Here is a 56,981-nt window from a genome sequence, read left to right as displayed (position 1 = left end):
TCAAATATTTCAAATTAAATTTCCGCGTTGTATGCGTTTACCTCGGTGATTTGAACTAAGTTTAGGCGCTGATTAAGGGAGATTAAATCGTAGAAAATTAACATACTTCGTTCTGAAATATTTGAATAAGTGTGCTTATGATTGGAGAGTCCTCAAACTAGGGAGCTTCTACAAGACTGATTAGCCACTGCAAAGGTAGCGGCGCTCATTGCTATGGTTTGGCAAACTAACCAGACCTCAAGTCTCTATTGTCCTGGCTTCCCAACGAATGCGGCTGTGCACTATCGTTCAATACTGTTTTTCTCTTAGGTACTATCTTGCTCAAAGAGGGGAGACAACGAGATGGAAAATCTTGATTTTGGCGATGGTGGTATTTGTTGTGGGGCCGTGACGTTTCGCCAGTGAATTTGTTAGCGACAACGACAGTGGTAAATGATGGCCTAAGGGCAGCGTTATTTCATGTTTTGGGCGCATCATTGGGCCTATGTTGTTGTCGTTTGGTACAGTACAGATGATGCAAACCTTGGTAGCCATATTGCCGAAGCTTCTAAGAAGTTTAAGATGCAGTTGATTTGGCAGTAGTTTTTTGTTTTACCTTGCTTATCAAATCTTCGCCGCGGCACCAGTGAAAGGGGTTGCTGTCGAGCCAGTAAAGAGCTCAGGCTGGTTAACTGGAAGTTTGACTCAAATAGTCAATCCCAGCTTGGTTGGTAGCAATGTTCGGTGTCAGCTCTTATAAAAGAAAGGCGGTAAAATGAGCAGCATTCGTTGTACTCTTTACTCTCGTGTCATTGTTCGTCTGCGTGATCGGTGTTGGCGTATGGGCGATGATTGGCGGGGTTTATGAATCGACTTGCAAATCCACGAGTTCATCGCCACCTTAATAGATTGATGGCCATAATGTTATGCATCTGTTGTGCTGATCTGGCTCTGAGTGGAGTAGTGGTTGAATGAAGAGAGATAAAAAGTGCGAGCTTCAAGCAGAGTACGATGCTGCCATGGATTGAGCTGCGTGTCGCCAACCAGTCGACGGCATGCGCGGATGCCCACTCTCATGATGAATTTTCCTTCGGCATTATCCATCAAGGCCGGAGCAGATTACCGAAATCGACGCAATACACATCAGATTGGCCAAGGGGATAATGTGACGATTAACCCTGCAGATGTCCATTCCTGTAATCCATATCACGGCACTTGGTCCCGCAGTATGCTGTTTGTTGATGCGTTGGAGATGGGAGAGATCCAGCAGGAAATGACGTCAAATCAACATTATGATTATGTGGCTTTTGGAAGAATGATTCAGAGTTAGTCATCCTGGAATTTGCAATGATACTTGGTACTGTTTTCTGGCGGGTCAGACTGAAGAGGGTCTGTTGTTAGCGCTCAATCTTGCTTGTATGACTTTATTGGAGCTCAGTTTCCAGAATGGAGTCAAAACGATGGCCGCTGATAGGTTTATCGAATCACGGTCCGCGATAATTAATGGATGAACCGAGCCACGCTCACTCTTTTGTGGTGCTGCCAGCACGCGAAGTAGGGATGAGCCGATATCAGCTTTACGTGCTTAAAGGACCACTATGGGTTACCGCCCTATGCCTATCTAATCGATGAGAAGATCAAGCGTGCAATAGAAAGTACGCGCTCAGATCGGGAGCCGATATCGTTGATACGTTTCGCCACCGCCCAGGGTTCTCGATCAGGCGCATTTTCAGCTATCTTAAAAAGAAACTGGCGGTAAATACCTAAGTTTTATCAATCTCACTTTTGTGAGTGAATCCCGCCTGATGTTGAAAAATAATCTCACTGGCTCCGTGCTTATACCCGTCAACGCAAGGGGCATGCAAGCATGAACATCATCAACTGGTACTACCTATCTTGGGCACCACATATTGAACTGGAAGGTTACCAAGGCAAAGTGTCAGTCGGTGAATGCGTGGTAATCAAAGGCCAACACGTTTCACCATTTCCGCGCCACGAAGGTGCAGCGTTTTGTGGTCGCTGATTTGAAACATATTACCTGATAGTTTGCTGGACATGGACGCATTGGTTTTCCGATTTCAGCGCCACTCCGCTTCTATCTGACCTCTGGTCGAATCCTCAGCTTGCATCGAGTCACCCCCCTGCCATTGAAGCTCCTCTATGGTTGATATGTGTTGTCAAGCTATTGGCGGAGCAACATGCTGGGCAGCGACTCTGATCAGTAGAGTCAGAGCGGTGTTACATCATATATTAGAAGATCAGGGAGAGATATAACGGCTGAACATTTGGCAAAAGTCGCCCGTTTGAGGGGACGCAGTTTAAAAATTCTTAAACAATCTACTGCTCATCGTTCTTCAATACGTGACTAAACAAAAGAATGGAAAGCCAAAGCACTCCTGACGCACACGGATATCCTCTGTCCAGCTTATTGTGAGAGAGTCGGGTACAAGGACCTATCCGCTTTTAGTCGTCGTTTTTCATCATCAATTTGACTTTCTCTCGCGCATTAAGAGGCGGATGAAATTGAGTCTGTAAAATCAAATAGAGTAGTCTTTCTGCAAAGTTATGTGTTCATTTATTCATTATTCCCTTCGCCCATCAAAATGATATGACAAAGAGTATAGATATGAATCAGACACTAAAAAGCTCGTCAGGAAGGTTCTCGGAGTTTTGGTCATCCTGTTTGCTTCTTTATTGTGGAACGAACGGTACCGCAGCCACGTATGCGCCTGATATCAGCCCGCTGGCGATTGGCGCTCGATGTAAGCGTTAGTGTCAGGATGGCTCTTGCTTGCCTGCGGTACGATCAGAAAAGACCGACATATACAGGTAACCAATAAACCCTGTTTTATTGCTGGGGGCACTGGTTTTTAGCGGTTTATCATCCTCTTGCGTTCTATAGCTCGATGAGAATGGGGGTGTCGCGATTGGAAACTGTGGTATCTATCGCGAGTGTACCGTTCTTCGCTGCATTGTTGGAATGCCTCGTTTGGCAAAGAAAAGCCAATTGACACTCGCTGGGTGATAGTTGACAGTGGGCGCACTGGCATCGTTTTACTGACTCTTCAGAGACATCAACGTCAATACAAACCGATGTAGAGCAAACCAAATATATAGGGATAGGCAGTTTGGATTGCTTTCAGGGTTCACCTCATGCTACTCTACGCGCATGTAAGTGTGCAAAACGCCCACCATTGAGGACGTGCAAGATTCGAAATCTATGATGGGAGTATATTTGGCTTGAGGTTCACTATTGCTGCTACAATACCTTCATTATTTTTTACTGGTGGTAATTTGTTTGCGACATCTATCCATGCATCCGTCGCCTTGGTATATGGCGTTGGTTCCAAGTTTCTCGGCTATGTCTGCTTTGGTTATGGGTTAACAACGGTAGTCAGCAAGCAAAGCAAGTTTACTAACGCTCGTTTGAGCCTGCCGCGGCCGCTTACTTGCTGTGGCTGTAGGGAGAACACATTGGGCCTTATTGGGGTGGATAGGAATTGGGCTGATCATGGTTTGCTTGTTACTCAATCCTAATGTGCCCAAACATAGAGAGCTCCTAGTTAGTGGCACAAGCCAGTGACACTTTGGAAGTCGGTTGGGCGCCCCAAGGCGTCACCAAGCGCTGATTTCCCCCACCCTGCTTGGGCAAGGCGATGTAAATCCACGCCCGTTTCAATCCCTTCAAACCTTGGGCAAAGGTACACAACATCTTCTGTCATGACGTTACCTGACTCTCCTCGGGTCAGCATAAGTGGCAGCCCCCTAAGCCCGCGACGCTGCTATCGACAACATGGACCCCCATTTGAAGGGCTCTGATATATATTACGAAGCGCTTGCCTCCAAGCATCATGGAAATGAACGGCGACCGATGTGGAGGGCACTCGTTCAAAAACCGCATCGAGCATGTTGGCCACTTTATTGATGTATTCAGAACCAATGGTAATTTGCCAAGAGACACTTCATAGCAAACCAAGTCTCTAATAGTGCTTGGGGCAATATGCGACCTGAGAAGGCCTTCGGCTGGACCATCATCAAGGACAATCGACGATGCAGGACAAGCAACCTCTAAATGGGATGCCTTTGTCTTCTTGCTTCAGCCACCAGGGGCCGGAATCGTCTTTCAAGGCTTCTTCAACAGAAACAGCCAATGTTTTTCTCGACAAAAGTCTTGTGAAGACAGATGTGAATACCGCTACTTCAAGGTCGGCATTGGCTTCCGATAGCCCGCTCAAACCCTCTCATATTTGGAAGTTAGGATAAGCAAGCAGCATACTTCACGTTCGATGCGCTGAGTGGGATTGCTGCCTATGACTTCCAATGAGTCCGCCATTTGTGGCACCCACTTCAGGCGAGACAAACGATCCCCGCTTCGATGTGGGTAAGACCGCAGCAAGAGAGTTGGATTGATCAGCGCGACTTTTGCCTCGGTTGAAACGGCTTGCTCATTTTGCAAACCGTCGCGAGAGACCAACTTCGACTATCTTGACCGACTCTCTGGCAGTAGCGAGGTAGCCCATCATTCACTGCCTCCTTATCATCGCCCAATTTGGGGCCGCTTATCAAAAGAAAGTCTTTTAGACTCTTGCCCTCTGGTCGGATACCCTAACTTTTGCGATTAATTGACTGGGTATATTCAATCAAAGCATCATCAAGCACCTGAGTATCACGACTTTCGATCAGTGCTTTAGTTTGAGTCAGGGGCCGCGGCGCTACATGAGTAGCCACTGATTGACGATAGCAGTGACGGCTTTTTTTCCAGTTGGCTGATTTCGACAGCTTCACGAATTAAAACCAATCTCAACCGCTTTGTTGGCGTCGAAACGTTCAAAGCAGTCAGCATGTAGCGCCTTGACTGGCGAGCACCGATCGTGCGGTTTACATAGGGCCCAATGGTCGCTGGAACTAATCCTAGCTTAACCTCACTGAGGAAGAATAAAGGGCGCTATGGTCAGCAATAGCGACACACAGCAGATTAGCCTGGAGCGCTCCGCCAAACGCGCAAAAGCCATGAACAAACAGCGATAGTTACGTGAGGGAAAAGTCATCCAAGCAATGCATCAACTGAGCAAGTCTTGAAGCATCTTGCTGATTTTCCAGTTCACTTTTAGCTATCATTGACTGCATCCAGCCAAGATCAGCGCCTGCCGAAAAGTAGTTTTCCGTTACCACTTAACACTAAACATCTCACCTCTGAACGCTGAGCCAGGGTGAGTGAATCGATTCTATCAACTGTTCGATGACCCGTGCGCTGAAGGCATTGTGTTTGGTCCGGCCGATTAAGTGACAGAGTGGCAACGCCTAAGTCATCGATGCTGCCAGTAAGATAGCTGTTATCGATTAGATTTGTCATGCTATGCTCCTACATTCTAAAGATACCGAATTGGCTATCGGGCATCGGAGCATAGCTCTCGGCTGCGGTAAGCGCTTGAGCTAAGACATGCCGGGTCTGTTTCGGATCAATGATGCTACCGTCCCAAAGGCGAGCACTCATAGTACGGGTGGCCTTGTTCCTCATACCGATCAACGATAGTTTGGCTGTGAACTGGCCCTCTCTTCCACCTCTCGACCAAGGTTCACCCGGGTGCTCTCAAGACCTCACGCTTGACTTGGGTGAGTACATGTGCGGGTTGAAGCCTCTCCGCCCATTACCGAGATCCGGGCATAGGCCACATCCACATCATCGTTGGCTCCATAAGCTCGCCCACACATGCCGTGGTCTGTCCTCACCCCGTAGATCCGCCACTGGATGATAATGGTGAACTTAGGAACGTCAGCGCACGCCACTGCCATGACGAGTTTGGCGCCATGTTTGGCGATGCCACCTTCTTCAACTTTTTGCCGACCATGAATCCGGTAATGTTCCTCTGTAGGGAACAGCAATGGAACTTTCGCTTCAGCACACAGCGCTGATAAAGTGAGCCCCTTTCGAGCTGATTCCGCAAACAAGATGCCGTTGGTGGCGGACAATACTAATGAGCTTTGCCTTCGATACGAAGTTGCAAAGCCACACACCAGCGTCATGCCGAAGGTAAGGCTTTGAAATTCATCGAAATCGGAATCATCGACAATACGTGCAATCACTTCTCTCACCGTCGAAAGACAAGCGCAAGTCAGCACGACGACGCCATAGATGTCCTCAGCGGGTAGACGCGGTGGCAAAACCTTGTGTGTTTGAGGGATCACAGGCCTCTGGTTGCCGTTAGCCAGTGCTTCTCCTCGCCATATGGAAGCTTGTTGCCTTCACCTTTCCGCGTAGTAGTCTGCTGCCACCCCAGATTTTTACGGCAGTGAACATCCGCGCCGCCGAGTTCCTTCGTCCGTGACGATTTCACCTGTGGCGGCCTTAACCAAAGGGAGCCGCCCCGTTAGGAAAATCGTGCCCTGTTTGTTTACGATGACCGAGTCATCGGCCATGGCAGGAATATAAGCGCCCCCAGCGGGGTACAAGGACCAAGAACTACCGCTATTTGGGGTATGCCCTTGGCGGACATGCGTGCTTGATTAAAGCGAAAATACGCCCGTGAAATGGTCTCTTCTTTGTCTGGAAACACCTCTGCTTGGTGAGGTAAGTCCGCACCGCCCGAGTCGACTCAGATAAAACACAGGGTAAGTGGCAGCGCCCGGCAAATTTCCTGGGCTCTGAGGTGCTTTTTCACCTGTCAGTGGGTAGTAAGTCCCGCCTTAACAGACGGATCGTTGGCAAAGCACCACATACAAGGGTACCCCCTTGATCCTGCTGATACCTGCAACGACACATCGGGCGCAAGGGGGATGGATTGTTCTGTAAACATTCCAGGCCGCGAATTGGCCGATTTCTAAGAAATCTGAACCTTGATTTAGCAGCAGATCAATGCGCTCTCGTACGGGAAAGTTTCAAAGCCTTCTTGCGCCGTCTTTCAACAGCCCTAGCGCCGCCAATTCCTGTTTGGATGGATTCAACATCCGCACTTAAATTTTCGACCAGTCCACTCATCGCTTGCTGATTCTTAGTGAACAGGGGGAGAGTCGGTTTTGATTTTTAGTTTTTATGATTGCCATAACATCCTTGTTAGCGTGACTCTTCAAACAGCTCACGCCCGGATAAGCATCCTGCGAATTTCGAAGTACCCGCACCAATTTCATAGAGTTTGGCGTCTCTTTTTTTTAATAAACGACCCGCAGGGGAATTCATTGATATATCCATTACCGCCTAGCAACTGGATGGCATCCAGTGCTAGCTGTGTGGCTAATTCCGGCACTGTAAAGAATCACGCCTGCGGCGTCTTTTCTTGTTGTTTCACCTCGGTCACAGGCAGCGGCTACGGTATACACATATGCGCGTGCCGCGTTGGCATCGGGCATACATATCCGCCACTCTCTTGGCTTGCACTAGCTGGAATTCACCGATGGATTGACCAAAATTGTTTACGGTCATGAACGTAGGGTACGACAAGGTCGGAGACACGCTTGCAGTATAATACCGAGCGGGCCTGCTGCCAGAACAACGCGCTCCTCATAATCTAGCCACCCATCAAGACTTGACACCTTGATTTACTTCCATCGAGTACGTTTTCAACCGGGACTTTGCAGTTGTTGAAAACCAGTTCACAGGTGTTAGAGCCTCGCATACTGAGTTTGTCGAGCTTTTGAGCGTGGCTGAATCCTGCAAAATCACGTTCGATAATGAAGGCAGTGATACCCCTTGAGGCGGCGCTAGGTCTGTTTTGGCATAAACCACCAGCACATGTGCATCAGGCCATTAGTGATCCACATCTTGGTGCCGTTCAACACATAGTGATCGCCGTGCAAATCAGCTTTGAGCTGCATACTGACAACGTCTGAGCCTGCATTAGGTTCACTCATTGCCAGCGCGCCAATGGGGAGCCGTCGATTAATTTAGGTAGGCATTTCTTTGAACCGCATTTCCGGTGCGAAAAATCTGATTGACGCATAGGTTTGAATGCGCCCCGTAACTCAATGCAATAGAAGCAGAGGCACGGCTAACCCTCTTCCATGGCGACCACGTGTGCCAAATAGCCCATACCTGCGCCACCATATTGTCTCGTCTATGGTCACGCCAAGCAAGCCCATTTCGCCCATTAGTGTCCATAAGTGGTTCGGGAATTGATTATCCTCATCCACTTTGGCCGCGATAGGTGCAATGTGCTCGCGGGCAAAAGCATTGACGTGTTCCCGCAACATATTGACAGACTCATCGAGCCCAAAGTTGAGGGGGGTGTACTGAGATATCATATCGCCTCCGATTCAGCGGTTGTTGCTGGTTACGATCCCTGGCAGATACATGATGTCTCGCGAAGTGCTAGCTGGCTTTAGAGCGCCGTAACGCTTCTTCACATCGCTGACGAGCGGTATTCAAATCGTCAAGAACAATGGTGATGTCCTCAAGTTGGCGTTTGAGTACGGCTTCTTTTTCGTCAATGATTTTGAGCATCTTGATCAACCGGGTATCTATTTGATTCGTGTCGTAAAGCTCTAACAAGTCGCGTATCTCGGCCAAGGAAAACCAAGTCGCTTGCCTCGCAAAATCAACTTGAGACGAACCCCGTCTCTGCGCTGATAAATCCGGCATACTGCCTTGCGGTCAGGGCTGAATTAGGCCCATATCTTCGTAAAAGCGGATACTTCTTGTAGTGATATCAAACTCTTTAGCGAGCTCGCTGATTTTGTATGTTTCCACCAGATGAAACTCCCAACTGCTAGGTATTAGACAATCACACTTTCCACTACGACGGTAAAAAGATTTTACAGGTTGTGAATGTGTTTCTTTACGTTAACGTAAATGTTAGTGCTATGCTTACGTAAACGTCAAGAAAATAACCATGCAAAAACAAAATGGCTTTAAAAAGTGAAAGTGGCATCGGAATTGAGCCGCTTTGTCGTCGCTGAATGAATAAAGCCGTCACTCAACAATCTTTGAGGAGCAGGCAATGCAAGAGAAAGAGATTTGGATAGTTGCAGCAAAGAGAACGCCAATGGGGCGTTTTCAAGGGATGCTTCCTGAATATTCTTCCCCAAGCTAGGGGGCGGTCATGATTAAAGCGGCAATGAAAGAACAATCTTTATCGCCAGATTCAGTTGACGAAGTGTATATGGGATGTGTAGTTACCTCGCAGGCTGTGGGCAAGCCCCCGCCAGACAAGCGGCTCTGGGAGCAGACTTATCGACATCGGTGGGTTGTACCACGATCAACAAGGTGTGTGGCTCAGGTATGAAAGCGGTGATGTTGGCCCACGATCTGATCCAAGCTGGTAGTGCCAATTGCATTGTAGCTGGCGGCATGGAGAGCATGACTAATGCGCCGTACCTACTGAAAGAGTCACGCCCCGGCATGCGAATGGGACACAAATCGACCTACGACCATATGTTCCTTCGATGGCTTACAGGATGCGTACGAAGGTGAGCTCATGGGTGTCTTCGGCCAACAAACCGCTGATAAACTTGAATTTACTCCCAGAACAAATGGATGAATGGGCCACTTTATCGGTTAACCGAGCTGACTGAAGCGCAGCAGCAGGCGTTATTTGCCGACGAAATTGTGCCTGTTGCCCTAAAAAAGCGCCACCTCTTTGATTATGACGAGCAACCGCGCTCAATAAAGCCCGAAAAATCCCCCAGCTTAAGCCAGCATTTGCTAAAGAGGGCTCTATTACCGCAGCCAACTCCAGCGCAATATCCGATGGGGCTGCCGCTCTTGTGGTGATGGATGCGCAAACGGCCAAGCAACAGGGTCTGAGAACCACTGGCCATTATCAAAGGTCATGCAACGCATGCCCGCATATTCCTGCTGAATTTACAATAGCACCAGTTTATGCGATTGAGCAGCTTCTATCGCAGCTAGATTGGGCGGTAGACGAAGTGGATTTATGGGAATCAACGAAGCCTTCGCTGTGGTAACGCAGATCGCGGTGAAACAGCTTGGCCCGGATAGCGAGAAGGTCAATGTAAAAGGCGGGGCGTGCGCATTAGGTCATCCGATTGGCGCAAGCGGTGCAAGGATTCTTGTCACGCTGATCCATAGCCTACGTCAGTTACAGGCTCTGGGTACAGATGGAAATCACAACAAAAACGCGTGGTGCGAGGTGTTGCATCACTCTGTATTGGTGGCGGTGAAGCAACCGCAATGGGTATTGAGATCCCACTATAAAAGAAAAGGACATCATTATGATTCAGTCAGTTCCCTTATTTATTGGCGGTGAGTTCTGCCAGTCACAGACCAATGAATGGGTTGAGGTGACCAACCCGGCAACCAGTGAAGTGATTGCCAAGCTTCCTTGTGCGACCGAGCAGGAAATGGAACAAGCGGTGCAGAACGCCGCTGAAGTGTTTAAGTCTTGGAAGGAAGTGTCAGTGTCTGAGCGAGCCCGTGTGATGCTACGTTATCAGCACTTACTTAAAGAGCACCACGATGAGCTAGCCGAATTGATTTCGAAAGAGACCGGCAAAATTACCATCGATGCAAAAGGGGGATGTGTGGCGCGGCATTGAGGTCGTAGAGCAAGCCGCGAATATCGCCAGCAATATGATGGGTGAAACGGTAGAAAATGTGGCAACAGAAATCGACACTTACTCTATGATTCAGCCGTTAGGTGTGCTGTGGCATTACGCCATTTAACTTCCCTGCGATGATTCCACTGTGGATGTTCCCGCTTGCGATTGCCGCAGGTAATACCTTCGTGCTCAAACCTTCAGAGCAGGTACCTTTAACAGCGATGCGTTTGGCGGAGTTGTTTGAACAGGCTGGCGCACCAAAGGGTGTTCTTCAGGTTGTTCATGGTCGCAAGAATCAGGTCGACAAACTACTGGTTCACCCCTTTGATTCGTGCCGTGTCATTCGTCGGTCTTGTGCCGGTTGCTCAGTACATTTATCAGACGGGTACCAACTTCAACAAACGTGGCAGGCATTCGCTGGTGCAAAGAACCATATGGTTGTGATGCCAGATGCCAATAAAGCACAGGTGATCAACAACTTGGTCGGCAGCTCTGTTGGCGCTGCAGGTCAACGCTGTATGGCAATCTCTGTTGCCGTATTTGTTGGTGAGTCAAAACATTGGATCGACGACCTCAAGACAGAAATGGCGAAGATGACTCCGGGCGCATGGGATGATGGTAATGCAGCGTATGGGCCATTGATCAGCAAAGAAGCTAAGCATCGTGTTGTGAGTCTGATTGAAGAAGGCAAGGCGCAAGGGGCAGTGTGTGGAGTTAGACGGAACTCAGTGTCATGTTGCTGGAATGCCAGAGGGCAACTGGCTTGGCCCAACCTTGTTTACCGGTGTCACTACTGATATGTCAATCTATGAGCAGGAAATCTTCGGCCCTGTATTAGTTTGCTTACAAGTCGATACGTTGGAAGAGGCGATTGAACTGATTAACAACAACCCCTATGGCAACGGAACGTCGATTTTCACCGCAAATGGTGCAGCAGCACGTAAATACCAACATGAAATTCAGGTCGGTCAGGTGGGGATCAATGTGCCGATTCCTGTGCCATTGCCATTCTTTTCATTTACAGGTTGGCGTGGCAGTTTCTATGGCGATTTACATGCCTATGGTAAACAAGCGGTGCGTTTCTATACCGAAACTAAAACGATTACGTCACGCTGGTTTGATGATGATATCCCAACAGGGCCAAACCTAACCATTCAACTGCGATAACGGGAGGACAAATGGATTTTGAACTGAATGAAGACCAACGTGCGTTTGCAGAAACTGCTCAACAGTTTGCCATGGATGAGTTAGCGCCGATGGCTGCCGAATGGGATGAAAAACAGCTATTTCCAAAAGACGTACTTAAAGCAGCGGGTGAATTAGGTTTCCTCAGCTTGTATACACCAGAAGAACAGGGGGCTTGCAACTGAGCCGCCTTGATTCCTCAATCATCTTCGAGCAACTGGCAATGGGTTGTACGTCTACCACGGCATTCATGACCATCCACAATATGGTAACTTGGATGATTGCCAGTTTTGCCACTGAAGAAGCGAAACAAGAGTTTTGCCCAAAGCTAATCACGGGTGATTGGCTTGGTTCATATTGTTTGACCGAGCCGAACGCAGGCGTCCGATGCCGCTTCATTGACAACCTCAGCGAAAAAGCAGGGCGACCAGTACGTTATCAATGGTGGCAAAACCTTTATCTCCGGTGCAGGTGATACAGAAGTACTCGTGGTGATGGCACGCACAGGCGACCGCTCAGCCAAAGGTATTTCAGCTTTTGTCGTTCCGGCAGATGCAGACGGCATCAGCTATGGGCGAAAAGAGCCGAAAATGGGGTGGAACAGTCAGCCAACACGCGCCATTACGTTTGATAACGTTGTGGTTCCTGAAAAGTACTTGTTAGGGAAAGAAGGGGAAGGCTTTACTTTCGCCATGAAAGGGCTGGATGGAGGACGTATCAATATTGCGACCTGCTCCATCGGTACCAGCAGCAGGCGCTGAATGAGGCGATGCAATACGTCAAAGAGCGCAAACAGTTTGGTAAAGAACTGGCTCAGTTTCAGGGGCTACAGTTTCGGTTAGCCGATATGGTCACTGAGCTCGTTGCGGCCAGACAAATGGTGCGCCTCGCCGCGAGCAAATTGGACAATCAGGACCCAGAAGCCACGGCATATTGTGCGATGGCGAAACGATTTGCTACCGATGTCGGTTTTAAGATTTGTGATCAGGCACTGCAGTTATACGGTGGCTACGGCTATATCAAAGAGTATCCGATGGAGCGTCATTTCCGTGATGTGCGTGTTCACCAAATCCTGGAAGGTACCAATGAAATCATGCGATTGATCATCGCACGTCGCATGCTAGCTGAAGGCGCTCAAATACTCTAATCGAAAGGGATGCTCAACAATGAATCATTCAGAAGGAAGTACTATTCAACATACGATTCGCAACCATGTGGCTATCGTGACCATGAACAACCCTCCGGCGAATACATGGACAGCACAAAGTTTGGCGCAATTGAAACAACTTGTCTTAGATCTCAATGACGATAAAGACGTTTACGCCCTAGTCATTACCGGGCAGGGTGAGAAGTTCTTCTCCGCCGGCGCTGATCTTAAAGTGTTTGCTGATGGCGACAAATCCGTCGCGGTGGATATGTCCCGCTTGTTTGGTGAGGCATTTGAAACCCTATCTGCATTCCGAGGTGTTTCTATTGCTGCTATTAACGGCTACGCGATGGGGGCGGTCTTGAAGTGGCATTAGCTTGCGACATTCGAATTGCTGAAGAGCAGGCGGTGATGGCGCTGCCGGAAGCCAAAGTCGGCCTGTTGCCTTGTGTGGGTGGAACGCAAAACTTGACGGCGTTGGTCGGAGAAGGGTGGGCGAAACGCGTCATATTATAGCGGTGAACAGCTTGATGCGGCGAAAGCGCTCAACATAAAGCTGGTGGAAGAAGTGGTAAGCAAAGGAAACGCTCTTGATGCCGCCATTAGCCTTGCAGAAATGGTAGCAAATCAATCGCCATCTTCGGTCACGGCTTGTAAGTCATTGATACAAAATACGAGGACGAGTCCACTAGCTCACGGTTTGATCAAGGAACGTGAACTGTTTATTCAGTTGTTCGACACTCAAGATCAAACCGAAGGTGTCAATGCGTTCCTAGAAAAACGTCAACCTCAATGGAAAAATAGCTAGGAGGCAATATGACAGCAACCGTTTATTTCAAGGAGCGACTTTGCCAAGATGGGAGTACCAAGATAGGTGTAGCAACGCTTGACAATGCGCCTTCACTCAATGCTTTGACTTATGACATGTTAGCCTTGCTCAAACAGAAACTGGAAAGCTGGCAAGCCGACGACAGTGTTGTTTGCGTTTTGCTGGAAGGGCAAGGTGAGAAAGCGTTTTGTGCTGGTGGTGATGTACGCACCATGCACGACGTAATGCGAGATAAATCCAGTCAAGACATCGAAGCGTTCTGTACCACTTTTTTCAAACTTGAGTACCAATGTGACTATCTGATCCACACCTTCACTAAACCAATTATTGCTTGGGGTGAAGGAATCATCATGGGTGGAGGAATGGGCTTGTATATGGGCTGTAGCCACAAGGTGGTGACGCCAACTACGCGTTTGGCCATGCCCGAAGTGAGTATCGGCCTTTATCCGGATGTCGGCGCCACTTGGTTTCTTAACCGGCTTGAACCTGGTGTGGGGTTATTCCTTGGTTTAACGGGAGTGATGATTAACGGTAGTGATGCGCTTGATGTCAACTTAGCTGACCATATGGTGCTCTCACAAGAGAAAGAGTCGCTGATTGAGCGCTTGTTATCTCTACATTGGCACGACAAAGAGGACGCTTATGACGCTGTGACAGACTTGCTGATTGAATTTGGTGATAACGTTAATGGTCATAGGCCAGACCCACAAATGTTGCCTTTCATGCAAGACATCCAACGTGCATGCAGCGCAAGTACTGTTGTCGAGGTAAGTAACAACATTCTGGCGCTGAAAGGGCAAAGTAAGTGGCTCGATATTGCGAAAAGCAATCATGCTTCCGGTAGCCCGATCACATCCCATATTTGTTTCAGGCAACTCAATCAATACAAAGATCTGTCATTAGCGGATTGTTTTCGTCTTGAATTGAATCTCTCGGTACGTTCGGGGCTGCTAGGAGAATTTCGCGAGGGCGTCAGGGCTAGGTTGATTGATAAGGACGGCGAACCTAAATGGCAGTTCAGTCGTGTCGATAATGTTGATGAAGCGGTTATTGATACCTTGTTCACATCACTTTGGGATGAAAAATTACATCCACTGGCAAAAACTGGGCCACTACTAAGCTCTCAGAGCAGGGAAAGAAGGAATTTATTCAATGAGTACCATAGCGTTTATAGGTTTAGGTAATATGGGCGGCCCAATGGCCGAAAACTTGCTGGCTGCTGGCTTGAAAGTACAGGTATTTGATTTGATGCCGCAAGCTGTCAGGAAATTGGAGTCTGCTGGCGCGGTTGCTGCGCCCACCGTGGAGGATGCCGTGAAAGGCGCAGATACGGTAGTAACCATGTTACCGGCGGGCGAGCATGTCCGAGCGATTTATCTTGGCGACCATAGCGGTGGTGTTGGCTTGTTAAACATGGTTGAAGATGGCACTTTTCTTATTGATTCTTCGACGATTGACCCTGAGTCGGCACGCATTGTTGCCCAGTGCGCGGCAGAAAAGGTCTCGACTTTGTGGATGCCCCTGTCTCTGGTGGTGTAGCAGGAGCACAAGCGGGTACGCTGACTTTTATTGTCGGAGGCTCGGATACCGCTTTCGTAAAAGCAGAGTCTGTACTTAAACATATGGGTAAAAACATCTTCCATGCCGGTAAAGCGGGTGATGGTCAGATGGGAAAAATATGTAACAACTTAATGCTCGGTATTCTCATGTCAGGGACATGCGAAGCACTGAACTTGGGCATAGATAATGGGCTGGACCCTAAAGTACTTTCCAACATCATGCTGCAAAGCTCTGGCCGTAACTGGGCGCTTGAGCTATACAATCCTTGTCCGGGGGTAATGGAAACCGCACCGGCTAGCAACGAATTTAAGCCAGGGTTTATGAGTAAACTGATGTTGAAAGATCTCGGGCTTGGCTTAGATACGGCTGCAAAGAGTCAATCTTCGGTCCCAATGGGCGCTTTAGCACGAAATCTTTATGCTTTTCACAACGCAAATGGCAATGAAGAGCTAGACTTTTCAAGTTTGTTCGAGTTTTATCAATCTAAAAAGTAACGGAGTTTGCAAATGGATCTAAAACAGAGCGTGATAGCGATTACAGGTGCAGGTCAAGGCCTAGGTCAGATGATGGCGATTACATTAGCGCAGGCTGGTGCTGAGCTTGCCCTGCTTGATGTTAACGAAGAAGCCCTGATGGATACCAAAGAACAATGCAATATGCTCGGGGTCAAAGCATTAACATACAAAGCTAATGTGACAGACGAACACGAAGTGGAGCAAGTCTTTAGTAACATTGTCGCGGATTTTGGTCAGTTGGATGGACTTATTAATAACGCTGGTATTCTGCGAGACGGTTTACTAGTTAAAGTCAGAGATGGAGAGCTGACTAAAATGTCGCTGGAGCAATTTAGCTCCGTGATTGATGTCAATCTTACTGGGACGTTTTTATGTGGCCGAGAGGCCGCAGTTCAGATGATCAATACCAAGCGAAAAGGTGTCATTATCAACATTTCCAGTGTTGCTCGTGCGGGAAATATTGGTCAAACAAACTATGCGGCATCGAAAGCAGCAGTCGCGACGCTAGCGGCAACTTGGGGTAAGGAGCTAGCACGTTATGGTATTCGAGCAGCCGCTATTGCGCCGGGTGTGATTGAGACCTCAATGACAGGGGCAATGAAGCCAGAAGCTCGTGAGAGGCTAGAAAAAATGGTGCCTGTAGGCCGCATGGGCGATGCCAAAGGAAATTGCCAATACCGCTAAATTTATCTTTGAGAATGACTACGTGAATGCGCGTGTATTGGAAATCGATGGCGGGATATTTATGTAACGTTAAGCTTTGAAACGTAAAAAGGCACGTGATTCACGTGCCTTTTTGTCGAGAAATGCGTTATTTGAACTCAAATTTGCCTTTCATGATTGCCCAGTGTCCGGGGAAAGAGCAGAAGAAAGTGTAGTCACCCCCTGGCTTCATCTTTTCTGTACTAAACGTTACTGACGTACTTTCACCACCACCTATGATTTTGGTGAACGCGTAGACTCTTGGGTCGTCCGGTTTGACGTAGTTGTTTGCTAGGCCAGCAGACATGCCCTCTGTGCCTACCGCTTGGACATTGGCTGTGTCAGCAATAACGACGTTGTGGCCCATAGAAGTTGCTGCTAGCTTACCTGTATGGTTTAAAGTCAGAGTGACTTCCTTACAACTCGAAGGGACGCTGATGCTATCCGTCGAAAACTTCATCATATCGTTTGCATCAACAGATACAGAACATTCTGCCCCAGCCTGAGCTCCGAAACTGATTGCGCTAAGCACCACTGCAAGCGTACCAACACTACGTTTAATCATACTTATTCCTCACGGTTTGTAGTTGAGAGATATTCTCATATACGTTAGAAATACAAACTTTGATCACTTTCACTAAGTGCTGAATTTTTGTCGATAACCAGTTACATATTCTGATAATTGGGACCGCCACCACCTTCTGGCGGTAGCCAAGTGATATTTTGCGAAGGATCTTTTTATATCGCAGGTTTTGCAATGGAGACAATTGGCGGCATTTATCTGCAACTTGGGCGCATTATCAAGGGTCACAATCTCGTAAACACCCGCTGGGCAGTAACGTTGACTCGGTTCATCATAGAGAGGGAGGTGATTCTTAATCGGAATGCTGTCATTGTTAATGATAAGGTGACAGGGCTGGTTCTCTTCATGCTGTGTCCCAGAGAGGTAAACAGAAGAAGGTTTATCAAAGCTCAACTTTCCATCAGGCTTAGGGTAATCAATCGCGTTGCATTGCGAGATTTCCTTCATGGAAAGGTGATCAGCCTTCGGGTCTGATATCGTCCATGGTACCCCTTGTTAAACAGAGGCTGCCAGATATTTTGTTCGAACGTTGCGAGTGCACCTCCTAGCACGGCACCGTATTTATGGATTGAAGACGCAAAATTGCGGCTTTGTTTCAGTTCCTCATAGAGCCATGATGATTCGAACAGACTCTGGTAATCTGGTTCCTGCTGGGTCTCACTTGCCTCAAGGGCCGAGAATATGGCTTCTGCGGCAAGCATACCTGATTTCATTGCAGTGTGACTGCCTTTAATTTTTCCTGAATTTAGCGTGCCTGCGTCACACCCAATCAACAGCCCGCCCGGGAACTGCTGTTTAGGTAATGAGTCAAAGCCGCCTTTAGCGATAGCTCTAGCGCCATAGGAAATCCGTTCACCGTCTTCGAGATATTGTTTAATCGCAGGGTGGTGCTTAAAACGTTGAAACTCATCAAATGGGCTGAGGTAAGGGTTCGAATAGTTCAAATCAATGATCAGCCCGACAACAACTTGATGATTTTCTAGATGGTAAAGGAAACTGCCGCCACTAGAATCTGATTCGTTTAGAGGCCAGCCAGCACCGTGGAGGACACTGCCTGCTTGATGGATTGCGCTGTCTTCGGGCAGCTGCCAGATTTCTTTCAATCCAAGTGCATAGTGTTGTGGCTGGCGACCTTCATTTAGATTGAATTTGTCGATCAATTGTTTACCGAGATGGCCACGTGCGCCCTCAGCAAAGACGGTATATTTGGCTTTTAACTCAATGCCTGCCTCGAAGGTGGGCTTTTTGCTCACCGGCTTTATCCAGCCCCATATCTGATGTGTTGATGCCGGTCACCGCTCCAGATTGATCATAATTGATACTCGCGGCCGCAAAGCCAGGATAGACTTCAATCTCTAGCTCTTCTGCTTTTTGTCCGAGCCAACGGCATAGATTAGACAGACTGATGACATGATTGTCTGAGCTGTTGTGCATCAGTTTGGGCGTTGCAAATGCAGGCATTTTTATGTGATTGCTTGCTGTCGTCATGTATATGAACTCGTCATGAGTGACCGGGTTGTTGACCGGTGCGCCAAGAGATTTCCAGTCTGGGAAAAGTTCATCCAGTGCTCTCGTTTCGAATACGGCCCCTGAGAGTATATGTGCACCGACTTCAGCCCCTTTTTCAACAACACAGATTGATAGAGGTAATTGTTTGATTTTGCTGAGCTGGGCAAGTTTGATTGCGGTGGATAACCCCGCAGGGCCCGCTCCAACGACGACGACATCAAACTCCATACATTCTCTTTCCATGGTGTAAACCTACCTTGCCAATTAAATCTTATACATAACTATAGTGCAGTTGACGTAAACGTAAACTTTACTAAGCTGAGTATAGGCAAAAAATCCGACATGAAACAGGTTTAACGAGATATTAAGCCGCTCATTAGAATGAGTGAACTGTACATAAGACGATGAGTTATCCAATTGTAATCGTTGTGAAAAATGCTGTTAGCACCAAGGAGGAGATGTGAAAGTACTAGTAGCCATAAAGCGAGTGATTGATCCTTATGTGAAGGTGAGGGTGAAGAGTGATGGCAGTGGTGTGGAAACCAATAATGTCAAAATGTCGATGAATCCCTTTTGTGAAATTGCAGTGGAGGAGGCGGTGCGCTTGAAAGAGGCAGGCGTTGCTCAAGAAGTGATTGTGGCCTCTATTGGTGATGCTGCGAGTCAGGAGAATTTAAGAGGCGCACTCGCGTTAGGGGCAGACAGAGCGATTCACGTTGAAACGGATGTGTCACCTGAGCCTTTGGTTGTCGCCAAGTTGCTCAAATCGTTAATGGAACAAGAAAAACCGGGTATTGTTCTGGTTGGTAAACAGTCTATCGATACAGACAACAATCAGGTTGCACAAATGCTGGCTGCATTGACGGAACGACCACAAGGTACGTTTGCATCGCATGTGAAGGTGGAAGGTGATCAGGTAAGCGTGACACGAGAAGTTGACGGCGGTTTGGAAACGGTCAAGATGACCATGCCTGCGGTTATCAGTACCGATTTGCGTCTTAATGAACCACGTTATGCTTCACTGCCCAATATTATGAGAGCAAAGAAAAAAACCATTGGACGTTATCTCAGCAGCGGATCTGGGAATCGAGCTGAAACACAGCCATGAAATTATCGAAGTGATGGCACCTGCTGAGCGTTCATCAGGAGAAATGGTGTCCAGCGTGAGCGAACTGGTCGACAAGCTTAAGAATGAAGCCAAGGTATTGTGAGAGGAATGAATATGAATGCAAAAACGTTAGTCATCGTCGAGCACGATAACCAATCCTTAATAGCAGATACTTTGAAAACCTTGTCAGCGGCCGCTTCATTGAGCACTGAAGTGAGCGCGCTTGTGGTTGGGGGAGATTGCCAGTCAGTGGTTGAGCAGGTCGCTAAAGTTGGGCTGGTAAAAAGAGGTGCTGGTGGCGGATTCTGAAATCTATCAAAACCAGCTGGCTGAAAACTGCGCGTTGCTGGTACAACAGATTGCGGCCGATTTCACGCATGTTCTGGCTCCTGCGACCACGTTTGGCAAAAACCTGATGCCTAGAGTCGCAGCTTTGCTCGACGTTGGTCAGCTATCGGATGTGGTCTCGATAGAATCAGAGGACACCGTCATAAGACCTATTTACGCCGGTAATGCGCTGGCTAGAGTAAGATCATCAGATAGAATCAAAGTTATCACTATTCGCAGCTCTGCGTTTGACTTAGCAGACATAGATGACAGCTCATCAGCCATAATCAAACCGGTTGATATCAACATAGGCAATGCACTTTCTGAACTGGTCGACCGCCAAAAAACACAAAGTAGTCGCCCTGATTTGCCAGCGGCAAGAGTGGTTGTGTCTGGTGGGCGTGGGTTAGGTAGTAAAGAGAACTTTGTCATGGTCGAGCAACTTGCTGACAAGTTGGGTGGTGCCATCGGTGCGTCTCGTGCCGCTGTGGATGCGGGGTTTGTATCGAATGATCTTCAGGTTGGACAGACAGGTAAAATCGTTGCACCGGAGCTTTACATTGCTGTTGGGATTTCGGGAGCAATTCAACATTTGGCAGGGATGAAAGACTCTAAGGTAATTGTGGCTATCAATAGTGATCCAGAAGCGCCAATATTTCAGATTGCCGACTACGGTTTGGTTGGAGACTTGTTTGAAATTTTACCAGAGCTAACCAGTGCTATCTAAAACCCAAACAGAACGCCTGCTCATTGAGTGGGCGTTTTTATAAGTAAATAACCGATATCTCTCCTAAACTGTAGCTATTAGCTGCATAGTGGGAGAGGCTCTATGGGCATACACTTAGATATCACTACCTTGTCCATCATCTGTGTTTTGTTGTCTTTGTGCTATTGCATAGGGTTGTTATTGATTCAACAACTTCAGCCTACCGTTAGAGGGATCAGCACGATTGCCTCTGCGCTTCTGCTGCTCTCCATCAGTTTTCTTCTCTTGAGTTTTGGCAACCAAATTACTCACTGGGTTTCCAAGATACTCGCCAACTCCTTGATGGCTTTTAGTTACATCATTTTATTACTGGGCGTATGCCAGTTTAGGCGGTTCCCTCGGGTCATCGCGAATGTCGGCTTCTACAGTTTTCCGATATTGGTCATCGGACTGACCTATTTTACGTTTTTTATGCCGTCGACTAATGCGCGTGTCATTTTGATGACCATTTATGTTTCTAGTTTGTGTTTTATTGCGATATTTGCCAATCAAAAAGGTCATAGCACAGATATTACTCCCTCCAAATTTTTGCTCTCGTTTGGGCTAGCGACTCAGGGTAGCTACAATGTATTTCGCTTCACTTGGACGCTGTTTGAACAACGGATTGACGATTTCATGATTTCGGGTATTGCACATCAGTTGGCGTTTGTTAGCACATTGCTGATGATTGTTTTTGTCGGATTTTCAGTGACGTGGATGCTTACTGGGCGACTCGTCGCGACGATTTATGATACGTCGATCAAGGATGAGTTGACTCAGCTTTATAATCGTCGAGCGTTGGAAGAATTACTGCCAAAAGAGTTAGCCAGATCAAGCCGGCACAGGCAGCCGCTGTCTGTGTTACTGCTTGATATTGATCATTTTAAAAAAGTGAACGATACCTACGGTCACCAGGCAGGGGATCGTGTGTTACGCACAACGGGTAAGTTATTAATCCTGCAAACCCGAAAAGATGACTTAAGTTTTCGCTATGGCGGTGAGGAGTTCTTGGTACTCTTGCCTAATACTGATATTGATAACGCTATGATTGTTGCTGAGAAACTCCGAGAAGCAATAAAAAGAGCAAGGATGTTGCCGACGAACGTTGAGTCTTGTACGGCAAGCTTTGGTGTCACCGAGTTCAATGGGGATGATGATTGGAAAAGCGTCATAGAGCGCGCAGATCGGGCACTCTATAACGCTAAGGAAAATGGCCGTGACCGGGTTACGGCGAGAACTTAGTTCAACTTCTTCTCCAAGTGCTCGACCAGTCGCTTGGTAAAACGAGCGGCTTCGCCGCCTGTACAAGCTCTATGATCAAAGGTGACAGAGAGAGGCATGGCTTTCACTGCCACGGCTTCATTATTTCGCATCACCACTTTTTCAATGATACGTCCTGCACCGACAATAGCGACCTGAGGTGGGGAGACCACCGGCGTCGCGTAGATACCTGCAATCGCACCAAAGTTAGAGAGTGTAATCGTTGCGTGCTGTAATTGTTCACGTCCGATTTTACGGTCACGGATGCCAGTCACTGTCTCATTGAGCCAAGAGCGTATGTCTTCCGTTTTTACTTCGTTAGCGTTTCGTAAAACAGGCACATATAACCCATGACTGCTGTCGACAGCAATGCCTATGTTCACCGTACTATGCACACAGCGAGTCATAGTTTCAGCATCAAACCAAGCATTGAGTGCTGGCTCTTGTTCACATGCATATACAACGGCCTGGATGAGACGCCCAGAAATGTCTTCGCCTTTATTCCAGTTTTCCAACAGGGCTTCTTCTGTAATGGTGACAGAAGCGACGTTGTGATGCGATTCAGCCATGGTGCCAGCCATGGTTCGACGCGCACCTTTGAGCACTTCAGTTCCTGGTTGTTGCTTACCTGCCTCTTCATAAATGTCGGCGTCGGTGATCAGGCCACCATGACCACTACCTTCTACTTGAAGAAGGTTCACTCCCAACTTCTTGGCGAGCAAACGAGCTGAAGGCATAGCCGTGACGGGTGAACCTTCGCTAGTATTGTGTGAAGCGCCGATCCAAAAAATCATCAACATCGACTTGGTGAGTTTGACTTGATACGTTGCCCACGACCGTAGCAGCATCTTTTTGCTTTGATTCTGATTTTTGTGCAGTACCTTCTTGCTCGATTTCAAGTAAAAGGCTACCAATATTGATCACATCGCCTTCTTCGCCATGGCGACTGACTATCTTACCACTGTATGGTGCGGGCACTTCGACGACGGCTTTTGCGGTCTCAACGGTCAAAATGATCTGGTCAACTTCCACCATGTCACCGACATTGACGTGCCATTGCACTATTTCCGACTCTGCAAGTCCTTCACCAAGATCTGGCAGTAAAAATGATCTCATTTCCATCCCTCCACGAGTTCTTTTTGCTGCAATAACAATGTCTTCTTCCTGAATCATAAAATAGTCTTCATTTCGATAGTAAGGCATAACCGTGTCCATGCCTGTGACACGTTTCGGTGGCGCTTTGAGAGTACACATCGCATGTTCAGCTGCTCGAGCGATGATCTCTGCACCAACCCCGCAGGTTTTACTCGCTTCATGGACGACAAGTAAGCGACCTGTTTTGTCTAGGGATTTCAGAATAGTATCCATGTCGATAGGCTTGATGCTGGCTAAATCAATCACTTCAGCTTCAATACCCTGTTCAGAGAGAGCTTGTGCTGCTTGCAGTGACTCAACTACGCAAGCCCCCCACGTCACTAAAGTGACATCGCGTCCTTTGCGTAACGTAAAGCAGCTGTCCAGAGGAAGTGCCTCACCATTATCAATGACATTAGATTTCACTGTGCGATAAATACGTTTTGGTTCAAAAAACATGACTGGATCGTTACTGCGGATTGCGGCCAACAGCAGTCCGTAGGCACGTTGTGGAGAAGAAGGAATCACTACTCGAAAGCCAGGAATATGGGCAAAAAGAGCCTCGATACTCTCCGAGTGGTGTTCCGGTGCATGGATACCGCCACCAAACGGGGCTCGGAAAACGGCTGGACAGGTTAAACGCCCACGTGTCCGGTTGCGTATACGTGCAGCGTGACACATTAGATGTTCCATAGCTGGGAAAACAAACCCTTGGAATTGAAACTCCGCCACAGGACGTAGCCCCTGAGTGGCCATACCAACACTGACCCCGCCGATAAGCGCTTCTGCAAGAGGTGTGTCGATAACCCGCTTGAAACCGAATTTTTCTTTTAGGCCAACTGTAGCGCGAAAGACACCACCATTGTCACCGACATCCTCCCCCAGTAAAACGACCTTGGGATCCTTGCTCATTTCATGGTGCAAGGCGAGGTTTACTGCTTCAACTAGTGTAATCTCAGACATTTTTGCCTCCCTGCATTCGCATCGCTTTGTTGATCAGTTCGTCTCTTTGCTTGTTTAGCTCTGTGACTGGGGATTCATATAAGTAATCAAAAGCAGACTCAGGTGCTTGAGGCGGTAAGTTAAGATAACGTTCGACCGCTTTTTCGACTTCAGCTTTGGCTTGCAGGAGTAGGGCTTGCTCTTCTTCTTCAGACCAGTGTCCTTGATCAATAAGGTAGTTTTTTAGCCTAAGAATGGGTTCATATTGCCACGCCTGATTGAGCTCATCTTTGCTACGATAGCGGCTAGCGTCATCGGCGGTGGTATGGTCACTGAGTCGGTAGCTTACCGCTTCAATGAGGGTTGCCCCTTTGCCTTTTCTCGCTCGGTCTAGTGCTGTTGACACTGCATCGTACATGGCGATGACATCATTACCATCGACAGTGATGCCAGGGATTCCAGCTCCACTGGCTTTCTCGGAGAGAAAATCAGCCGCACACTGCAGTGATCGTGGTACGGAGATGGCCCACTGGTTGTTGTTGACGACAAACACAAGTGGGATGTTCCAGGTACCCGCGCAATTGACAGACTCAAGGAAATCTCCCTTGGAAGTTGCACCATCGCCACAAGTGACGAGCGCAGCATTGCGGTCGCCTTCAATTTTCAATGCTGCAGCGACGCCAACGGCGTGGGTGCATTGCGTCGCTATAGGAACGCAGAAAGGTAAGTCTCGGCATGTTAGATTGTTTTCATCTGGACAGAAATCGCTACCCCGCTCATCACCTCCCCCAATATTGAAGATTTTTTTTCCATACCTATACCGCGGACCCACATAGCAGGCATATCACGGTAATAAGGGATGAAGACGTCTTGTACACGAAGGGCGTGGCCTATGGCAATTCCAAACGCCTCTGCTCCTAAGTGTGAAGGGTAGGTTCCTAGCTTTCCTGTTCTTTGTAAGGCGACAGCTTTGTTGTCGTAGGTGCGTGCGACAACCATGTCGCAGTAGAACTTTTCAGTGTTTTAGCATCGGCCCACTCAGGAAGTGGTTTAACGACTTGACCATGATGATCGAGAAATCGATTCATGGGTAAGGCCTGAACGTTCATCTCAAGCTCCTTGTTGCTCTGCATTCTATGGCAGCAATTAATTAACATCCTCCGGGCAAACCTCTATTTATGACATTCTGAGTTTTCTGTTAATATGAAATACTATTCTGTAGAATTTGTCATAAATGATTTATCACACTGTTAAAGCTAAACAAACCAGTGATGAATGTCGGTTTTACCAGTTAATCTAAGTGTAACCAATTTGTTAAATTTCGCCTGATCTGAGCCATTTTTCAGGAGTAAACTATTTCTTACAAAGGTTAAAAAACAGATGAAAAGTGCTGGTTTTTCAATTGAAAATGACCAAACATGACAATATTCACTATCGAATTAAGGAATTTTACAAGAATATTATCTGGAATTTTTGCAAAAATTATCGAAATGACTTCTTTTTGATGCCAAAAGCAGAGTCAAAGTTGGCCGAGAGTGCGCAGTTTTGTTGTCCAAATTTATCTCTGTTCGAAGTGGATACCTGACAACTGATTGAATCAATTATCAATTATCAATTACTGTCTGTTCTAATCAGACTATGTGAAATGACAGGTCATACTGGATTTTTCTAACGCTAAACAGGGGAAATATTTAGATTATTCATATTTGTTTTCATTTGGTTAGTGAGCCGACCTTTTCAGGTTGCCGCCATGATTGCAAATTTTTTGTGATATAAATCGAAAGTTTATTTATTTATGATTACAATTACATCACTAAGTGCATATAAATCGTACGTCTGTTGGCAAAATTCTTCTGAATAAACAGAAGCGGAGAAGGACTCTCTGCGAAGAGGTTTGGTTATGAAGATTGCCACTAAAATAGTTTTGGCTTCAACCCTATTGTGCAGTATCGCTATTATCTCGACAGGAACTTTTGTTGGGTGGAAGGCATCTGATTTGTCGGAGCAAGCGCTCTATCAGCGCGCTACAAGTCAATTGACTTCCATTCGAGAAAACAAGAGAAGTGAGATAGAGAATTACTTTCAGCTTATTAGGGGACAGTTATTGACCACCGCTCATTCTATTGGTGTGAGAGATGCGATGATCGCGTTCAAAGATACGTTTGAGCGTTATCCCGTCGATTCGGTCAGCGCTACTGATCTGTCGACACTTTCGAATTATTACACCTCCAGTTTTGGAATGAATTATCGAACGGTTAACGGTGGTGACTCAGCGAATGCGTTACAAAAGCTCAATATGCTGTCTCCCAGAGCCAAGGCTCTACAGGCGCGTTATATTGGGGTTAACCCCAATCCACTTGGCGAGAAACACAAGATGATGGTTGATTCGCTAGGGACTGAATACGACCAAGTGCACAGCAAATATCATCCAAGCATCAAAGGATTTCTGGAAGAGTTTGGCTATTATGATATTTTTCTCGTCGACACAAATGGAAACGTCGTTTATTCGGTTTTCAAAGAACTGGATTATGCGACAAACTTGAACTCTGGTCCTTATGCAGGTAGTGGTATTGCTAACGCGTTTAAAAATGCGCTAGGTAAAAGTGCAACTCAGTACCATCTTGAAGATTTCGCCCCTTATTTCCCTTCCTATGAGGCTGCTGCTTCATTTATCTCCACACCGATAAAGATTGATAACCAAACCATTGGTGTTCTCATCTTTCAGATGCCTGTAGATGAGATAAATAGCATTATGACTTTTGGTGAAAACTGGCGTTATGCGGGATTGGGCAACTCTGGCGAAACCTATCTCGTTGGTCCAGATAACTTGCTACGCAGTGAATCCCGTTTTCTGCTTGAAGAACCCGAACTTTATTTTGAAGAGCTTAAAGCATTAGGTGTACCGCAAGGTGTTATGGAACAGATACAAGGCAAATCTTCAGCGATTGGTCGACAGAGCGTTAATACGGCAAGTGTAAAGCGGCGCTTCGCGGGCAAAGTGGTTCTGAGGTGATTCGGGATTACCGCGGTATAGAAGTGTTGTCAGCCTATTCACCTTTAGATGCTGCGGGCTTGCAATGGGCAATTGTGACAGAGATAGATAAAGCGGAAGCTTTCGCTGACCTTGACGCACTGGTCCAGACGAAGATTGTTACTGTGTTAACCAGTATTATTGTCGGCGTAATTGCTGCTGTCTGTGTTTCGTACTTTCTTGGCAACAGTATTGCAAAACCAATCCGTGTGGCAAGTGAGAAAATTCAACGAATAAGTAGAGAAAATGATCTGACCGAAAGGTTAACGGTCGAGGGCAAAGATGAAATGACAGATTTGTCTGTTTCGCTCAATTCTCTGTTTTCTCATTTGCAGGATATTATACGAAAATTCGCTGAAGCAACCGAGAATCTGAACCACAATACGCACAGTATGACCGGCAATATGAACAGTGCTCGTGATGCTGTCCAAGACCAGAACCGAAGAACTGAGTCTGTCGCTACCGCTGTTAATCAAATGAGTGCCTCTATCTCTGAAGTGGCTCAGTTTGCCAGCCGAGCTGCTGAGTTTGTGAAGAATGCCAATGATAAAGGCAGTGAGGGCGTCGGAGTAGGCCGTGATCTCGGCAACGAGATTTCTCGTCTCAATGAAGAGATGAAAACCGCTGTTGAGGCGATTGGGCGTTTGCACAACGAAAGTAACTCGATTGCGGAGGTTCTCGATGTGATTCAAGGAATTGCCGAGCAAACAAACCTATTGGCGCTCAATGCCGCTATTGAGGCGGCGCGTGCGGGTGAACAGGGACGTGGGTTTGCGGTTGTGGCAGATGAAGTTCGTTCTCTTGCTGGTCGAACTCAGTCATCAACGGAAGAAATTCGTGAAAAAATCGAAGCGTTACAGCGTGAAACCAATGAAGTTTCAAACAGTATTGAAAATGCCAATGGAACGGTGTTGCAAGGGGTGGATACGTGTGAGCAAAATGCAGGTATGCTTGAGCAGATAGTCACTATGCTTAATGACCTGAATGAGATGAACATACAAATCGCTGCTGCAACCGAGGAGCAAAAAGCGGTAACCGACGAAATCAGTGGCAGTATTACCTCAATTGCGGACGCATCTTCTGCTGTGTCTAGTCAGGTCAGTGATGTGGACCATGTGTTGCAAGGTTTATCTTCTCAAGCTGAGCAGCTCAATGAAGCAGTGTCACAATTCAAGTATTGATCATAGGCAATTGGCCGACTCACAGGACGTCGGCCTTTTATTTCTTAACTCGACGATGGCTACCGCTGCAGCGCCAGTCGATTAACTGTTTCCTACCACTTTGATAGTCGTTGAATTGTCTGACTCAATGAAATACTGTTGTGTGTTGACCATGAACGATTCCTAGCATGATGTTGCTTGAGTTTAATAATGAGCGCCATCATAGAGATTTTACTCAAAAGCACCTTTTGTATTGAAGAGCAATATCATAGACTTACTCTGTTTGAACGGGAGTAAAAAATGAAACTAGGTGAATTTATAGAGCAGTTGAACCACAATCCAACTGAGGTAGAGTTTGAGCAAACCATGGCTGCAATAGACGCGAATTATGAGTTTATCCCAACGGCATTCATCAATGGAGAAACAAACAATGCAGCTAACCAGAATAATGGTTCGTGCAAGATATTCGCGTTCGCTCAGTTGAATCTACTGTCTGAACAGGACACATTAGCGTGCTTTGGTCGTTTTTATCGTGAAGACGTGCTTCAGAACCCAGATGGAGAAGATCACGCCAATATCCGCAACTTTATTAAGTTTGGCTGGCAAGGTATTGAATTTGAATCAGAAGCACTTGTTGCTAAGTGATTAACTGAGGGGCGTTAGCGCTCCTTTTTATGTGGGTAAACGACAATGGACAACAAACAGCTTTCTGATTATCTAGACACCTTTATGAGCGTAGAGTCTAGTTATCCTTTTGGCCCTGAAGCGCGCGTCTATAAAGTGCGAGACAAAATGTTTGCTATTCTGTCGATGAGGGAAGGGCGTGAATACGTCACAGTGAAAGTAAAGCCCGCAGATGGTGAAGTTCTGACATCCCAATTCGCAGACATCACCCCTGGGTATCACACTAATAAAAAGCATTGGGTGACCGTGTATTATCCTGGTGACGCTGAAGATGGCTTGATTCAGGATCTTTGCGAACGTTCTTATGCGCTGATTGTCAGTAAATTGCCAAAGGCACAAAGAGTAATATTGGGCTTCGACTAGAGTTGAGTGACACCAAACGTTGCAGTTAGATCAATTAATCAACCATTTGATTTAAATATCAGCAATCAATCCGCAATTAGGTATTTTTATTTGACTCTCATTGCTCAATCCGTAAAGTGTGCATCGAACGCAGCGGTGGGTAACTAAAGCGTTAAAAGAAAAGGCGCGTTGGCAGAGTGGCTATGCAGCGGATTGCAAATCCGTGGACCTCGGTTCGACTCCGGGACGCGCCTCCATTCTTTTTTCTTCTATTCTTGTAACATTTCTAATCAATATCTCATTCTCTTGTTTAATCAACGCCTTAATTTTTTAAGGTAAAAATACATACTGCATAAAGGTTTAATCACGAGTTCATCATTGGCGATTGCTTTACTTTATTTTTCGCCCCTTTTACTCGAAGCCTACCTCGCAAAAACTTCGTTATCTACTGGACACAAAATAGGTAGTGTTTACTGACCTGTTGCCATTTCGATGTGAGTCGCTTTGGTAACTTTGCCGCGTGGTGTCCCATTATCAGCATGGTTTAGCAAGTTCTGAACACTTGATGTTATTTTTAGTGCGTTTTAAAAAACAAATATGACGGGCATCTTTTGTGCAAAATGATCGCCAATTGTACCGCGGAGTTTGGATTTTAACCGGTTGAATAAAAAAGACAAAATTTCTATTGACCTTAAATCTCAATCCGTTAAAGTACGCCTCGTTCTCACGGCGAAGTCCGATGAGAGATGGTGTTACCATCGCATGATTGCGTTGCCCTGGTGGTGGAATTGGTAGACACAAGGGATTTAAAATCCCTCGGCGTTCGCGCTGTGCCGGTTCAAGTCCGGCCCGGGGCACCATCTAAAAAATGAGGCGCGTTGGCAGAGTGGCTATGCAGCGGATTGCAAATCCGTGGACCTCGGTTCGACTCCGGGACGCGCCTCCATTCTCTACGAGAATACAGTAACCAGCTCTGGCTGGTTTTTTTGTATCTGCGTATCGAAAAATCATTTCAGATAGTGATTTTTTAATGATTGCCTCTATTCTCCTCAGTTTGAACAACCTCTTCCGTTTGGTATGCCGCTGCCAGAAAACTCAATTCTTAAACGTTTGACAGAATGAAGGTACTGATTGCTGTCTGCGTTATTGTGATCAAAGTTATTGAGAGCTACGTTCCAGCTCGTAAAGGGAGTTGGCTCAAAGTAGGCATAAGCGAATTTATTCGACAAAGCCCCGTCTGTGATGATACTGACCTGGTTGCTTAACGCATCATCGAGACGGTAGTAGAATGCTCTTGTTATTGGATTAGCACTAAACTTGAATTCCTCTTGTCCAAATCTATCGTAATAGTTGCCACCATTTGAAATCGTCAGATTGAACTGCTTCCCATAAGGAAGATTCTCACCCTCAAAGAAGACGCGGATCTTGTCGAGTCTGACTCGATCAAACGCACAAAACTGTGATTGTTCAAGTGGGATGTTGAAGTTAAACTCTCCCGTCTTAGCTAGAGCTTCAATTTGTTTCGTATCGTCAATGACAAAGTTATCGATGTTGAAGTCCTGTGGCGCAGGTTGGAAACGATTTAGTGCATTGACATACTCGTTTTCAATCGCCGCTAAATCAAATTGATAATCTAGATAGGACTTGCTCAGGCTGGGTTTGATATCGCTTTTTTTTCAGTGCCCAATATTCGTAGGCTGCAACGTAATTTGAAAGCGCTACATACATAGGACGTTTAAAGTGCAATGAAACGCGAGATAATTCCTGTTCTACTTTTTTCAGTGCGTCACTATCTTGGTTTGCATTTGCAATCAGATGATTCAGGCGCTCTTTCTGGTTAATGGTCACTTTGCGTGTTAACAGGAGATCGACCAGTTTCGCTTGCTCTTGTACTAGGTTTAGCTGAGAAGCATTGATTGCTTTTCCTAGTAAGACTTGCTTTTCTAACTCAAGTAGATATACGCGTGCCCCTCTAATGCCAAGAGAATCCGCGTATCGTAGATTGCTCCTAACCTCTGCGATCATAAGATCCCAAGCTAAGTTACTTTCACTCAAAGATGGCACCGCGAAATCGAAAGAATCCATTTTCTCTGAGATACGTTGCATCCTAATTGTCGACTTTACTTCGTTGGTCAAGGAAGCAATCCCGGCGACGGTTTTGGTTATATTGTCGATAATCCCTGTTACATTTTTAACGTTAGTTACCAGATTTTTCGCTTTATCAAGGGCTTCGGGAGTTTTAGCCAGCTGCTCCGTCACATCGTTAATCCCTGATAAGTTTCCCGTGAAGACACCGCTCACTGCACTACCAATTTCTGCGATTGCTTTGAATATCGCTAACGCCGCGTTAAGCTGCTGTTGAGTTTTCCATACCTCAACACCATACAGGTAGTTACTACGAGCACTGAGTGCTGTAAGCTCCTGAGTTTTATACTGACTTTCCACCTCAGAGACACTATCAATCAGCTTGGAGATATTCTGCTCTGACTGCTCGACAACAGCATTCTGAGATTGCAGGACGTCTTCGATATTGCCCAGAGCAAGCTGAGCGTTTTCAATTTTATCTTCGACCTGAGTATTTCGGCTTGTCACAATATCTCGCTTTTGTTCAAAAGCAATCATGGCATTGAGATACGCTCTGTATTTTTCCTGATACAGCGAGCGGTCAAGATAAGGTACGAAGTTATCCGACCGACTACTCAAATCGGTAAACTGTTTGAACGCAACAGTTTGCAAGTAGAGATCCGTCAGTAATGGGTCATCGGACACTGTCGCGCCTGCATTGCGCATGCTGCGTTCAACCCAGTTCAGTAAGGCTAGACTGGTCTGCGGCTGTTCGTCATATAGGCTGAGAGCCATGTCGAATGAACGGTTTACAATGTCAGAAAATTGCGATTTTGCTAGCTGAAAGTTGGCGGCAAGATCATCGGTTAGCTGTTGTTTGATGTAATGCTCGCCAGAGAGAATGATGGAAGTGCCCGTATTCTCGCTGGTTCCAATTGTGTCGGCAGTAACGCCTCCCTCTGGGGTGAAAGCGAGTACATTAAACGGCGTTTCCATTTCCTCTGCGATTACCGTAATGGAAGCCGCCGCGCCTTGTTGGCCAAGGACGAAAGTAGGGGTGCCATTACCAACAATCTTACGTGCAAAGATAACAATGCTCTGGTTGTTCATCACCAGGTTGAAGTTGTCGGTCACGTCGATTGTGTCAGCAAAAATAAAGAGTTGGGTTGGTTTAGTTTGATACAGGTTTTGCTGTGTTATCCATTGCTTAAGATTGATATACAGATCAGATGTTGAACGAGTGACTGAGTCTGTTTTTGAGTACGGGCTATCAAGCCACGCTGGGTATTGTGTGTTTGCAGGTAGGTTATTAATGTCGAGCCAATCTGAGGCCATAACCCCATTTGATATTGCTGTGGTCACAGCAAGTGTAAGGATTTTTTTCATTTTTATTTCCTTATGAGGTGCTACCCAATAAAGATTTTGGGTAGGCTTTCCCGCACCCAGCGCATAAGCGAGGGTGGGGAAGGGGTTTAGGGACTGAATCCCGTTATGGGTTTATACCGGAATAGGACTATTCGGCTTTTTGAATGTACGCGTTGTTAGCGAATGTTTTCGCTTTTTCGCTGATAGTGTTCCAGTTTTGTTCTGCAACTGCGGTGTTTGCCATTGCTCCAGCTGCGGCCAGAACCGCATTAGATTGCAGAATTTCAGCATTTGACTCCGCGGCTTCAAGCGCGACGATTAACGAATCGAAGTCGTTATTCATCTTCTGCCAGTGAAGCTTTAGCTTGTTCACATAAGGGATCGCATTTTCGATTTTGCTTGAAATGATCTTGATGCTTTCTGTTGAACGAGTGTAAGAGTTATAGACCTTTTGAGTGGTAGACAGCTGGGCCTCAAGTACCTTTGCTTCATCCTGAAGCTGGTTACGGAGTTTTCTTGCCTTCTCTGCTTTGTCACCATAAACACCCATGATAGGAATAGCGACAGCAGGGAACCAAGCGTAAGTCACGGCTGTTGCGGCAACAGTCACATAGTGAGAGTAATCTTTATTGAGTTGGTCGATACGATTGTTGAGGTCATTCACTCGTTGTTGTAGTTCGCTGCCATCATCTTCCAAATAACCACTGTGAGTGCTTTTTAATACATCTAATTGCAACTTCTGCTCTTCAATTTTGGTAGCGAACGTCAGCAAGTCTTCACTGGCTTTTTGCACCTTCTGTTGATTATTAACTGAGAAGTTTTTTAAAGCGTTTAAATACGCAATAGAAAGCTGGCGTGCTTGCTCAACTGCCTGAACATCTGCGGGTAGAGGAGAAAAAGACTTGTTGAGGATGACAGTCAGTTGATCGCTCAGAGGGTTAATCATGTACTTCTGAATATCGTTATAATTGGATAGAGACAAAGCTAAATCGACAATGTCTGGGTAAAGGTCCTGTTTCCAGTAAAACGCTTCTGCGTGGACTTTGCCGTATTGCTCCACCAGGGCTTTGAAGTTTGAAAACGGTACATCGTCAGCGATATCAAATGCTGATTTCATGCTCGCCTCTGTAATTGGCAATGACAAAGCACCTTCAACATAGGTTTGAATCTGGAACCACTCTTTTTGATTTAAAACGAACTCATCAGTCTCTAAATCGATAAAGGCACCATTCTCACCCAGAATGGTGTCATAACTGATCTGGCCGATTTGCTGTTCAGCAGAATTTGGAGACAGTGCCTGATAGGATGTAGAAGCGTGAACACCGGCCGTGATCAAGCTCAAGCAAAGTGTTGATAACAGAAGTGGCTGTTTTATTTTTTTCATTCTAATACCTTATTTTTATTTGTACTCAACCCTGACATTAAAAGCCTTTATAAGTAACTGAAGGGGAGAGTTTTATATTTCTAGCAAGCTGTGTTGTTTGAAAATATCAACCTTTAGTCGTTTGTTTAATTATCTCCTTTTATTTTTTGGATAAATCTATAGCAATGTAATTAATTAGAATGCGCTATAGATCACATTAAATGTAATTTTCTGAGCAATGTTTGTTCTCATTGATTTTAGTAATATATAAATTAGTAAACGTTAAATAAATGGCAGGCTTTGAAAATAAAGGTCTCGGTAGTTGCATTTGTTTATAAGAAAACCTTTAAGTGATAGAAATATTATTTTTTAATTTTTTTATTAGTCCATGAATTAAACAAGTGTTTTAAATAGTTGTATACCTGCATTTTAAATATGGTTATTAGAGTGGTTTCATTTAAATAAATCGCTTTTGCTTTTTAATAATCAAAGACTAAATTCCTATCAGAGGGGTAATTTTTGAGTAGAAAATTAACATCAGCATATTACATTATTATGAATTAACGCCCTCGCATTGGAACGTTAACCTTTTGAGATGTCTACGAAAGCGAGCCACAACGGCTATCAGTGGGTAACGTGAAAAAACAATGGTGCTGACCTGTCAACTTGAGTTTGAAGTTGGGCGAGTGAACCCAGTGAAAAAAAGTGGGCGACTGGTGTTTGTTTTTCATTTAATTATGCAGAGCAGGGGCTTGGCCTCTGCTTTATTTCGCGCTGACGCATTGGCATACGATCAATGGTTTGTTTAATGTTTTCCCAATCTGTTGCTTTGCCCCAACGCAACTTTTCTGAACCGTCTTTTCCAATCAATATTGCGGTATGTGTACCTGGTTCAACATCATAAACTCTAAACATACTGAGTAAGTTAAACTCGTTCTTGACCCAAGAGGGAATGGTAAACCCATCTTGAGTGACGACTAAAGTGATAACGTCTCGGTCGGAAAGTTCGCATTCATTGATTAGGGTCTCAAGTAAAAACTGCTTCACATGTTCGTCATTGGTCGGTGCGAAGTAAATGACGCTTCTATGAGCCCATTTGGGTGAGTAAGCGGGGTAACTCCACGCAAGCCCAATACTCTGAATAAGCAGTAAAATGAGAATCAAACAGCGCATAATTGGCCTCCGTGAAACAACAATTGAGCTTCTAAACCTCAATCACTTTCTACGTTAAGTGTAGGTGGTAAGCTCACCATTTACCTGAGTAATACGTAAGTAACTGATATGGAGAATCTTGACACTCGTGGTTTGAAATTGCGCTTGCGTAATGAAGGAGATGCAGATTTTATTCAGTCACTCTACAACACGGAAGGTTTCCTTCGCTTTGTGGGTGACAAACACATTAGAAGCCGTGGCGATGCTGTCGAACAGTTCCGTAACATGCGATTCGCCATTTGGTTCACGAGCGCAGAGCAGTACGCGAAAAGCCGGCTAGGGGGGCATCTAACCGGCATAAGAGGAAAAGAAGTGATTGATTTATTCACCAGCGATAGCTTGGTGTTTTGTCTTGATGCTAGCAACGAGCATAGTTAGGCAAGTTGTAAGCAGTATCGCGAACAGGTAGCCCATCAATCCATGATCACCAGACATGTACCAACCCGCAATGATTGGGCCGAAAACCGATCCCAAGCTATAGCTGAACAGCATGACTTGTGTTGCTGAAACAATGTATTGGGAGTCCAACTTATCGCAGCCTAGATTGATTGCGATGGGGTACAAAGCAAAAGCAGCAACGCCAAGCAGAAATAGACTAAGCGCTAAAACGCGAATGTTATCGTCCAGCATAATTAGGCTAATCGCCGCGCTACCAACTAGGCAGAAAAACGCCATCAATAAAGTGCGACCAAAGTACTTTGACATCCATGGTACAACTGGCTGAACGGCCATGCCACCAAGAATGATAAGAGCCATCAATCCGCCCAAGTCATCATGATCAATACCTTGCTGCGCGAGTTCCAATGGCATTAATCCGTAAATCGCGCCAAGAATCAGGCCAGAAACCATGCAGCCAACAATGGCAGCATGGCTTAATCTGGTGATCTGCTTAAACGAAAGATTGGTCGTATGCGCAGATTGTGGCTGATCGGTTTCTCCAAATAGCAATACCACGATAGCGAGAATCAGAAGAGTCAAGATAGCAATAAAAGGCACGCCACCGTTAACCCCCAATATCCCAATGCCTAATTGGCCAATCGCACTGCCACCGTACAATGCCGCCATATACAGGCCAAGACGTTTTGCTCTGGCCGCTTCGTCGCCATGCAGCAACCATGACTCGACAATAACGAATACGCCAGCGACAGAGATACCGGCCAAAAAGCGTGCACACATCCATGCCACTGAGTTGGTAAATACCGGCAACGCGAAAATGGTCGTGATGAAAACACTTAAACAAAGAACAAAAGCGCTCTTGTGACCTAATCGAGTGACTAACGGTTCAATCGCAATCGCACCCACTAAAAGACCGGCATAGAAAACACTGGCTAACCAACTGGCCAACGAGCTGTGTAGCCCGTATTCCGGTAGCATCAATGGGATCAAGCTCATTAAATAGCCTGATGCTACCGCATAAAGAGCCAGCGCGATAACAGGTACTGAGATGCGAGCTTTTGGTGCAGGAGCAAGAATGTTTTCCAACGTCGTAGCCTCTTGAGTTAGTGTATTAAATGGAACGTATTTCGGCGCGACTATGGAGCTATTTTGATATTGGGTAAAACGAATAATTTTAGTCGTGTCGATAAAAATCATTTTTCGATACGAGTTTTAGTTGTAGATAGAAAAAAGGCCGCTAGTCGTATCGACTGGCGGCCTTTTTTAAGCGGAAAGTTTTGTTTCTTTTACTTAGTTAAAGCGTCATTAAGCCACTGATCAAATTGTCCTTTAGGTAAGGCGCCATTGATAATATCGACTCTTTTGCCATCTTTGAACACCATGACAGTAGGAATGCTTCTAATTTGATACTTAGCTGCGAGGTTTTGCTGGCTTTCTGTATCTATTTTTACAAATCGAACGTTATTGGCTCGCTCTTTGGCGACGTCAGAAAATACAGGCGCGAAACCGACACATGGGTTACACCATGGTGCCCAAAAGTCGACGACAACCGGTTGGCTGCTGTTCAAAATAGCATCAAAGTTGAGTTCGGTTCCTTCAATCGGCGCACCGTCGAGTAAATCCGATTGGCATTTACCGCATTTCGGGCTTTCAGATACTCGTTCATTGGGAACACGATTTACGCCAGAGCAAGAAGGGCAGCGTGTGTTGAATGTAGACATGACTTTTCTCTTGTTTGTGTTTTTCTACGCAAGTGTGACGTCTATTTTAGCAATTAGATGACACCACAGATAATCGCTAGTTATACTCTGAAAATAGTATTTACCCAAGAGTTCTATCCGTCTTACTGAACAGATTGAATGAGACGCTAGCTCAAATAAGAATAAAAGGCTTCGAATGACAACATTCTACGCAGAAATAACAGGTTGGGGTAAATGCGTGCCGCCAACCACGCTCTCCAACGATGATTTAAGTACATTCCTTGACACTTCAGACGAGTGGATTCGTACGCGTACTGGTATTGAAAATCGTCGCATCAGCCACGTTAATACGTCTGATATGTCGACGGTAGCCGCCAAACATGCGCTAGCATGTGCTGGTCTTGAGGCGAATGATATTGATTTGCTTATCGTCGCGACCTGTTCTCCAGACTCTCTTATTCCTAACATTGCATCAAAGGTATCTCAGAACCTTGGTATGATTGGAACAACGGCGTTTGATCTCAATGCGGCGTGTACGGGTTTTATCTATAGCTTAGAGACGGCGACACGTATGATTCAGGCGGGTAACTATAATAATGCTCTGGTCATAGGTGCAGAGCGTCTGTCTTTCTATATCGATTGGACCATGCGTGATACTGCTGTGTTGTTTGGTGATGGTGCCGGCGCTGTCGTGCTAAGCAAAACCGATAAACCCGTTGGGTTGCAGCAAGCTCAATTAGGTTGTGATTCAAAGGGGCGAGACATTCTCTCTGTACCAAAATTTGGTACTTCAATGGACCGCTTTGCCGCAGATAGCGGCTATTGGGAATTCAACTTCGTAGGAAAAGAAATCTTTAAACGCGCGGTTAAAGGCATGGGCTCAGCAGCTCAAAACGTACTTGCGCGTAGCAAGCTATCTACCCAAGATGTCGACGTCGTGATCCCGCATCAGGCCAACATTCGCATCATTCAAACACTGTGTGATTTGTCTGGTATTAGTCAGGAAAAAGCGTTTGTGAACATCCACAAATATGGCAATACGTCTGCGGCTACGGTACCTCTGGCGTTATGTGAAGCCATGGAGGAAGGATTCGTTAAACCTGGCGATAACTTACTACTGGCCGCATTTGGTGCTGGACTGACGTGGGGAGCGGGCCATATCAAATGGGGTGACCGCGTAACGCCTTTGGGGCGCAGTGATGCCGCCTTGCCTGAATGTGACAAATCAGCGCTTGAGTTGCTTGATGAAGCGATCAAGTTCTGTAAAGAGCATGCGCCAAGTTAGTTAAATGCAATACCATTCTGGATAGCAGACGGTTCAGAATGGTATTATCCTGCCTTAAACGATAAGAATAAAGCAGGGCTTAAATGAAGTTTCTTCACACCTCTGACTGGCACCTCGGGCGCCAATTCCATAGTGTTTCTCTTCTGGACGATCAAAAAGCTGTGTTGGCTCAATTGATCGAATACCTACAATTTAATGCTGTTGACGCTCTGGTGATTGCCGGTGATATCTATGACCGCTCGGTTCCACCAACGGCTGCGATTGAATTGATGAACGAATTTGTCCGTCAGGTGTGCAACGAACTTGAGCTACCCGTCATTCTAATACCCGGTAATCATGATGGCGCCCAGCGATTAGGTTTTGGTTCCTCACAAATGAAAGGGGCAGGTTTACACATTATCTCGAATTTTGCAGAGATGGTGGAACCTGTTGTCTTGAGTACGGACGAAGGCGAAGTGGCGTTTTATGGCATGCCTTACAACGACCCTGAATTAGTTCGCCACCACTTTGGCCAGCCCGTATCAACGCACGATGACGCTCATCGACTGCTGATTGAAGAGATTAAATCTCAGTTCAAACCCGGTCAAAAGAATGTCTTGATCAGCCACTGCTTTGTTGATGGCGCGATCGAGTCAGACTCCGAACGTCCTTTATCAATTGGCGGCTCAGACAGAGTCAGCCATGAACATTTTGTCGACTTTGACTATGTGGCTCTAGGCCATCTGCACCAGCCGCAAAAAAAGGGTGAAGACTACATTCGTTACTCGGGCTCATTGATGAAATACAGCTTTTCGGAACAGCACCAGAAAAAAGGAATGACGCTGGTTGAGCTCAATAAACAAGGCTTTGTTTCAGCCACTCACATTGATCTCACTGCCCCTCACCAAATGCGAATCATCGAAGGGGAATTAGACCAAGTGATCGCCAGTGGCAAAACGGATCCGAATCATCACGATTATTTGTTGGTCCGGTTGTTAGATAAACACGCCATTCTCAATCCGATGGAAAAGCTTCGCGCGGTTTACCCCAATGTGCTGCATATCGAAAAGCCAGGCATGTTAGTGGGTGTTGAACAAGAAATGGCTCAGGCAAAGCTTGCTCGTAGTGAAGTGGATATGTTCAAAGATTTTTTTCTAGAAGCGCAAAATAGTGAGCTCACCGAAGCTCAAAATCAGGCGATAATCGACATTATCAAACACTTGGCAAAGCAGTAAGGGCAAGCGATGAAACCATTATCACTAACAATGCAGGCATTTGGCCCTTTTGCTAACACTGAAACCATCGACTTTACATTGCTTGGTTCCAATCCGCTGTTTTTGATTAACGGCCCAACAGGTTCAGGTAAGACGTCCATTTTAGATGCCATCTGTTTTGCTTTGTACGGTCAAACAACAGGTAATGAAAGAGAAGGAACGCAGATGCGCTGCGATATGGCGGCGCTTGAGTTACCGACCGAAGTGGTGTTCGAGTTCGCACTTAAGGATAAGCGCTATAGAGTCACGAGATCACCCGATCAATTGGCACCTAAAGCTCGAGGCGAAGGTACGACAACACGCAAACATACCGCCTCTTTGTATGAGATTACCAATGATCAGAAACTTATCACCAGCAAGACAGCGCAGGTGAAGGTTGAGGTTGCAGAACTGATTGGTCTGAATGAAACTCAGTTTCGTCAGGTGATGGTCTTACCACAGGGTAAGTTTCGTGAACTCTTACTAGCAAGCTCCAAAGATCGAGAAGCGATCTTCGGTCAATTGTTCCAGACGGACATCTACAAGAAAATCGAGTTTGCACTTAAGGACAAAGCGAGTGCGATCAGCAAATCAAAAGATGAGTTTGATAACCAGATCCGCGGTGCGCTGCAAGTGGCTGAGGCCAGCACAGAACAAGAGTTAAACGAGCAACTTGACGTTGTCGCTAAGCGGCTGGAAGAGGTGAGTTTAAGTGAGAAGGTTGCCCTTGAAAAGTTAAATAAAAGCAAAGAGGCACAACAGAAAGCTCACCAATTACAAGGTGAATTTGACAAGCTGCAAAGCGCAGATAAAGCGCTGTTAGAGCATAGCGAGAAACGCGATAGCAACGCGCAAATTCAACAAAAATTGGCGATCGCTCAGCAAGCTTCCAAGCTAGACGTGCCTTATACCAACTGGACTTCACTTTCAAAGCAGGTCCATGACCTGAATGAAAAAGACAGCTCTCTTGAGAAAGCGTTGCAACTTTCGAATGTTGCGATAAAAGAGCACCAACAGCAGTTAGATACGTTGACGCTGCAAGCCCAATCAATTCCGACATTGACAGATAAGCTTTACCAGTTGGAAGGCATCAAAACTAAGTTACACGAAAAGTTGGAGTTGGATAAAAGCCTCAAGGATTCTGCCACCAAGAAACAAGAATACAATGCGACCTTAATCAAATATCAGGCGCATAAAGAAAAGCTATTGCAAGAAGCATCTAAAGCTCAGCAAGAACTCGATAATGCCAAGCTAGCCATTGCAGGTAAAGCGACGGTAGAGTCAGAACTTGCGCGATTACAGCGTCTTACTGACGATCTCAAGAAACTAAAGCTGTTGTCCAAGGAACTGGTTACTTTAGAGCAAGGTCTGCAGCCCATTCAAGCTGGTGTACAACAGTTGAAGGTCGATTGGCAAGCCCATAGCAAGCAAGCGGATGACTATGAAATGCGCTGGCATAATGCTCAGGCAGCGGTTCTGGCTCGTAAGCTCCAACAAGGTCTGCCTTGCCCGGTGTGTGGCAGTGCTGAGCACCCAACACCTGCTTCTTTTGATGGCCAAGAAGTGACTAAAGAGCAAGTGGAGTTTTATCGTAACCAAGAGCGTCAGTCCCTGAACTCTCTCAATGAGCAAGCTCGCCTTGTTGAACAACAGAACGTGCTGATCTCTCGTCAAAAAACTCAAATTCAAGCGTTTCAGGAAGAGCTGGGGGAGCATGGAGACCTTTCTTTAGAACTTGTGCAGAACCAGCACTCTGAGTGGAAGGCTAAGTTAGCGGTATTGGCATCCATTAACCTTGAGCAGATGGAGTTGGAGGTGGCAACGCTCAACCAACGCTGTGAAAAAGGTGACAATGAAATTCATCGCCTGAGAGAGGAGATGTCTGCCCATGACGCTACAACTCAGGCGCTCCAACAGCGTTTCGAGGCACTAATACAGTCTATTGGCGAGCAATATCAATCAGTGGAATCTGTCGACGATGAGTATAAGCAAACCAAAGCCTCAATTGATACGTTACAAACGCGCCTAGAGCAAGCCAATGAGCAGCAAAAACGACTGGTCAAACACCATGCCGAGCTTGAAGGACAAAGACAGAGCAACACACAGCTTTTAGCGCAAGCAAAGCGCGACTTAGATAAAGCGGAAACGCAATGGCATGTCTTGATTGAAAAAGCACAGTTTTCTGATGAGCAAGACTACCTCCGCAGCAAAGCGACCGATGAACAATTAGAGCGTTGGAAAGCAGCGGTGGAAGCTTATGCGCAAACCGAAGTCAAATTAAACCAGACGTTAGCAGACTTAAAACACACGCTCAAAGATCAGCAACTTCCTGATTTAGTTGAACTGGGCAAACTTGTTGAACTTAGCAGCCAAGAGTATGTTGAAGCGAGAAATGCGCTAGATACTACTCGCTCGAAGTTTGAACGATTTGAGAAAGTTCGTCGTGATATTGCCTTACTGCACGAAAAGAACGCTGAATTAGAAGCTGAGTATAGGGTGTATGGAACCCTGTATGACGTCGCCAGTGGTAAAACGGGGAGTCGGATAAGCTTGCATCGCTTCGTTCTTGGCGTATTGCTGGACGATGTTCTTATCCAAGCGTCCCAGAGGCTCAGTTTGATGAGCAAGGGGCGTTACATTCTTGCGCGCAAAACCGAAGGCTTCAAGGGAGTGGCAGGGCGTGGATTGGACCTAATGGTAGAAGACAGCTACACCGGCAAGAATCGAGATGTTGCCACCTTATCCGGGGGCGAGTCTTTTATGGCCGCTCTGTCTTTAGCACTTGGCTTATCGGATGTCGTTCAATCATACAGTGGTGGCATTCGGTTGGATACCTTGTTTATTGATGAAGGGTTTGGCAGCTTGGACCCAGAGTCGCTGGATTTAGCCATTCAAACGCTGATCGAATTGCAACAAACAGGGCGCATGATTGGTTTGATATCTCATGTTAGTGAACTTAAAGAGCAAATGCCGTTAAGAATAGATGTTGAAGCCTCTCGTTTAGGTAGCAATATTCAACTGGTTGGTATGCATGCATAGAACAGACTAGAATTTACATAGTTCACTATGTTGCGTATGCTCAATCTATAGCAGTGGTGTATGTTAAGAACATCGAATTGAGCACAGTTGTAAGGTCACACTTTTGTACCTAGCAGAACTTTTCATTTAACGGGAGCTTAAGGTGCTTTTAACAGTGCTCTAGGCGAACAAGAAGTAGCGCGTAGCGGTTTTAATGCATGAATGTAGTAAAGAAGATTTATCAATACGCAGACACTAATCTTGAGTTACTCGGGTGGATGGGTTTCTTTGGCTTTCCCGCATACTTCTACATATGGTCTTACGTATACCCTCAACCCTATGAGAATGGCCCGCTGAGATTTTTTTTGCGCTCTACTCCTGCTTGGGTTAGCGCTCAGAAAGTATGTGCCGCCGCCAATTAAGCGTTTTCTACCCTACTATTACATTGCCACAATCACTATCTGCTTACCCTTCTTCTTCTCGTTTATGCTGTTCATGAACGAATGGTCAACGGTATGGGCAATGTCGTTCATGGCTTCAATCTTTCTTCACGTTTTATTAGTCCATGAGACTCGAGTAATGTTGCTGCAAGCGATGGTCTCCGTTGCTGCGGCATACTTGCTCAGTTATGGACTCGTGCATGCGCCGAGCGCAGTTGAGACTGAAGTCGTTATCATTTGGCCTTATATTCCGATATTTTTGTTTACCTATATCTTTGGTAACTTGTTCTATTTTCGCAATCAAGTTGAACATGAAGCAAAAGTCTCTATTGCTAAGTCATTTGGCGCAGGGATTGCGCATGAAATGCGTAATCCGTTAAGTGCACTTAAGGCGTCTGTTGATGTACTTGATGCGTCTTTGCCGTCAGTTAAAATGATGAAAGGGGATAAAGCCGAGATAGATAAGCTTGATATTATTCGTATGAAAGAAGTGCTTTCTGGAGCCGATGAGGTCATACGTAATGGTAATGAAGCCATAGACTTATTGCTTACCTCCATTGACCAGAGTCGCGTGTCGCACTCAACGTTTAGGGCTTTTTCCGTGGAGCAAATTGTAAGAGAATCACTCGCCAGTTTTTCTTATCCCAGCGATCATGCAAAAGAAGTGGTGTGTTTAAATGTCGAAGGTGGCTTTGACTACTTTGGTAGTGATACATTACTGAAATATGCATTGTATAATCTGCTCAAAAATTCACTTTATTATCAGAATGGAGAAGAGTTTAAAATCGCGATCACACTTAGAAGTGATCATGAATTCAACTATTTAATCTTTGAAGATAACGGAATCGGGATAGAAAAAGAAAAGTTAGAGTTTATCTTTCAAGATTTCTATACTTCTGGAAAATCCTCAAGCTATGGGCTTGGATTACCTTTTTGCAAACGTGTCATGCAAGCATTCGGCGGCAAGATAAAATGTGAGTCCGCACTCGGAGAATGGACACGTTTTACCCTTACATTTCCTCGATATGAGTCCCCAAAAGTGTCCACAATCAAACAAGATATTCTAAGAGATAAATCAATACTTTACGTTGGCGACGATGAGGCAGTAAAGCGCAAACTAAACGAATTTACCTTCTACACGGGTGCGCTATGTGACGAGGTGGATTTTGCGCAAGCTCAGCGTAAAGAAGAGTTTGAGTTTGAATACGATTTGATACTACTTGATCTAGAAGTCTGTAGTGAGCAAGAGTATTTAATGCTGGAGTCTAAGCTCCATTTTACCGAAGCTAAAATCGTGATGCTTTTTGTTCAGGATGGTGAATATCACAATAGATTTAGTCGATTCCTTACTTTCTATCCAAAAGACAAAAAACAGTTCCTACTTGATGTCGCACAGTCGGTCGATGCACTTATTTTTGGTAATGTTGAGCCTAACCGTAACCTCATTCCGAAAAAGACACCTAAAGTCGTTGGGAAACGCATTTTGATTGCCGATGACAATGAATCGTTGAGACAGTTAACGACGATCTTATTGAATAAACAGGGTTATCAAGTTTCTCAGGCAGGTGATGGTAATGAAGTGTTAAGTGTACTAAGTAATGAGCAAGTTGATTTGATTTTGATGGACCTCGAAATGCCAATGTTGGATGGGTTAGCAACGACGACTCTTATTCGAGAATCAGAAGAAGTCTACGCTAACGTGCCGATTCTTGGGCATACCGGTGATAGTCGAAAAGAAACCCTTTCTAAAATTGATCAAGCTGGGATGAATGGATACCTACTTAAACCTGTCGATCAAGTTAAGTTGCTTGATAAGGTTGCAGACTATATTTAATTCAATACGCTATTTTTTTAAATAGTAACGCCTCTTAATAAGAGGCGTTAGCTTAATTAGACGAAGTATAGTTCCTTATTACTCTTAGCTTGTTTTGCAACCGATAAAATCTTATCAATATCATGATTACTTAGGGCACTATTTAAAGATAAGCGCAAGATGTTTTTATTATCAGGTGTAGCAGGAGTACAGAAAACAGAGCCAAATACGCCATTATCTTCGAAAAAATCTCTAACTTTACGCGTGTTAGTTTTCTCTGCAGTTTCTAAGCTGATTATCTGAGATTCGCTACGAATATCGTAACCAATATCTTTTAGTCCCTCACGTACTTGCGCTGAACACTCCATTAAACGCTGACGTGATTGGTCGCTTTCCTTGATAACGTTTAGCGTAGCGTCAATTCTATCTAACTCAAATGACATCATTGCTGAACTAAAAATAGATGGAAATGAGACGTATGGTACCACTTGACCTGTTAAGTTGTTACACCAAACAGCACCAGCACGATAAGCAAAGGTCTTCGCCAGACTGGCAGTGATGAAATCCACTTTATTGGTGAGCTCAAGTTCTTGAACTAGTCCTGCTCCCTTAAGACCATATATGCCTAAAGAGTGGGACTCATCGACAACGATCGCGCAATCCATCTCTTTTGCTAAAGTCACCATTTCCTGCAGTGGCGCTATGGTTCCGATGGTACTGTATATAGAATCAATCAAAACCACACCTGGTCCATTGCGTTTAATTAAACGTTTGAGGTGATTGGTATTGTTGTGCATAAAAGGATGGATGTTGGCCCCTGCGATTCGTGCGCCTTCCCAAAGCGACATATGCGCAAAAAGTCTATATACACATTGGTTTCTGAATCACAGATAGTTTGTAGTAGACCAATATTGGCAATCCATCCCGACGGTGCAATGGTGCAGGTTTGAAATCCAGTGTAGTCAGCGAGATGATGCTCAACCGTTTTATCCAGTCCATCGCTGTGCAAGAACACACTAGACATAAATGCCGTGTCTTTGTTGGAGAGCAATGAATTAACTTGAGCATCGATGATTTTAGGGTGATGGGTAAGTGCAAGATAATCATTACTTTGCAAAATGATATCACCAAGATGGGGTTTCTTACCTACAACTAGGTTTCTTCCATTATCTTTTTTATTTATTAAGTCAGAAACATAATAGTCGATTCGTTTATTGATAAAATCGGGTAAATGGGATGGTGTAGTTAACATATTCATAATACATAGCCTTATGGTATTTTTCGTAAGCGCCAGCTGACCTAGCTATGTATAAATTCAGTTGAATAATAAATCTAATATAAAATGTGATTTTCTTGCATATGATAACAGATATAATTATAGTTAATTGTATATTAATTAGGAATAAATACCCTCAAGGGGCTCTATTCTGAATTAATATCCCATTGATTTCTTTTTTTCTCCCAGTTTAATTATTACGAATTTACTTTTATCTTCGGCGTGAAAAATTCAGGCCAGTACATTTTGATATAGCCAATCAGTACCCATGCTACCAGTGCGGTGGCGACACTCAGCTCAAAAAATCCAAATTTGTGAAGCCAGTGCCAGTGCGGATGATACTGCTCGAAAAAGCTCGTCAGACGGTGCATCGCGATCGCACTAATGACAGAAGGGAAGGTGACGGCCGCAATGGAAGGTTGGAATTTTAGTCGCATTAGACGGAAGTAACACAGGTAGATGGTTAACGTCATAGTGATAGCAATACCAGCCAAAGCGCCAGTGAGAATAGGATCTGGCTTTTGGAAGTTAACCAAATAGGTGGCCAATGACAGATTAATTGGTGCCGCCATTATGGCGAGTGTTGGCCTTGCTCTGCGTGGAAGCCGACCTTCAAACATCAGCCTATAGAGCACTAGCGGCAACATAAAGAAGTATATCGTAATACAGACGCTGACTAAGGTTTCTGAAAATACGTTATGACCGAATTTGGTACCTGCCAATGAGCTACTAATTAACCCTACCGGATACAGGAACCAACTAGGAACAATATTGGCCATCTTGAAGCGTGTTATTTGAAAGAAGAAAAACAACACCATCATGGTGATGTGAAGTAACAGCGCCGCAAACCACAAAGGGTAGGCGATCAAGGGCGAGATCACGGCGAGGTAATCACATAAGATCAACAATGCCATACTCATGGGGGCCATCAAGCTGCCGCTCAGTGGGTGACGAATATCGTTGATGAAAGTGGAGTAACTGCTGAAGTATTTTATTAGCACTGGAAGCAGCAGAATAGCACCGCCTGCAGCAAGATAAGGGCGGATAAAAACGCCAATGTCAGGAATATACAATGCCCATGCATGACCGAGTCCTATCATGCCCAGCGCTAATGCGGCTTGTGAGGGGGGCACACTGTGAAAGTGTGTAAAGCGTTTCCAGTTCAACGGCATAATCCTGACTAGCTTGAAAGAAATGATTGGCCCTAATGATTGAGCAAATCCGTGCTACAGATCATTCAGGGCACAAGATCATATCAAGCTGAGCGGTTACTGTGCAATTGTCATTTTGAGTCGCAGGGAAGGTCTTCTTGTCTTAACTTCTCATTTTTTAATGTTCGATGTAACAGTTGGCTATAAATCGGCTGCCCACCGAGTAACTGAGCAAAAATAACGGCCCCCAAGCAGGTAATGATCAGTGGCAGTATTAGGTAGTAGTTGTTGGTCATTTCGATCACTAACAATATGCCAGTGATCGGCGCACGCACGGTGGCCGCGAACAAAGCACCCATACCTGCGATCGCAAACATGCCGGGTGAAATCATCAATTCAGGCATTAAACCATGGGCGATTAAGCCAAATGCATAACCAAATAGCGTACCCAAAGCTAACATCGGCGCAAAGATACCGCCGGGTGCCCCAGAGCCAAAACAAATCAGTGTGGTGAGGATCCTTGCAGCGAATAAAACCAGTAGCACCGTCGCACCGTAGCCACCGTTAGTGATGGTCGGAATTAAGCTAATACCGCCTCCGGTTATTTCTGGCAGATAAAGCAGCATTAAACCAAAACAACCACCTATACCGCTTCCTGTGATCAGGTAACGTCGACGATCATTCTTATGCAGTTTGACAAACAAGTCTTGAGAGAGAGTCACGAGGCGATTAAACACCACACCAAAAACACCAAACATGGCACCTAAAAGCAAGAAGAGCCACAAAGCTGCCAGTTCTGGCGGGTGGTATTGCGGCATAGTGATCACCGCATCTTGACCATTAATGTAACGAAAGACAATGTTGGCAGCGATGGCAGAAATGATCACCGCACGAATCGAAATGAGTGAATAGCGAAATTGGGGGCGCATCTCTTCTACGACAAACATGATGCCAGCCAGCGGGGCATTGAACGCGGCGGCTAAACCTCCTGCTGCGCCAGAGGCAAGTAACGTGTGTTTGGTATCGTCATTTTTGACCTGAAAAAGATCCGTCACCATGCGGCCAATGGCGCCACCCATTTGAACCGTTGGACCTTCGCGGCCAAGTACCATGCCTGAGCCCAGTGCGCCCATACCACCAAAAAATTTCACAGGGATAACACGCCACCAACGAACGGGGCGTATACCATCCATTGCTCCTTCAATTTCTGGAATGCCTGATCCGGCAGCTTCGGGGGGCAAAACGATGAACGAGATAGTAGCCAACAAATGCCAATGCAGCACTGATCAAAAATGCCGCGAGCCACAGCGGCAACGCGCTACCAATAGCTTGTTTGAGCCAGTCAGTCCGGGTTTCAGAGACAAAATGAACGGCAATCTCGAACAAGGTACCCACTATGCCGGCAAGAATACCGACAAGTAAAGAAAGGACGAGAACAGAAACAGGTGTTTTATCTTTAGAGAGAAACTGATTAATTGCATCCTTTGGCATACTCGCTAAAAGGGATTGCTTAATTTTCTCTCTCTTGGTCATAAAAAAGGTAACCTCATTCGATTGGTTGCATTGTAAATATTGATGTCTCTCATGAGAATTATACGCTTGTGTAAGTTTAACTATAGCGTCAAGAATGAAATGTTGATTTTCAAATATGAAGGATGTGAGAGTTCAAAAATAGTCAGGAATTGGTAAGAGATCACGTTTATCTCCTTGCACTTTTAGCGTTTTGAACCATAGTTAAAACGTAAGGCAATCTGAACCAACCCGCATGGAGGATTAAAAGCCTTACCTACAATTTGGATGGATTCAACACATCATTTTGAGATCCTCGTTTTATGATCAGGGCGCAAAAACACACGGTCCTGATTCGCAAACTCACGATTGAGTAACGAGGGATAGGGCGCACTGAAGGGTGCGCCTTTTGTCGTTTAGAGAAGGCTAATCAAGTGAGGCAATTTTCTTGAGTACTGTTTCCAACTGATCCCATGGAAGCAGTTGGCTATCGATCACTTCCAGACGGCTTTCGAAACCCTCCAATGACATCTCATTAACAGAGACAACACCGTGGCTGACATTGAAGGCATAGCAGCCTCTATCTGTGTTCATTACGCCTTTGACACGTTCGGCAGTTAAGTCTGATAACACAGAGAATAGGTCATCAAAACTGAACGTGACTTCTGCACCAAATAACCAGCCACAACTGAAGTAGCCTTGGCCTTTGTTTTCTTTGCGGACCATTACCTGATCCGGTGCTAGAGCAAATTGTGGTTCTGCCTCAGCGTGTTCATGATGGTGCTGTGCAATATCCGTCGACACTGTTGTTTCCCTTCTCTGGTTGTCGAGAAGTTCTATAGGGAAACGCCCTTGCTTGACAAGTTGGCTATAAATCTTGGGTGGGTTTTGATCGGAAACCCAGTCGTTAAACGCATCGATATCACCGACATGACACGCGTCTACCTTATTACCAATCACAATATCTGCGATGTTGAGCTGGTCGTTAAAGTTTTGATTCTCAACATACTTAGGGTTGGATAGGTTGCGAGGATCGACTAATCCTATAGTGGCTCTTAAGTCAATGTAATCTCGAAACTGAGCCGAGGTTAAGGTTGCGAGAATCTTGTGGGCGTGGCCTAAGCCGGTTGGTTCAACTATCAGACGATCGGGCTGCGTACGTAGCAACGCGGTAAGGGCAACGGAAGTCGGGACTCCAGCAGCACAACACATGCAACCACCGGGTACTTCTTTGATCATCGCGCCTTGCTCCGTGAGCATGGCGCCATCAATACCAATTTCACCAAATTCATTGACCAGAACTGCCCAATGCTGGTCAGCGGGTTTTTCTTTCAGCAGGTTAAGTATTGTCGTGGTTTTTCCGGTCCCCAGAAAACCAGTAATGATATTGGTTGGGATTTTCATCGTGCGAAACTCGTTGATAACATTGCTGTGACTATATCAAAGGTGAGTGTGGAAGCGAGAATAAAAACGGCGGTAGATACCGCCGTTGTCGTGATTAACGTTTGTTTTTTAAGTAACGCTTACGGCGCTCTTCTTTTTCTTGGCTTTCTCTTCAGCCTTACGAGTCGCTTCAATCTCTACTTCGACCAACTCTTTGGTGATCATTTCTGGCAACTCAAGTGTTATTTGACCTAAGGTGCCACTGCGCAATTCATGAAGTAAAATTTCCGAACACTTGTGCAAATCGACTCGTCCGCCAGAGCGTAACGCGCCACGTCGACGACCAATCTCTTCCATGAGCTCGATGTCACTTTCCGGCATTTCTTCGATCTGATAGCGCTCTTTCAAGCGCTCCGGGTACGCTTTTGCTAAGTACTCAACCGTATAGAAAGCCACTTCATCATATTCCATCGCAGTGTCTTTCACTGCTCCAGTTGCCGCCAAACGGAACCCACTGTGTGGATTTTCCACTTTAGGCCATAAAATGCCTGGTGTATCCGATAAAACAATACCGTTTTGTAGATTGATGCGTTGCTGACGACGTGTCACGGCGGGTTGGTTGCCCGTTACCGCAATGGTGCGACCTGCAAGAGCATTGATGATGGTTGATTTACCCACATTCGGGATACCCATGATCATGGTGCGAATGTTTTTGCCAATTTCCTCACGGTGAGGAGCCAGTTTACGCACTAGCTCCATAATGCGGTTTACTTCTTGTTGTTGAGAAGTGGTAATCGCAATCGCTTTTACGTTGTGCTCTTTCTCAAAATGGTCAATCCATAGTTGGGTTAACTCTGGATCGGCGAGATCGCGTTTATTGAGAACTTTAACCACGGGTTTATCACCCTTTAACTCGGCGATCATAGGGTTTTCGCTGCTAAAAGGGATACGAGCGTCAAGCACCTCAATAATGACATCAATTTGAGGGATGGCTTCAGCTATCTCTTTTTGGGCCTTATGCATGTGACCCGGAAACCATTGAATTGTATTGTTAACCATTTGAAAATATTGCCTTCTAACTTAATGGTTTAATCTGCCGTGCAACTTTAAACATAACAAAGCGTTCGTTTATCACAAGTTTGTGATGCCGATTAAGGTAGGGCAGATTGACTTGGTCACAATATTAACACCGACTTGAGTAATCTCATAACGAAGGGCGGGAGAAAAGCGACTAATCACATCAATTGTTTAGCTTGTAGTCAACCAGTAACTTTGTTTAAGACTTGAACGTTAATCTTTGCATGAGTTTGATTGGGTTACTTGGTGATGGCGCAGCCTGTATTCAGGTCGAATCATGAGTGTGGACTTAGGATTGAAAACTGAGCACAAAGAAATAGCCACCGCGCTGTAAAAGACGCGATGGCTATTTGATAAAAATTGATCCACTTATTTAGGTGGTGAGATGAGTAGCAGGAGTGCTAGTTTGCTGGTCGCCAAACGCCCCATTTGTCCTTACTGTATGTGGTTTCAGGATCATCACCGCCTTGAATCCACCATTGTGCTTTCCACGCCTTACCGGCATAGGACACCACTTCACCGCCGATGTAAGTCGCTGATGAGCTCCAAGCATCTGGGCTCGGTTCTGGAGTTGGTGGAGGCGTGACGCCCCCGTCATCTACCATCACCTCAAAGGTAAAGGTTTCAGTACGATCGCTGTTGTTTGCATTCGCCGAGAAGATTAACGTTTCATTCTGAGTGATAGATTGAGTATCGATAATGATCGAAGAAGAGCCGTTATTCTGAATCTGTACCGGTGTGCCCTGAGTTTGAGTCAGTGTGGCATTTTCTTCGGTGACAATGACGACTTTATCACCTGCATTGACGACATTATCACTTTGCGATAGTTCATAGAGTTGCCCTGCTAGCGGGTCTACATTGCCATTGTCGTCGCGGGAAACGGTCATTAACCCTGAAGCTCGACTGTCTTTGGAGTTAAAGAAATTGCGTGACGGATCATTCTGGAAATACATATAGTGCTGCATTTCTTCATGCCAATCACCGATAAAAACTGCGCCATCTTTGAATTCGGCGTGCCAACCATTAATCTCAGACGCTAGGAGACGATCCCAATCCCCAACGTTATTTGAGTTCACTTTAATATCAAAGCTACGTGCAACCACGCCATCTTTGTTAATGATGTCGTATTTTACAACATCGCCAATTTGAGGCGCTTCCATTCCACTCGGGATAAAGGATGAGCCACGATGCAAATCAGGTTGTGGTGCTGGCTCAGGCGGCGGAGTGTTACCATTCTTGATCGTAATATCAGAACAGTTGTAGAAACCTTCACCTGCGGCATCATCTCGTTGCCAACGTACAAAAGAGGATAGCGTCACCCGATCGCTCTGATGGGATAGTCACATTGATTCGATATTTTCCGTTCTCTACTGGCACATTGCCCGTTTCTTGAATCAAATCTAAATCGCCCCAAGCCAGCCCTTTCGACAGGTCAGCATTGGGTTTGGTTAAGTAAAATTCCCAGAATGAAGGGTTGTGCGGTGCCGTGGCATTAAACACATATTCGAATGTACCCGTATTCATTTCTGTGCGGGTCCAGGCGGTATGCGGGGCTCCCATGCCACGTTTCTGAGGATCGTTTGCGTAGCATAAAGTGCCATCTGGAATCGCGGCTTTTACTGCACTCGGGTTGTTAAAGTCAGTAATGTTTTTGGCGTACTCGTTGCGCTGTACGAATGGGTAAGACCCCGAAATGTTTTTGGCATTTGCACAAGCGGCATTGGGTGGACTACCAGACCAGATACCGCCTTGTTCGTAACAGATATTTTGTCGAGCACTAGGATATTCAGACCAACCATGTGCATAGACATGAGTCGGCAGGGCAGATAGCAAGGCGCTACCTACTGCCAGTTTTAAGATGTGTTTATTCGCTGTCATTTTCTTACTCTATTTCGTTTTATACAAGTAACTGTTTTATATAATTAACACTATCAATCAATTCTTTACCTATTGATTGAAGTCTATTTTTATTGTTGTTATTTCTATTAGAAACAGATTAAAGATAATCTAAGATTTGGCTTATTAAAGGTTTTGTATTCAGAATATGAATTAAGATCGCAATTGTTTAACTTTTTACAATTTGTTTTTATTTTTGCGTTATTTAATCTAGGCTATTGAAATTTAAGAGCTTTAATTGCTGTGTTTGACTGTAGAGATTTTGTTTTTTAATTAAACTGCGAACTCTACCCAATAAATAGATTTATTGAATGATTTCTTTCTTTATATTTAAACTTATGACCTTTATTTGACATTTAAATGTGTTTGTTCTGGTGGTAAATTGACCATGACTTATTTTGGTGAATGTTTTTTTCTTTTAGTATTCTTTGTGTGAATTTGTTATGTGTGTAGAATTAGCCCACATGAGTGTGCCTAACTTGAGGACAGTATGAAGTTTTATTTACCAGAAGAGTATCAGGATTTGTGTCGTGCGCAATTTCAATCTTATAAGAGAAAAGTGAGTTTGTTGCTCCCCAATGCGGTTGTAGAGCATATCGGCTCTTCGGCAATCCCAGGAGCGATTTCAAAAGGTGATCTGGACATTTATGTTGGGGTTGAGCAATCACAATTTGAACAGTCAGTTCAAACATTGACCACGTTAGGGTTTTCAGAAAAACAAAATACCTTGCGCACCTCCGAGCTGTGCATGCTTGAGTCGAAGACAGATAACGTCGCATTTCAAGTTGTTGCGAATGGCTCACAACATGAATGCTTCCTTCGATTTCGTGATTATCTCGTCTCGAATCCTGAGTTAGTGAGGCATTACAACAAACTGAAACAGTCTTGCGAGGGATACTCACATGAGGATTATCGAACGCTGAAATCTGACTTCATTGAGCAAGTCTTGGATGGGTCTTTGAAGGGATAATCCGTTACCTTAAGCGTCGGCGATTTAGAGCACCAAATAGGAATGACTAATGAATGTACCTTCAAGAACCCTATGGCTTTGGGCCGAAAGACGGCTTTCATTGCGCTAGCTGTCGATTTGGTCGATTGGCGACTAAATCTCTAACGGCTTGCTCTAATTGCGGTAGGAGGTGCTTGTTGGAAATATGAATGTAGTGATATAGGGGTTCGCGAATAATCGCTTTGCTGACGGGCTTAATGTTTGGATATTTCTCTTTGAGAATCTCGTAAACCACGTTAGGCGCTAGCCATAAATCAGCACGTCCTTTGTTGACCATTAATGCTGCCTGTTCATGTTTTTCGACCAAATAAAGCTGTTGGTAGTTTTTGATTTCCTCGGTAAACTTCATGCCTAATTGTGAGACGAGTACTTTGTCCGAAACTTGGCTAAGCTCGCTGTAAAATTGCCCTTCAAAGCCATACATGAAGATACTGATGTAGTAGAGAGGAACGTCAACCTTGATCATATTCTTGTCTTGAGCAAGCCTCGATATCCTCAAGTCCAAACCTTGATATCGACCTTGGCTGACTGCGCGAATCGCCCTCGCATTCGGTAAGTAAACAAAATCTATCTCGACACCAGACTTTTGGTATATGAATTCGAGATCTTCAACCAAAGTCAAGCCGGCAAGCTTGTTGAGTTCTGGATTTTGATACACTTCACCTATCGCAATGATCGTCGTGTCGGCAACGGCTGACCGCATAAAACAAATCAACAATGCTAGCCAGTATAGACTGCAATATCGGATGGACATATTTTTGTGACCCTTGGCAGAACATATCATTGGTATAGTCTAACTATGGGCGTTGGTAAACTCGTAATGCAACTGTGTAGGGGGTGAATGTCTTGCTAGGAACTAGGCTCGATGCTTGAGCACAACTTAATTGGCGGAAATGATTTGGTAGCCGTTGCGACCGTTCTGTTTGACCTGATACAGCGCTTGATCCGCATATTGGAATAAGCTGGTTAAATGGTCGTAGGTGTTAGTTTTCTTCGACGTTGCACCAGCACTGATAGTGATATAGGGTTTTGTTGGAGAATAGGCATGCTCTAAGGACAGATGACGGATTGCACTCACCAATTGACTGAGATAACCATCAAGCTCAAGTTCGATGTCGCTTGCGAGTAACACACAAAACTCTTCACCGCCATAACGGCACACCAAGTGCTCATAGGGCGATTCAACATCTCGCAGTGCTTGCGCGACAAGACGCAAGGCACGATCACCGGCGACGTGTCCATAGTTATCGTTGTACTGTTTAAAGTGATCGATATCAACCAAAATGATGCCTATCTGGCTATAACTTAGTTCTTCAATGAAATAACGCGCTGTTTCATAGAGGTGTCTGCGGTTGGCAATACCGGTAAGTGGGTCAACAATGGACTGCTTTTTAAGGATTGCGCGTTTTTCGTCCAGTTCGGTAATCAGGTTGGTTATGTCGCGGGCAAAGCTTTTCATTTCTTTTGAGATGAACGATGCTTCATTTGGCAATTTATCACCGGACTTTTGAAACTGGCGTAAGGCTTTTTGAGCCTGCTCAAGCGGTTTGATCAGCTTAGACACGACAGACAAATTAAGAATAAACATCACCAGTGAAAAACAAGCCAACACGCTCGCTTCTGAGAACGTCAGGAAAGTAGGCAGTTTCTCGTTATGGATAATTTCAATGGCAATGTTATTGCCATTGAGGAAATCAGTGCGATAAATGATAGAGACATAATCTGGCAAAACACCATGTAGGGAATCATGTTCACTTATTGGATGGATGTTGATATCCACACCTGTAGCGGCTTCAATTTCAGCGATAAAGTCATTACGAATCTTACGAATAAATACGATGTAACCGAAATCACAGGATTTGCCGTCACTCAGGCAGATTCGGGCCGACGCAACCATGTAAGGTTCATTTTGGTGCACCGCATATTTGATGTGTGAAGATACCTTAGCGCTTGAAGCGTTGATCGATTGGACAAGAAGTTTATTGACGACAGCAGGGTCATTGAGCTCGATAAACTGAGTGGAGTGAACTTGTCCATCTCGGTATAAAGCGCTCCATTTTACATCAAGTTGGTGATCGAAAATGATCATACCGTCGATCAGTTTGGACTCAAATGCATGCGGACCTATGCTGTCCGTTATGAAAGCGTCGCTAGGCTGTTGTACATAACGTGTCAACGTTGTCCAAGCGGCATAATCTTCAAGAGATGCTCTCAGTTCGAGTTCTTCCATTTTCAATACGGTTTGCACACGCTCGATCTCGAACTCTTGTCTCTTTTTTGAAGCCTCTACGGCAAGCTCATGGCTCCAGAGCGCCTTAAACGTAAAATAGAAAACGAGAAATAAGAGAACAACAGAGATAGAAACCAGAATGGTTAACTGTTTAAGACTGAAGTGTTTTAATTTAACCACTAAAAAAGCGCTACCTGAACAAGGAGTGGGCAATATTGCACCGTTATTGTAGAGATCATTTCTGACTTGAGCCAGTCATTAACGGGCTAGATTGTTTCGATAGGAGCGAAGGCATTGTGTTTAAAACAAAAAAATCTTCAAATAATCTA

At 45.4% G+C, this 56,981-nt stretch carries 17 protein-coding genes, 3 tRNA genes and 29 pseudogenes; 25 read left to right on the top strand and 24 right to left on the bottom strand.

Annotated features, from left to right (window positions below; genetic code table 11):
* Positions 1-903: 903 nt before the first annotated feature.
* Positions 904-1,056 carry a hypothetical protein gene (locus tag KW548_24840; GenBank protein ID QXX09528.1) on the bottom strand — a complete coding sequence of 51 codons (153 nt, stop codon included), beginning with the start codon at positions 1,054-1,056 and terminating at the stop codon, positions 904-906.
* On the opposite strand from KW548_24840, the pseudogene KW548_24835 reads away from it, so the two are divergent.
* The 3 pseudogenes from KW548_24835 (at position 991) to KW548_24825 (ending at position 3,562) form a co-directional block, all read left to right on the top strand.
* A pseudogene (locus KW548_24835) lies at positions 991-1,774 on the top strand (AraC family ligand binding domain-containing protein). The gene KW548_24840 and the pseudogene KW548_24835 overlap by 66 nt on opposite strands.
* Before the next feature lie 10 nt (positions 1,775-1,784).
* Positions 1,785-2,471 (top strand): annotated as a pseudogene (locus tag KW548_24830) (AraC family transcriptional regulator).
* Between the two features lie 178 nt (positions 2,472-2,649).
* Positions 2,650-3,562 (top strand): annotated as a pseudogene (locus tag KW548_24825) (DMT family transporter).
* On the opposite strand, the pseudogene KW548_24820 reads toward KW548_24825, so the two are convergent.
* From KW548_24820 to KW548_24800, 5 pseudogenes are all read right to left on the bottom strand, one after another.
* Positions 3,539-4,483: pseudogene (locus KW548_24820) on the bottom strand (hydroxymethylglutaryl-CoA lyase). The pseudogenes KW548_24825 and KW548_24820 sit on opposite strands and share 24 nt — an antisense overlap.
* A gap of 73 nt (positions 4,484-4,556) precedes the next feature.
* Positions 4,557-5,332 (bottom strand): annotated as a pseudogene (locus tag KW548_24815) (enoyl-CoA hydratase/isomerase family protein).
* Between the two features lie 9 nt (positions 5,333-5,341).
* Positions 5,342-6,955, bottom strand: a pseudogene (locus tag KW548_24810) (methylcrotonoyl-CoA carboxylase).
* Between the two features lie 75 nt (positions 6,956-7,030).
* Positions 7,031-8,214 (bottom strand): annotated as a pseudogene (locus tag KW548_24805) (acyl-CoA dehydrogenase family protein).
* Positions 8,215-8,281: 67 nt separating this feature from the next.
* Positions 8,282-8,659, bottom strand: a pseudogene (locus tag KW548_24800) (MerR family DNA-binding transcriptional regulator).
* A 250-nt stretch (positions 8,660-8,909) separates the two neighbouring features.
* On the opposite strand from KW548_24800, the pseudogene KW548_24795 reads away from it, so the two are divergent.
* The 7 pseudogenes from KW548_24795 to KW548_24765 all read left to right on the top strand — a co-directional run bounded on the left by KW548_24795 (position 8,910) and on the right by KW548_24765 (position 16,457).
* Positions 8,910-10,126 (top strand): annotated as a pseudogene (locus KW548_24795) (acetyl-CoA C-acyltransferase).
* A 17-nt stretch (positions 10,127-10,143) separates the two neighbouring features.
* A pseudogene (locus tag KW548_24790) lies at positions 10,144-11,637 on the top strand (CoA-acylating methylmalonate-semialdehyde dehydrogenase).
* A gap of 11 nt (positions 11,638-11,648) precedes the next feature.
* Positions 11,649-12,802 (top strand): annotated as a pseudogene (locus KW548_24785) (acyl-CoA dehydrogenase family protein).
* A gap of 19 nt (positions 12,803-12,821) precedes the next feature.
* Positions 12,822-13,610: pseudogene (locus tag KW548_24780) on the top strand (enoyl-CoA hydratase).
* Between the two features lie 8 nt (positions 13,611-13,618).
* Positions 13,619-14,740: pseudogene (locus tag KW548_24775) on the top strand (enoyl-CoA hydratase/isomerase family protein).
* A gap of 43 nt (positions 14,741-14,783) precedes the next feature.
* Positions 14,784-15,685, top strand: a pseudogene (mmsB, locus tag KW548_24770) (3-hydroxyisobutyrate dehydrogenase).
* A gap of 12 nt (positions 15,686-15,697) precedes the next feature.
* A pseudogene (locus tag KW548_24765) lies at positions 15,698-16,457 on the top strand (SDR family oxidoreductase).
* A 60-nt stretch (positions 16,458-16,517) separates the two neighbouring features.
* Here the strand turns inward: KW548_24765 and azu are convergent.
* Together azu and KW548_24755 are read right to left on the bottom strand one after the other, a co-directional pair.
* Positions 16,518-16,973, bottom strand: a complete 456-nt coding sequence (gene azu / locus KW548_24760; GenBank protein ID QXX08764.1) for an azurin — start codon at positions 16,971-16,973, stop codon at positions 16,518-16,520.
* Positions 16,974-17,074: 101 nt separating this feature from the next.
* Positions 17,075-18,743: pseudogene (locus KW548_24755) on the bottom strand (electron transfer flavoprotein-ubiquinone oxidoreductase).
* Positions 18,744-18,960: 217 nt separating this feature from the next.
* On the opposite strand from KW548_24755, the pseudogene KW548_24750 reads away from it, so the two are divergent.
* From KW548_24750 to KW548_24740, 3 genes and pseudogenes are all read left to right on the top strand, one after another.
* A pseudogene (locus KW548_24750) lies at positions 18,961-19,711 on the top strand (electron transfer flavoprotein subunit beta/FixA family protein).
* Between the two features lie 11 nt (positions 19,712-19,722).
* Positions 19,723-20,662: pseudogene (locus tag KW548_24745) on the top strand (FAD-binding protein).
* Positions 20,663-20,764: 102 nt separating this feature from the next.
* Entirely contained in the window at positions 20,765-21,922 is a 1,158-nt protein-coding gene (locus KW548_24740) for a GGDEF domain-containing protein (protein ID QXX08763.1), read from the top strand.
* Here KW548_24740 and KW548_24735 read toward each other — a convergent pair.
* The 3 pseudogenes from KW548_24735 to pdhA all read right to left on the bottom strand — a co-directional run bounded on the left by KW548_24735 (position 21,919) and on the right by pdhA (position 25,125).
* Positions 21,919-23,056, bottom strand: a pseudogene (locus tag KW548_24735) (2-oxo acid dehydrogenase subunit E2). The gene KW548_24740 and the pseudogene KW548_24735 sit on opposite strands and share 4 nt — an antisense overlap.
* A gap of 21 nt (positions 23,057-23,077) precedes the next feature.
* A pseudogene (locus KW548_24730) lies at positions 23,078-24,037 on the bottom strand (alpha-ketoacid dehydrogenase subunit beta).
* A pseudogene (pdhA, locus tag KW548_24725) lies at positions 24,030-25,125 on the bottom strand (pyruvate dehydrogenase (acetyl-transferring) E1 component subunit alpha). The pseudogenes KW548_24730 and pdhA overlap by 8 nt, the downstream one beginning before the upstream one ends.
* A gap of 791 nt (positions 25,126-25,916) precedes the next feature.
* On the opposite strand from pdhA, the pseudogene KW548_24720 reads away from it, so the two are divergent.
* The 6 genes and pseudogenes from KW548_24720 (at position 25,917) to KW548_24695 (ending at position 30,179) form a co-directional block, all read left to right on the top strand.
* Positions 25,917-28,228: pseudogene (locus KW548_24720) on the top strand (methyl-accepting chemotaxis protein).
* Between the two features lie 279 nt (positions 28,229-28,507).
* Positions 28,508-28,852, top strand: a complete 345-nt coding sequence (locus tag KW548_24715) for a HopJ type III effector protein (protein QXX08762.1) — start codon at positions 28,508-28,510, stop codon at positions 28,850-28,852.
* Positions 28,853-28,897: 45 nt separating this feature from the next.
* Entirely contained in the window at positions 28,898-29,254 is a 357-nt protein-coding gene (locus KW548_24710) for an MmcQ/YjbR family DNA-binding protein (GenBank protein QXX08761.1), read from the top strand.
* A gap of 162 nt (positions 29,255-29,416) precedes the next feature.
* Positions 29,417-29,490, top strand: a tRNA-Cys gene (locus KW548_24705).
* Positions 29,491-30,006: 516 nt separating this feature from the next.
* Positions 30,007-30,093: transfer RNA gene (locus tag KW548_24700), tRNA-Leu, on the top strand.
* Positions 30,094-30,105: 12 nt separating this feature from the next.
* Positions 30,106-30,179, top strand: a tRNA-Cys gene (locus tag KW548_24695).
* A gap of 103 nt (positions 30,180-30,282) precedes the next feature.
* Here KW548_24695 and KW548_24690 read toward each other — a convergent pair.
* From KW548_24690 to KW548_24680, 3 genes and pseudogenes are all read right to left on the bottom strand, one after another.
* Positions 30,283-32,683 (bottom strand): annotated as a pseudogene (locus KW548_24690) (hypothetical protein).
* 127 nt (positions 32,684-32,810) lie between these two features.
* Positions 32,811-34,046 (bottom strand): alpha-xenorhabdolysin family binary toxin subunit A, encoded by a 1,236-nt coding sequence (locus KW548_24685; protein ID QXX08760.1) that lies wholly within the window; start codon positions 34,044-34,046, stop codon positions 32,811-32,813.
* 714 nt (positions 34,047-34,760) lie between these two features.
* Positions 34,761-35,198 carry a DUF4174 domain-containing protein gene (locus KW548_24680; protein ID QXX08759.1) on the bottom strand — a complete coding sequence of 146 codons (438 nt, stop codon included), beginning with the start codon at positions 35,196-35,198 and terminating at the stop codon, positions 34,761-34,763.
* Positions 35,199-35,306: 108 nt separating this feature from the next.
* Here KW548_24680 and KW548_24675 point away from each other — a divergent pair.
* A pseudogene (locus tag KW548_24675) lies at positions 35,307-35,462 on the top strand (N-acetyltransferase).
* Positions 35,463-35,558: 96 nt separating this feature from the next.
* On the opposite strand, the gene KW548_24670 reads toward KW548_24675, so the two are convergent.
* Together KW548_24670 and trxC are read right to left on the bottom strand one after the other, a co-directional pair.
* The gene (locus KW548_24670) at positions 35,559-36,719 is read right to left on the bottom strand and encodes an MFS transporter (protein ID QXX09525.1); all 1,161 of its coding nucleotides are present in this window, start codon (positions 36,717-36,719) and stop codon (positions 35,559-35,561) included.
* 200 nt (positions 36,720-36,919) lie between these two features.
* Positions 36,920-37,354, bottom strand: a complete 435-nt coding sequence (gene trxC, locus KW548_24665) for a thioredoxin TrxC (protein ID QXX08758.1) — start codon at positions 37,352-37,354, stop codon at positions 36,920-36,922.
* A gap of 175 nt (positions 37,355-37,529) precedes the next feature.
* Between trxC and KW548_24660 the strand changes: the two genes are divergently transcribed.
* From KW548_24660 to KW548_24645, 4 genes and pseudogenes are all read left to right on the top strand, one after another.
* Positions 37,530-38,618 (top strand): ketoacyl-ACP synthase III, encoded by a 1,089-nt coding sequence (locus KW548_24660; protein QXX08757.1) that lies wholly within the window; start codon positions 37,530-37,532, stop codon positions 38,616-38,618.
* An 83-nt stretch (positions 38,619-38,701) separates the two neighbouring features.
* Positions 38,702-39,832: an exonuclease SbcCD subunit D gene (locus KW548_24655; GenBank protein QXX08756.1), complete on the top strand. Its 1,131-nt coding sequence runs from the start codon at positions 38,702-38,704 to the stop codon at positions 39,830-39,832.
* Positions 39,833-39,841: 9 nt separating this feature from the next.
* Positions 39,842-42,889, top strand: a complete 3,048-nt coding sequence (locus tag KW548_24650) for an SMC family ATPase (protein QXX08755.1) — start codon at positions 39,842-39,844, stop codon at positions 42,887-42,889.
* Between the two features lie 197 nt (positions 42,890-43,086).
* Positions 43,087-45,142 (top strand): annotated as a pseudogene (locus tag KW548_24645) (hybrid sensor histidine kinase/response regulator).
* A gap of 56 nt (positions 45,143-45,198) precedes the next feature.
* Here KW548_24645 and cqsA read toward each other — a convergent pair.
* The 6 genes and pseudogenes from cqsA to KW548_24615 form a co-directional block, all read right to left on the bottom strand.
* Positions 45,199-46,379, bottom strand: a pseudogene (cqsA, locus tag KW548_24640) (quorum-sensing autoinducer CAI-1 synthase).
* 215 nt (positions 46,380-46,594) lie between these two features.
* Positions 46,595-47,563 (bottom strand): TDT family transporter, encoded by a 969-nt coding sequence (locus tag KW548_24635; GenBank protein ID QXX08754.1) that lies wholly within the window; start codon positions 47,561-47,563, stop codon positions 46,595-46,597.
* A gap of 116 nt (positions 47,564-47,679) precedes the next feature.
* Positions 47,680-49,081: pseudogene (gene clcA / locus KW548_24630) on the bottom strand (H(+)/Cl(-) exchange transporter ClcA).
* A gap of 402 nt (positions 49,082-49,483) precedes the next feature.
* The gene (locus KW548_24625) at positions 49,484-50,461 is read right to left on the bottom strand and encodes a GTP-binding protein (GenBank protein ID QXX08753.1); all 978 of its coding nucleotides are present in this window, start codon (positions 50,459-50,461) and stop codon (positions 49,484-49,486) included.
* Between the two features lie 94 nt (positions 50,462-50,555).
* A pseudogene (gene ylqF, locus KW548_24620) lies at positions 50,556-51,499 on the bottom strand (ribosome biogenesis GTPase YlqF).
* A 419-nt stretch (positions 51,500-51,918) separates the two neighbouring features.
* Positions 51,919-53,395 (bottom strand): annotated as a pseudogene (locus tag KW548_24615) (lytic polysaccharide monooxygenase).
* A 508-nt stretch (positions 53,396-53,903) separates the two neighbouring features.
* On the opposite strand from KW548_24615, the gene KW548_24610 reads away from it, so the two are divergent.
* Positions 53,904-54,383: a GrpB family protein gene (locus KW548_24610; GenBank protein ID QXX08752.1), complete on the top strand. Its 480-nt coding sequence runs from the start codon at positions 53,904-53,906 to the stop codon at positions 54,381-54,383.
* Between the two features lie 97 nt (positions 54,384-54,480).
* Here the strand turns inward: KW548_24610 and KW548_24605 are convergent, their stop codons facing one another.
* The gene (locus tag KW548_24605; GenBank protein QXX08751.1) at positions 54,481-55,176 is read right to left on the bottom strand and encodes a transporter substrate-binding domain-containing protein; all 696 of its coding nucleotides are present in this window, start codon (positions 55,174-55,176) and stop codon (positions 54,481-54,483) included.
* A 126-nt stretch (positions 55,177-55,302) separates the two neighbouring features.
* Positions 55,303-56,832, bottom strand: coding sequence for a diguanylate cyclase (locus tag KW548_24600; protein ID QXX08750.1), 1,530 nt, complete (start codon positions 56,830-56,832; stop codon positions 55,303-55,305).
* Positions 56,833-56,981 lie beyond the last annotated feature (149 nt).

It is taken from the genome of Vibrio neptunius (assembly GCA_019339365.1).
GTDB lineage: Bacteria > Pseudomonadota > Gammaproteobacteria > Enterobacterales > Vibrionaceae > Vibrio > Vibrio neptunius.
Note: the sequence above shows the minus strand (reverse complement) of the source record. Positions and strands in the feature narration are given on the sequence as shown.

What these genes read in the sequence shown, in the direction of transcription:
- KW548_24660 (QXX08757.1), top strand. Translation starts at nt 37,530, where the DNA reads ATGACAACATTCTACGCAGAAATAACAGGTTGGGGTAAATGCGTGCCG.
- KW548_24655 (QXX08756.1), top strand. Translation starts at nt 38,702, where the DNA reads ATGAAGTTTCTTCACACCTCTGACTGGCACCTCGGGCGCCAATTCCAT.
- KW548_24610 (QXX08752.1), top strand. Translation starts at nt 53,904, where the DNA reads ATGAAGTTTTATTTACCAGAAGAGTATCAGGATTTGTGTCGTGCGCAA.
- KW548_24715 (QXX08762.1), top strand. Translation starts at nt 28,508, where the DNA reads ATGAAACTAGGTGAATTTATAGAGCAGTTGAACCACAATCCAACTGAG.
- KW548_24605 (QXX08751.1), bottom strand. Translation starts at nt 55,176, where the DNA reads ATGTCCATCCGATATTGCAGTCTATACTGGCTAGCATTGTTGATTTGT.
- KW548_24710 (QXX08761.1), top strand. Translation starts at nt 28,898, where the DNA reads ATGGACAACAAACAGCTTTCTGATTATCTAGACACCTTTATGAGCGTA.
- KW548_24650 (QXX08755.1), top strand. Translation starts at nt 39,842, where the DNA reads ATGAAACCATTATCACTAACAATGCAGGCATTTGGCCCTTTTGCTAAC.
- KW548_24840 (QXX09528.1), bottom strand. Translation starts at nt 1,056, where the DNA reads ATGAGAGTGGGCATCCGCGCATGCCGTCGACTGGTTGGCGACACGCAG.
- KW548_24680 (QXX08759.1), bottom strand. Translation starts at nt 35,198, where the DNA reads ATGCGCTGTTTGATTCTCATTTTACTGCTTATTCAGAGTATTGGGCTT.
- azu (QXX08764.1), bottom strand. Translation starts at nt 16,973, where the DNA reads ATGATTAAACGTAGTGTTGGTACGCTTGCAGTGGTGCTTAGCGCAATC.
- trxC (QXX08758.1), bottom strand. Translation starts at nt 37,354, where the DNA reads ATGTCTACATTCAACACACGCTGCCCTTCTTGCTCTGGCGTAAATCGT.
- KW548_24685 (QXX08760.1), bottom strand. Translation starts at nt 34,046, where the DNA reads ATGAAAAAAATAAAACAGCCACTTCTGTTATCAACACTTTGCTTGAGC.
- KW548_24625 (QXX08753.1), bottom strand. Translation starts at nt 50,461, where the DNA reads ATGAAAATCCCAACCAATATCATTACTGGTTTTCTGGGGACCGGAAAA.
- KW548_24740 (QXX08763.1), top strand. Translation starts at nt 20,765, where the DNA reads ATGGGCATACACTTAGATATCACTACCTTGTCCATCATCTGTGTTTTG.